At 67.7% G+C, this 47,242-nt stretch carries 38 protein-coding genes (1 of these 38 only partly in view); 24 read left to right on the plus strand and 14 right to left on the minus strand.

Annotated elements, in window-relative coordinates; genetic code table 11:
* On the minus strand, positions 1-195 hold the start of the coding sequence (gene murU / locus ACTFO6_RS15250; RefSeq protein WP_439935296.1) for an N-acetylmuramate alpha-1-phosphate uridylyltransferase MurU. Its footprint begins 492 nt before the window's first position; only the first 195 of its 687 coding nucleotides appear in the window; the start codon lies at positions 193-195; its stop codon lies off the left edge, out of view.
* On the minus strand, positions 192-1,184 hold the full coding sequence (locus ACTFO6_RS15255; RefSeq protein ID WP_439935297.1) for an aminoglycoside phosphotransferase family protein: 993 nt from the start codon (positions 1,182-1,184) through the stop codon (positions 192-194). Before ACTFO6_RS15255 ends, murU begins: the two co-directional genes overlap by 4 nt.
* A gap of 329 nt (positions 1,185-1,513) precedes the next feature.
* On the opposite strand from ACTFO6_RS15255, the gene ACTFO6_RS15260 reads away from it, so the two are divergent.
* The 4 genes from ACTFO6_RS15260 to rsmA are packed head-to-tail and all read left to right on the plus strand — an operon-like array spanning position 1,514 to position 6,751.
* The gene (locus tag ACTFO6_RS15260; protein WP_439935298.1) at positions 1,514-3,580 is read left to right on the plus strand and encodes an LPS-assembly protein LptD; all 2,067 of its coding nucleotides are present in this window, start codon (positions 1,514-1,516) and stop codon (positions 3,578-3,580) included.
* A gap of 38 nt (positions 3,581-3,618) precedes the next feature.
* Positions 3,619-4,920 (plus strand): peptidylprolyl isomerase, encoded by a 1,302-nt coding sequence (locus ACTFO6_RS15265; protein WP_439935299.1) that lies wholly within the window; start codon positions 3,619-3,621, stop codon positions 4,918-4,920.
* 13 nt (positions 4,921-4,933) lie between these two features.
* The gene (pdxA, locus tag ACTFO6_RS15270) at positions 4,934-5,935 is read left to right on the plus strand and encodes a 4-hydroxythreonine-4-phosphate dehydrogenase PdxA (RefSeq protein ID WP_439935334.1); all 1,002 of its coding nucleotides are present in this window, start codon (positions 4,934-4,936) and stop codon (positions 5,933-5,935) included.
* A 15-nt stretch (positions 5,936-5,950) separates the two neighbouring features.
* On the plus strand, positions 5,951-6,751 hold the full coding sequence (rsmA, locus tag ACTFO6_RS15275) for a 16S rRNA (adenine(1518)-N(6)/adenine(1519)-N(6))-dimethyltransferase RsmA (RefSeq protein WP_439935300.1): 801 nt from the start codon (positions 5,951-5,953) through the stop codon (positions 6,749-6,751).
* Between the two features lie 95 nt (positions 6,752-6,846).
* On the opposite strand, the gene ACTFO6_RS15280 is transcribed toward rsmA, so the two are convergent.
* On the minus strand, positions 6,847-7,038 hold the full coding sequence (locus ACTFO6_RS15280; protein ID WP_333841272.1) for a rubredoxin: 192 nt from the start codon (positions 7,036-7,038) through the stop codon (positions 6,847-6,849).
* A gap of 43 nt (positions 7,039-7,081) precedes the next feature.
* Between ACTFO6_RS15280 and thiD the strand changes: the two genes are divergently transcribed.
* The 3 genes from thiD to hemL are packed head-to-tail and all read left to right on the plus strand — an operon-like array spanning position 7,082 to position 9,874.
* Positions 7,082-7,906, plus strand: a complete 825-nt coding sequence (gene thiD, locus ACTFO6_RS15285) for a bifunctional hydroxymethylpyrimidine kinase/phosphomethylpyrimidine kinase (RefSeq protein WP_439935301.1) — start codon at positions 7,082-7,084, stop codon at positions 7,904-7,906.
* Positions 7,890-8,555 (plus strand): thiamine phosphate synthase, encoded by a 666-nt coding sequence (gene thiE / locus ACTFO6_RS15290; protein WP_439935302.1) that lies wholly within the window; start codon positions 7,890-7,892, stop codon positions 8,553-8,555. Before thiD ends, thiE begins: the two co-directional genes overlap by 17 nt.
* Positions 8,552-9,874, plus strand: coding sequence for a glutamate-1-semialdehyde 2,1-aminomutase (gene hemL / locus ACTFO6_RS15295; RefSeq protein ID WP_439935303.1), 1,323 nt, complete (start codon positions 8,552-8,554; stop codon positions 9,872-9,874). Before thiE ends, hemL begins: the two co-directional genes overlap by 4 nt.
* A gap of 52 nt (positions 9,875-9,926) precedes the next feature.
* On the opposite strand, the gene ACTFO6_RS15300 is transcribed toward hemL, so the two are convergent.
* On the minus strand, positions 9,927-10,541 hold the full coding sequence (locus ACTFO6_RS15300) for a c-type cytochrome (RefSeq protein ID WP_439935304.1): 615 nt from the start codon (positions 10,539-10,541) through the stop codon (positions 9,927-9,929).
* A 76-nt stretch (positions 10,542-10,617) separates the two neighbouring features.
* On the opposite strand from ACTFO6_RS15300, the gene yihA reads away from it, so the two are divergent.
* Together yihA and hemB are read left to right on the plus strand one after the other, a co-directional pair.
* Positions 10,618-11,256: a ribosome biogenesis GTP-binding protein YihA/YsxC gene (gene yihA, locus ACTFO6_RS15305; protein ID WP_439935305.1), complete on the plus strand. Its 639-nt coding sequence runs from the start codon at positions 10,618-10,620 to the stop codon at positions 11,254-11,256.
* Between the two features lie 168 nt (positions 11,257-11,424).
* A complete protein-coding gene (gene hemB, locus ACTFO6_RS15310; protein ID WP_439935306.1) occupies positions 11,425-12,435 on the plus strand; it encodes a porphobilinogen synthase in 1,011 nt (336 codons plus the stop codon).
* An 11-nt stretch (positions 12,436-12,446) separates the two neighbouring features.
* Here the strand turns inward: hemB and ACTFO6_RS15315 are convergent, their stop codons facing one another.
* Entirely contained in the window at positions 12,447-13,064 is a 618-nt protein-coding gene (locus ACTFO6_RS15315; protein WP_439935307.1) for a hypothetical protein, read from the minus strand.
* A gap of 25 nt (positions 13,065-13,089) precedes the next feature.
* Positions 13,090-15,414 carry a penicillin-binding protein 1A gene (locus tag ACTFO6_RS15320; protein ID WP_439935308.1) on the minus strand — a complete coding sequence of 775 codons (2,325 nt, stop codon included), beginning with the start codon at positions 15,412-15,414 and terminating at the stop codon, positions 13,090-13,092.
* Between the two features lie 146 nt (positions 15,415-15,560).
* Between ACTFO6_RS15320 and ACTFO6_RS15325 the strand changes: the two genes are divergently transcribed.
* The 15 genes from ACTFO6_RS15325 (at position 15,561) to ACTFO6_RS15395 (ending at position 36,401) form a co-directional block, all read left to right on the plus strand.
* On the plus strand, positions 15,561-16,658 hold the full coding sequence (locus ACTFO6_RS15325; protein ID WP_439935309.1) for a pilus assembly protein PilM: 1,098 nt from the start codon (positions 15,561-15,563) through the stop codon (positions 16,656-16,658).
* The gene (locus ACTFO6_RS15330; protein ID WP_439935310.1) at positions 16,655-17,251 is read left to right on the plus strand and encodes a PilN domain-containing protein; all 597 of its coding nucleotides are present in this window, start codon (positions 16,655-16,657) and stop codon (positions 17,249-17,251) included. Before ACTFO6_RS15325 ends, ACTFO6_RS15330 begins: the two co-directional genes overlap by 4 nt.
* A gap of 5 nt (positions 17,252-17,256) precedes the next feature.
* Positions 17,257-17,886: a type 4a pilus biogenesis protein PilO gene (locus ACTFO6_RS15335; RefSeq protein ID WP_439935311.1), complete on the plus strand. Its 630-nt coding sequence runs from the start codon at positions 17,257-17,259 to the stop codon at positions 17,884-17,886.
* Complete coding sequence (locus ACTFO6_RS15340; RefSeq protein ID WP_439935312.1) at positions 17,883-18,386, plus strand: pilus assembly protein PilP; 504 nt, start codon at positions 17,883-17,885, stop codon at positions 18,384-18,386. The genes ACTFO6_RS15335 and ACTFO6_RS15340 overlap by 4 nt, the downstream gene beginning before the upstream one ends.
* Positions 18,387-18,405: 19 nt before the next feature.
* Complete coding sequence (pilQ, locus tag ACTFO6_RS15345; RefSeq protein WP_439935313.1) at positions 18,406-20,538, plus strand: type IV pilus secretin PilQ; 2,133 nt, start codon at positions 18,406-18,408, stop codon at positions 20,536-20,538.
* 103 nt (positions 20,539-20,641) lie between these two features.
* Positions 20,642-21,205: a shikimate kinase AroK gene (aroK, locus tag ACTFO6_RS15350; RefSeq protein ID WP_439935314.1), complete on the plus strand. Its 564-nt coding sequence runs from the start codon at positions 20,642-20,644 to the stop codon at positions 21,203-21,205.
* Complete coding sequence (gene aroB / locus ACTFO6_RS15355) at positions 21,192-22,280, plus strand: 3-dehydroquinate synthase (RefSeq protein ID WP_439935335.1); 1,089 nt, start codon at positions 21,192-21,194, stop codon at positions 22,278-22,280. Before aroK ends, aroB begins: the two co-directional genes overlap by 14 nt.
* The gene (locus ACTFO6_RS15360) at positions 22,273-23,400 is read left to right on the plus strand and encodes a deoxyguanosinetriphosphate triphosphohydrolase (protein WP_439935315.1); all 1,128 of its coding nucleotides are present in this window, start codon (positions 22,273-22,275) and stop codon (positions 23,398-23,400) included. Before aroB ends, ACTFO6_RS15360 begins: the two co-directional genes overlap by 8 nt.
* A gap of 193 nt (positions 23,401-23,593) precedes the next feature.
* A complete protein-coding gene (locus ACTFO6_RS15365) occupies positions 23,594-28,249 on the plus strand; it encodes a glutamate synthase-related protein (protein ID WP_439935316.1) in 4,656 nt (1,551 codons plus the stop codon).
* Positions 28,250-28,278: 29 nt separating this feature from the next.
* Positions 28,279-29,754: a glutamate synthase subunit beta gene (locus ACTFO6_RS15370; protein WP_439935317.1), complete on the plus strand. Its 1,476-nt coding sequence runs from the start codon at positions 28,279-28,281 to the stop codon at positions 29,752-29,754.
* 11 nt (positions 29,755-29,765) lie between these two features.
* The gene (gene hemE / locus ACTFO6_RS15375) at positions 29,766-30,827 is read left to right on the plus strand and encodes a uroporphyrinogen decarboxylase (protein WP_439935318.1); all 1,062 of its coding nucleotides are present in this window, start codon (positions 29,766-29,768) and stop codon (positions 30,825-30,827) included.
* 279 nt (positions 30,828-31,106) lie between these two features.
* Complete coding sequence (locus ACTFO6_RS15380; RefSeq protein ID WP_439935319.1) at positions 31,107-33,323, plus strand: primosomal protein N'; 2,217 nt, start codon at positions 31,107-31,109, stop codon at positions 33,321-33,323.
* Between the two features lie 73 nt (positions 33,324-33,396).
* Positions 33,397-35,142: an arginine--tRNA ligase gene (gene argS, locus ACTFO6_RS15385; protein ID WP_439935320.1), complete on the plus strand. Its 1,746-nt coding sequence runs from the start codon at positions 33,397-33,399 to the stop codon at positions 35,140-35,142.
* A gap of 7 nt (positions 35,143-35,149) precedes the next feature.
* Complete coding sequence (locus ACTFO6_RS15390) at positions 35,150-35,740, plus strand: SPOR domain-containing protein (RefSeq protein ID WP_439935321.1); 591 nt, start codon at positions 35,150-35,152, stop codon at positions 35,738-35,740.
* Positions 35,741-35,759: 19 nt separating this feature from the next.
* Entirely contained in the window at positions 35,760-36,401 is a 642-nt protein-coding gene (locus ACTFO6_RS15395) for a thiol:disulfide interchange protein DsbA/DsbL (protein ID WP_439935322.1), read from the plus strand.
* Positions 36,402-36,631: 230 nt separating this feature from the next.
* Here ACTFO6_RS15395 and ACTFO6_RS15400 read toward each other — a convergent pair whose 3' ends face one another.
* The 8 genes from ACTFO6_RS15400 to prsK form a co-directional block, all read right to left on the minus strand.
* Entirely contained in the window at positions 36,632-37,261 is a 630-nt protein-coding gene (locus ACTFO6_RS15400; protein WP_439935323.1) for a bactofilin family protein, read from the minus strand.
* A 252-nt stretch (positions 37,262-37,513) separates the two neighbouring features.
* Complete coding sequence (locus tag ACTFO6_RS15405; protein WP_439935324.1) at positions 37,514-38,266, minus strand: PEP-CTERM/exosortase system-associated acyltransferase; 753 nt, start codon at positions 38,264-38,266, stop codon at positions 37,514-37,516.
* Between the two features lie 230 nt (positions 38,267-38,496).
* Complete coding sequence (locus ACTFO6_RS15410) at positions 38,497-39,243, minus strand: S1C family serine protease (protein WP_439935325.1); 747 nt, start codon at positions 39,241-39,243, stop codon at positions 38,497-38,499.
* 154 nt (positions 39,244-39,397) lie between these two features.
* Positions 39,398-40,471 carry an SDR family oxidoreductase gene (locus ACTFO6_RS15415; protein ID WP_439935326.1) on the minus strand — a complete coding sequence of 358 codons (1,074 nt, stop codon included), beginning with the start codon at positions 40,469-40,471 and terminating at the stop codon, positions 39,398-39,400.
* Positions 40,472-40,480: 9 nt separating this feature from the next.
* The gene (locus ACTFO6_RS15420; RefSeq protein WP_439935327.1) at positions 40,481-41,761 is read right to left on the minus strand and encodes a nucleotide sugar dehydrogenase; all 1,281 of its coding nucleotides are present in this window, start codon (positions 41,759-41,761) and stop codon (positions 40,481-40,483) included.
* Between the two features lie 52 nt (positions 41,762-41,813).
* Positions 41,814-44,570, minus strand: coding sequence for an XrtA/PEP-CTERM system TPR-repeat protein PrsT (prsT, locus tag ACTFO6_RS15425; protein WP_439935328.1), 2,757 nt, complete (start codon positions 44,568-44,570; stop codon positions 41,814-41,816).
* A gap of 90 nt (positions 44,571-44,660) precedes the next feature.
* Complete coding sequence (gene prsR, locus ACTFO6_RS15430; protein ID WP_439935329.1) at positions 44,661-46,013, minus strand: PEP-CTERM-box response regulator transcription factor; 1,353 nt, start codon at positions 46,011-46,013, stop codon at positions 44,661-44,663.
* Positions 46,010-47,242, minus strand: a 1,233-nt coding sequence (gene prsK / locus ACTFO6_RS15435; RefSeq protein ID WP_439935330.1) for an XrtA/PEP-CTERM system histidine kinase PrsK, incomplete at its 5' end; no start/stop codon positions are given. The genes prsR and prsK, both read right to left, overlap by 4 nt.

Raw genomic sequence — 47,242 nt, forward strand, 5'->3', positions numbered from 1 at the left:
GCCCAGCCGCTCTTCGATCTGGGCGCCCAGGTGGGCATGGTTCACCACCACGTCCCGCACGCCGCAGGCCGCCAGGCGTGTGAGGTGCCACTCGATGAGGGCCCGGCCGCCCACTTCCAGCAGGGCTTTCGGCAGCCGGTCGGTCAGGGGCCGCATGCGCTCGCCCCGGCCCGCCGCCAGGATCATGGCCTTCAAAAGCTATACCCCACGCTGAGGGCGCGTCCTTCCAGGTCGTCCAGCAGCCGGGCGAGGAGCGCGAGCTCCCGGTAGCGCCGGGCCACCTCCCGGGCGTAGGCCACGAACCGGGGCGTGTCGGCGAGGTAGTGGGGCTTGCCGTCGCGGTAGCAGATGCGGGCGAAAATGCCGAGCACCTTGAGGTGCCGCTGCAGCCCCATCCACTCGAAGCTGCGGTAGAAGGCGGCGAAATCGGGATCGACGGGAAGCCCCTCGGCGCGCGCCTTCTCCCAGTAACGGATGGTCCAGTCGAGCACCCGCTCCTCGGGCCAGCTCACGAAGGCATCGCGGAATAGGGACACCACGTCGTAGGTGAGGGGGCCTTCCACCGCGTCCTGGAAGTCCAGCACGCCCGGGTTGGGATCGCTCACCATGAGGTTGCGGGGCATGTAGTCCCGGTGCACGTAGACCCGCGGTTGCGCCAGCGCGCTCCCGATCAGCAGGCGGAAGATGGCCTCCAGCGCCTCCCGCTGGCGCGGGTTCAAAGCTAGCCCCAAGTGCCGCCCCACGTACCACTCGGGAAAGAGCTCCATCTCCCGCCGGAGCAAGGCCTCGTCGTAGGGGGGCAGCACCCCCGGGCGGCTCGCCCGCTGCCACTTGAGCAGGGCCTCCACCGCGTCCCGGAACAAGGCGTCGGCGTTGTGGTCGTTCAGCACGTCCAGGTAAGTTTGCGTGCCCAGGTCGGCGAGCAGCAGGAAACCCTGGGCGAGGTCCTGGGCGAGGATGGCGGGCGCGTGTACGCCCGCTCGGCGCAGCAGCTCCGCCACGCGAACGAAAGGCCCGCAGGGCTCCTTGTCCGGGGGCGCGTCCATGGCGATCCAGCTCTCCCTGTCCGAGCGGACGCGGAAGTAGCGGCGGAAGCTGGCGTCGCTGGACGCCGGCTCGAGGTGGAGACGGCGTCCGGGCAAGACTTCAGCCAGCCAGGCGTTCAGCCGTTCGAGTCTCTCCATGGCAGGGCGCGCGGGCGATTGCGAATCCGATGGGTTTGTGCGATTTTAGCACCTTGCCTGCCGACAAAATCCCAATAATGCAGATGCTTATGCGGCCGGTGGCGATTGCGGTCGCGTGCCTCTTCGTTCCTACCGCGCATTCCCAACCCATCGGCCTGCCGAAGCTGGCCGTGGACCCGGCCCTCCTCGCGCCCGCCGAAGCTCCGCCGTCGGGCGATCAGTCTCCACCGCCGGCCCCTGCGACACCTCCGCCGCCGGCGCCTTCCCCGCAAGCCGCACCCGCGGCTCCGCCGACCCCTAGCGGCGTCGCGCCCACCGGCGAAAAGCCCGTGGTGGTGGAAGCCGACCGCATCGAAGGCATTGGCCAGCGGGAAGTGCGCGCCGAGGGCAACGCTATCCTGCGACAGGACGACCAGAGCCTTTCCGCCGATCTGATCATCTACCATCCGCCGCGGGAGGACGTGTTCGCCCTCGGCAATGTGGTGGTACAGCGCGGCGGCAACGTGGTGCGGGGCCCCCGCCTGGAGTTCAACCTGGAGTCCCAGACCGGGCAGATGGAAGCGCCCGTCTACCAACTGGAGCTCAACAACGCCCGGGGCGACGCCCAGCTCTTCCTGTTCGAAGGAGAGAACCGCTACCGGGCAAAACGGGCGAGCTACACCACCTGCCCGGTCAACCGGGACGACTGGTACCTGCGGGTGGCGGACCTGGAGATCGACCGCAACGCCAACATCGGCGTCGCGCGCAACGTCTGGCTGGAGTTCCAGAGCGTGCCGATCCTCTACTCACCCTACGTGGACTTTCCCCTGGGCAAGGAGCGCAAGTCCGGTTTTCTCCCGCCGGTCATTGGCACCACCACCCAGGGTGGGGCGGAGGTCACCCTGCCCTACTACTGGAACATCGCGCCGAACCGGGACGCCACCATCGCCCCCCGCGTCATCGCCCGGCGGGGATTGATGCTGGCCAACGAGTTCCGCTACCTGGAGCGCGGCTACCACGGGGAAGCCAAGGTGGACGTCCTGCCCGACGACCAGGTGAGCGGGCGCGACCGCTGGGCGCTGCTGCTGCAGCACGCCCACGCCTTCAGCCCGCAACTGGGGGGCGCCGTCAACTTCCAGCGGGTCTCCGACGACAATTATTTCCGCGACCTGGCCAGCTCCGTGACCCTCACCTCCCAGACCAATCTGCCCCAGGAGGGCATGCTCAGCTACGCCGGCGAGGGATGGACGGCCATCGCCCGGGCGCAGAAGTACCAGACCCTGCAGGACCCCCTGGCGCCCATCACGCCGCCCTACGACCGCCTGCCCCAGCTCGCGGTGCAGGGGCTGAAGCCGGATGTCTTGGGCGCCGACCTGGGCCTCAACGCCGAGGCGGTGCGCTTCGAACATCCGACGCTGGTGACCGGTGGCCGCCTGGTCGCCTATCCCACGCTAAGCTACCCCATGCGCGCCTCCTTCGCCTATCTCGCGCCGAAGGCGGGGCTTCACTACACCCGCTACGACCTGGACCGCTCCGGGCCCGAGGCGAGCCCAAGCCGCAGCGTGCCGATCGGCAGCGTCGACGCCGGCCTTTTCCTGGAGCGACACTTCAGCGCCTTCGGCCAGCGCTTCCTGCAGACCCTGGAACCCCGGCTGTTCTATGTCTACGTGCCCTTCCGCGACCAGGACCGGCTGCCCAACTTCGACTCGGCGGACGCGGATTTCAATTTCGCCCAGATCTTCACCGAGAACCGCTTCACCGGCTCCGACCGGATCGGGGACGCGAACCAGGTCACCGTCGCCCTCACCTCCCGGCTCCTGGAGCCGGACTCGGGCGCGGAGCGGCTGCGCTTTGCCCTGGGCCAGCGCTTCCGTTTCGAGAAGCCCCGGGTGCAGCTCGCGAGCCCCATCAGCCCGAGCAACCGCTCCGATCTGCTGGCGAGCCTCGGCGGCCAGCTGACCCAAAGCTGGCTGTTCGACGCCAGCATGCAGTGGAACCCGAGCGACAACGAAACCGAAAAGCTCAATTTCTACGCCCGCTACCACCCGGCGCCGGGGAAGGTAGCCAACGTGGGTTATCGCTTCACCCGCAACGCCCTGGAGCAGGTGGACGTGTCCGCCCAGTGGCCCCTCGGCAGTCGGTGGCAGGGGGTCATGCGCTATAATTATTCGCTGCGCGAAAGCCGGGTGCTGGACGCCCTGGCCGGACTGGAGTACGACGCGGGCTGCTGGTCCATCCGGTTCGTCGCCCACCGCATCGCAACCGCCGTGGACCAGGCCTCCAACGCGTTCTTCGTCCAGCTCGAATTCACCGGGCTCGGCAAGATCGGCGCGGATCCGCTCCACGTGCTGCGCTCGAGCATTCCCGGATTCACCGAAGTGGACCTGTACCGGGAGCAATCCGCCGGCGAGCGTTAGCGCCCCCTATGGCATCTTTTCGAGGGTTTCGATCGCCTATGGCAATTCCTACCCTGTTCCTTGCACTCGCGGTTTTCACCGCCACCTTCGCCGCTGGCCCACCGGCCTTGGGGGCCGAGCGCATCCAGCTCCTGGACCGCATCGTGGCGGTGGTCAATGAGGAGGTCATCACCCAGGACGAGTTGGACCGGCGCCTGGAACTGGTGAAAAAGCAGCTCGCCCGCCAGGGGACGGCGCTACCGGACTCGGAGGCGCTGCGCCGGCAGATTTTGGAGCGTCTGATCATGGACCGCATCCAGGTGCAGTACGCCCGGCAGACGGGATTGCGCATCGACGACTTCCAGCTCGACCGGGCGATCGCGGCCATCGCGGAGCAGAACCGCATGACCGTCGCCCAGTTCCGCGAGGTGCTCGCCCGGGACGGGGTGGACTACGCCGATTTCCGGGAAGAGATCCGCAAGGAAATGATCCTCGCCCGGTTGCGGGAGCGGGAGATCGACAGCCGGATCGCGGTGAGCGAAGGGGAGATCGACAACTTTCTCGCCACCCAGGCCACCCAGATCACCGGGGGCGAATACGCGGTATCCCACATCCTGGTGCGGGTCCCGGAGCAGGCCACCAGCGGCGAGATCCAGGCCCGGCGCGCCCGGGCGGAAGCGGCCCTGGCGGAGCTCAAGACGGGCAAGCCCTTCGCCCAGGTGGCCGCGGTATATTCCGACGCCCCGGACGCCCTGCAAGGAGGTTACCTGGGCTGGCGCCCCCTGAGCCGGCTGCCGGAGCTATTCGCCGAAGCGGTGGTAAAGCTCAACCCCGGGGAGGTGAGCGACATCCTGCGCAGCCCTAACGGCTTCCACATCCTGCGGCTGGAGGACCGGCGCGGTCCCGGAGCCCCGGCGCAGGTCACCCAGACCCGCGTGCGGCACATCCTGGTGCGCCCAGGGGAAACCTTGTCCGAGGACGAGGCCCGCAATCGCCTCCTGCAGTTGCGAGAGCGAATCGTGAACGGGGCCGACTTCGCCGAGCTGGCGCGCCTGCACTCGGAGGATCCCAGTGCTTCCCAGGGCGGAGACCTGGGCTGGGTGAGCCCCGGCGACACGGTGCCCGCCTTCGAGCGGACGATGGAAAGCTTGCAGCCCGGGGAAGTGAGCGAGCCGGTGAAAACGCCCCTGGGCTGGCATCTGATCCAGGTGCTGGAGCGGCGCACGGGAGACATGACCAAGGAGCGGGAACGGGTCCTCGCCCGCCAGTCCATCAAGGCCCGCAAGGCGGACGAGGCGTACGAGGAATGGCTGCGCCAGTTGCGGGACCAGGCCTACGTGGAGGTCCGGCTCGAGGGTTGAGCGGGTGAACACCGTGCGGCAGGCGTCCCCCCTTGCTTTCACCCCCGGTGAGCCCGCCGGGATCGGTCCCGATCTGGCGGTGCTGCTCGCCCATGAACCGCCGCCGGCACCCCTGGTGGTCATCGCGGACCGGGACTTGCTGGCGGAGCGGTCCCGGGCCCTCGGCCGGCCGATCGAGATCGCGGATTACCCGCCTGTCCCGGGAAGCCCCCTCCTTCCCGGTCGGCTCGCCGTGCTCCACGTCCCTCTCGCCGCCCCCAGCCGGCCGGGCCGGCTGGATCCGGCCAACGGTCCCTATGTCCTCGCCACCCTGGACCGGGCCATCGCCGGCTGCCGCTCGGGGGAATTCGCCGCCCTAGTAACGGGCCCTGTGCACAAGGGCGCAATCAACGAAGCCGGGATCCCCTTCACCGGTCACACCGAGTACCTGGCCCAGGCCACCGGCACCCAGCGAGTGGTCATGATGCTGGTGGGAGCCGGCATGCGGGTGGCCCTAGCGACCACCCACCTGCCCCTGCGGGCGGTGGCGGAGGCCCTCACCCCCCAGCTCCTGGAGGAGACCCTGCGAGTGCTCCACACCGAGCTAGCGGACCGGTTCGGCATCACCGAACCCCGCATCCTGGTGGCCGGACTCAACCCCCACGCGGGGGAGGGCGGGCATCTGGGCCGAGAGGAGTTGGAGGTGATCGTCCCCGTGGTGGAGAGGCTGCGGGCCGAGGGGATGCGGCTCAGCGGACCGCTGCCCGCCGACACCCTGTTCAACCCTCCTGTGCTGGCCCAGGGGGACTGCGTGCTAACCATGTACCACGACCAGGGCCTGCCGGTGCTGAAACACGCTTCCTTCGGTCAGGCCGTCAACGTCACCCTGGGGTTGCCCATCGTGCGCACTTCCGTCGATCATGGCACGGCCCTCGATCGCGCGGGCACGGGCGAGGTGGGCCCAGGCAGCCTGCGGGCCGCCATCGCCTTGGCCTGGCGGCTCGCCGCGCGGGAGAAGGCGGGCCGCCCGTCCTGAGGCCCCGAGGCGCCGGTGCCCGTTCACCGCAAGCGTTTCGGCCAGCATTTCCTGGTCGAGCCCCGGGTAATCCAGCGCATCGTGGACGCCGTGCACCCCCGGCCGGGGGAGCGCCTGGTGGAGATCGGGCCCGGCCGGGGGGCCCTCACCGAGCCGCTCCTGGAGCAGGCGGGCCGCTTGATCGTGGTGGAAATCGACCGGGATCTGGCGGCGGCGCTGCGGGCCCGCTACCCTGAAGGGCGGCTCGCCGTGCACTGCACCGACGCCCTGCGCTTCGACTTCGGCGCCCTGGGCGACGACCTGCGGCTCGTAGGCAACCTTCCCTACAACGTCTCCACGCCCCTTCTGTTTCACCTGGAGCGATTCGCCCGGGAGGTGCGGGACATGCATTTCATGCTGCAGAAAGAGGTGGTGGAGCGCATGGCCGCCGCCCCCGGAACCGCCCAATACGGCCGGCTTTCGGTAACGCTCCAGTACCGCTTCCGCATCGAGCGGCTGTTCGACATCGGGCCCCGGGCCTTCAGGCCCGCTCCCCAGGTGCACTCGGCCTTCGTGAGACTCGTCCCTTATCGGGAACTCCCCCATCCGGCCAGGGTAGAGGGGCTCTTCCGGGAAATAGTGACCGCCGCCTTCAGCCAGCGGCGCAAAATGCTAAGAAACGCCATGGGCGCATACCTGGAGGAAGCCGACTGGGCCGCCCTGGGGCTGGATCCCCGGCGCCGGCCCGAGACTCTGGGCGTGGCCGAGTTCGTCGCCGCCGCCAATCGGGTGGCGGAGCGGCGCGGTCTTGCCCGGGAAGCAGGATCGGCAGGCTAGCCCGGCGGGACAAATCACGCCTGGGGGTTTTAGCCCAATTCGATGCCTTGCCTACCGGCACCTCATGTCAGGGGGGTTTTCGTGAAATGTTCGGGCTAGATCTCCACCATCTCGAAGTCTTCCTTGCGCGCCCCGCACTCGGGACAAGTCCAGTTCATGGGCACGTCTTCCCAGCGGGTGCCGGGGGGAATGCCCTCTTCGGGCAGCCCCAGCGCCTCATCGTAGATGAAGCCGCACACGAGGCACATGTACTTCTTGTAGACGACGGTGGTGGATGTTTCGACCATGGAACGGGGTTTTCAGTAAAATAGCTGAATATTATAAGCCATCATGGCCGAGACCCCTCCTATCGTGCTCGCGTTCGCCGCCTCGGACCCCAGCGGCGGCGCGGGCATCCAAGCCGACATCCTGACCTTGGCCAGCATGGGCTGTCATCCTTTGTCCGTCATCACCGCCATCACGGTGCAGGACACCGCCGGGGTGGAAGGGCTTATGCCCCTGGATCCCGACTGGGTCTCCGACCAGGCGCGGGGCGTCCTCGAGGACATGCCGGTCCACGCCTTCAAGATCGGCCTGCTGGGCAGCGTGGAGATAGCCGCGGCGGTGGCCGAGGTGGTGGCGGACTATCCCGACGTGCCCCTGGTGCTGGACCCAGTCCTCGCCTCCGGACGAGGCGACGAGCTCGCCTCCGAGGAGATGCTCTCTGCCCTCCGCGAACTGCTCATTCCCCAGAGCACCCTGATCACCCCCAACAGCATGGAAGCGCGGCGCCTCGCCGCCGACGAAGCGGACGAGGAAGACGACCCGGATCTGCACCAGTGCGCCCAGCGGCTGCTGGCGTTGGGGTGCGAGTACGTGCTCATCACCGGCACCCACGAAAACACCCCCGAGGTGATCAACACCCTCTACTCCAGCGAAGGGATCGTGCGCTCCGACGCCTGGCCGCGGCTTCCGGGAAGTTTCCACGGCTCGGGGTGCACCCTGGCCTCCGCCATCGCCGCGACCCTGGCTAACGGGCTGGAGCTGCCGGAGGCGGTGCGGGAAGCCCAGGAATACACCTGGCATGCCCTGAAGTCCGGGTTCCGGCCCGGTATGGGGCAGCACCTGCCCGACCGGTTGTTCTGGGCGCGGGAAGGCGATGAAGGGAGCCGTTAACGCCGCGCCCGCCCGGAGCTGCACGCCCATCGCCGGCCTGTACGCCGTCACCCCGGAGTGTGCCGAGACGGGAGTGCTCGAGACGAAGGTGGAGCAGGCCCTGCGGGGGGGAGCGCGGGTGATTCAGTACCGGGCCAAGGGCGCCACCCCGGCCCTTGCCCTGGAGCAGGCCCGGGCCCTAGCCCGCCTGTGCCGCGCCTTCGGGCGCGTTTTCATCGTCAACGACCAGGTAGACCTCGCCCTGGCGGTCGGCGCCGACGGAGTGCACTTGGGGGCCCAGGACGAGGCCGTCGAAGCCGCCCGGCGGCGGCTGCCGCCAGGGATGCTCCTGGGGGTTTCGTGCTACGACCGCCTGGATCGGGCCCGGGAGGCGGTGGCCCAGGGCGCCGACTACGTGGCCTTCGGCGCCGTGTTCCCCTCTCCGGTCAAACCCGAGGCGGTGCGCGCGCCCCTCGCCTTGTTGGGCGAGGCGCGGCGGGCGCTGGACGTCCCGCTGGTGGCCATCGGCGGCATCACGCCGCAAAACGCCTCCGAGGTGATCCGCGCCGGCGCCCACGCCCTGGCCGTCATCAGCGCCCTGTTCGACGCCCCCGACGTGGAGGGCGCGGCGCGGGCGTTCAGCCGCTTGTTCGATCAGCCATCGCCATGACTACAACGCCGCCGCTTGAGCCAGCCTCCGGCCAGCCCTCCCGCAACGAAGCCTTGTTCGAGCGCTCCGCCGCCTACATCCCCGGCGGGGTCAATTCGCCGGTGCGGGCCTTCCGCGCGGTGGGGGGTACGCCCCGCTTCTTCGTCCGCGGCCAGGGCCCGCTCCTGTGGGACGCGGACGGACGGTCCTACATCGACTACGTGGGGTCCTGGGGCCCGGCGATCCTCGGCCACGCCCATCCGGAGGTGGTGGCGGCGGTCAAGGCCCAGGCCGAGCGGGGCCTGGGCTTCGGCGCTCCCACCGAGCTGGAGCTGGAGATGGCGGAGTTGCTCTGCCGGCTCGTGCCGTCGATGGAACAGGTGCGGCTCGTGAGCTCCGGCACCGAGGCCACCATGAGCGCCATCCGACTCGCCCGGGGCTACACGGGGCGCAGCCGCATCGTCAAGTTCGAAGGCTGCTACCACGGCCACGGGGACGCCCTGCTGGTGAAAGCGGGCTCCGGGGCGTTGACCTTCGGCCAGCCCAGCTCGGCCGGGGTGCCGGAGGAAACCGTGGCCCACACCCTGGTGCTCGCCTACAACGATACGGCGGGGCTGGAAGAGGCCTTCGCCCGGCTCGGGCGCGAGATCGCCGCCGTGATCGTGGAGCCCATCGCCGGCAACATGAACCTGGTGTTGCCGCGGCTCAATTTCCTCCAGCGGCTGCGCGCCCTGTGCACCCAGCACGGGGCTCTCCTCATCTTCGATGAGGTGATGACCGGCTTCCGGGTCGGCCTCGGCGGGGCCCAGGGGTTGTTCGGCCTCCAGCCCGACCTCACCACCCTGGGCAAGGTGATCGGGGGAGGCTTGCCCGTGGCCGCCTTCGGTGGGCGCCGGGAGATCATGCAGCATCTCGCGCCCCTGGGGCCCGTGTACCAGGCGGGCACCCTGTCCGGCAACCCGGTAGCGGTGGCGGCGGGGCTCGCCACCCTGAAGCGGGTCCAGGTGGAAGGCTTCTACGAGGGGCTTGCCGCCACCGTCCGGGCCCTCACCGACGGACTCGCGGCGGCGGCCCGCCGCAAGGGGGTTCCTTTCTCGGTCCAGGCGATCGGGGGCATGTTTGGGCTGTACTTCCGCGAGGAGCCGCCCACCACCTACGGGGAAGTGCTGGCCTGCGACCGGGAAGCCTTCAACCGCTTCTTTCACCGCATGCTGGGCGAAGGGGTGTACCTAGCGCCGTCGGCCTTCGAGGCGGGCTTCGTCTCGGCCGCCCACGGGCCGGCCGAGATCGAGCGCACCCTGGAAGCGGCGGAGCGAGCCTTCGACGCCCTGCGGTCTTGACAAGAGGAGAAGGCGGCCCGAGCCGGCCGCCTCCATACCGAAGCGCAGCCTCCTACCGCAGCCCCGCGATGTATTCCGCCACCGCCTGAATCTCCCGGTCCGTCATCCTGGAAGCGATGGCTTGCATCATGCCCTCGGGGTCGTTCGCCCGTTCTCCCGAGCGAAAGGCTTTGAGCTGGGCGGCGGTGTACTCCGCGTACTGTCCTCCGAGGCGCGGGTACTGGGCAGGGATTCCGGCGCCGTTGGGCGCGTGGCAGGCGGCACAGGCCGGGACCGCCTTGGAGGCGATGCCGCCCCGATAGATTTTCTCCCCCTCCCGGGCGAGCGCCTCGTCCTTCGCCTGGGCAGGCCGCAGCTTCTGCTGGGCATAGTAGACGCCCAGGGCTTTCATGTCCTCCGGGGTGAGAGTCGTCACCATGCCCGCCATAATGGCGTTTTGCCGCGCGCCGGACTTGAAGTTGTCAAGCTGCTTGGCGATGTATCGGGCGTGCTGGGCGGCCAGATGGGGATTGGTGGGCGTCGGGCTGTTGCCGTCCGCCCCATGGCAGGCGGCGCAGACCTGGGACGCGATGCTTTGGCCCTGGGCCAGGCTTCCTTCCTGGGCAGAGGCGGTCAGGGCCCAAACCGCTAGCCCAAGCGCCCCGATACCGGCGCGGGTCCGCTTCATCTCGGCTCCTTGTGACTGAAAAATTGCGAAATTCTATACTAGCCCTCTGTTACCATGCCACCCGTACGAGACATCGATGGCCCCTGCAGGGAGTCCCAAGCGCTCCCAGATGAATCCTTTTCACCAGCTTTCCTTCGCCGTCAGCGTCACCCGGCTGGCGGACTCGCCCCCATCAGTGCGAGAGGTGGCCATCGGCGGTCGCTCCAACGCCGGCAAATCCAGCCTGCTGAACGCCCTGGCCCAGCGCAGGCGTCTCGCCTACGTGAGCAAGACGCCGGGCCGTACCCGGGAGATCAACTTCTTCCGCTGCGGTGACGGCCGCTTCATCGTGGACCTGCCCGGCTACGGGTACGCCCGGGTGCCCCTGGCGGTGAGGGAAACCTGGGGGGAGCTGGTGAGCGGATATCTACAGGCCCGGCCCTCCCTGGTGGGGGTGGTGCTGCTCATGGACGTGCGCCACCCCTTGACGCCCCTGGACTGGCAGCTCCTTTTCTTTCTGCAAGAGAGCGGTAAACCGGTGCACGCGGTGCTCACTAAGGCGGACAAACTCTCCCGCCAGCAGGCGCTGCGAACCCTGGCGGCGGTGAGGGAAGCCCTCGACCGGCAGGCGCCCCAGGTAAGCCTGCAGCTCTTTTCTACCGTCACCCGCCAGGGGGCGGACGAGCTTGCCGGGCGGCTCGCCCACTGGCTGGAGATAAAAAATGCCCCCGGCTAAAGGGGAGTAAAACCGGGGGCCACGGCCTTAATAAGGATTAAGGCACCCGCTCAGGGAGGAGAAGCGGGAGACGATGAAAACCATCGTCTGCAAGCTATGATTACCGTCTGGGGCGAAAGTTCCCCCGGCTTCGGCCCGAGGCCCAAGCCGACGACGCGAGGTGAGCTCATGATACCGCTGGGCAGCTACCCCCGGCGCAGGATGCGCCGGCTCCGCCGCGATGAGTTTTCCCGCCGGCTGGTGCGGGAGCATCGCCTGGATCCCGCCGATTTGATCGACCCGGTGTTCGTCCTGGACGGCCCGAGCCGCGAGGAGCAGGTCCCGTCCATGCCGGGGGTACATCGCCTCAGCCTCGACCGGTTGCTTGCCCGGGCTGAAGAGTGCCTGCGGCTGGGGGTGCCCGCCGTGGCCCTGTTCCCGGTGGTGGACCCGGCGCTGAAAAGCGCCGACGCGAGGGAAGCCCTGAACCCGGAAGGGCTGGTGCCCCGGGCGGTCCAGGCCTTGAAGCAGCGCTTTCCCGAACTGGGGGTCATCACCGACGTGGCCCTGGACCCGTACACGAGCCACGGCCAGGACGGCTTGATCGACGCATCGGGCTACGTAGTCAACGACGAGACCGTAGCCGTGCTCGCCCGCCAGGCGACCCTGCACGCCGCCGCCGGCGCCGACGTGGTCGCCCCCTCCGACATGATGGACGGGCGCATCGGGCGCATCCGCGAGGCCCTGGACGGAGCGGGCCACATCCATACCCGCATTCTCGCCTACGCCGCCAAGTACGCTTCCAGCTTCTATGGCCCGTTCCGGGACGCGGTGGGCTCGGCCGCGAGCCTGGGTAAGGGAAATAAATTCACCTACCAGATGGATCCGGCCAATTCGGACGAAGCCCTGTGGGAAGTGGGCCTGGATCTGCAAGAGGGCGCCGACATGGTCATGGTGAAACCGGGGCTGCCTTACCTCGACATCGTGCGCCGGGTAAAGGACGCCTTCCGCTCCCCCACCTTCGTCTACCAGGTAAGCGGGGAGTACGCCATGCTCAAGGCCGCGGCGGCCAACGGCTGGCTCGACGAGCGCTCCTGTGTGCTGGAGTCCTTGCTCGCCATCAAGCGGGCCGGCGCCGACGGGATCTTCACCTATTTCGCCCTGGACGCGGCCCGCTGGCTCAAAGAAGAGGAGCGGTGAAGAGCCGTGGGCTACTCCTCGCCGTCCTCCCGCAGAAGCGTCTCCACGTAAGCCGTCTTGGCCCGGACTGGGACGCCGTCTTCCGCCCCCGGGCGTCCAGCGCTCCAGAGATCCTTGGTGCCGTAGACCGCCACGTTCACCGTCGCCCCCTCGGCCTCGAGGGTGAAGAGGGGCACGCTGCGCCACCCGTCTCCCGTGGCCACCCGCCGCTCCCCCACCCGATAGGGAATGCGCTCCCGCATCAGGAAATACTCCACGTCCTTGACCGAATCGGTGAATAACTGCAGGTTGATGTCGGAATGCTTGCCGGCCACCCCGGTCAACACCGCACCGGTGAGATGGGGATTGAACGCCTCCAGCCGCCGCATCACCGCAAGGGCCACCTGGCGCAACGCCCGCAGCACCGCCCGGTGCTCCTCCGGCTCGTAGAGGGCCCGGAAAGCCCGCAGCGCTTCCTCCACCTCGCTGTTGTTGGGGAGGTTGCGGGTGTCGGCGGCCCCCAGTTGCTCGGCTGCCTTGCGCTTGGCGGTGCCGAAGTCCTGGATGCCGTCCCGGGCCATGAGCCTAGCGGCGAGATGAGCGATGCGCTCCCGCATCAGGTTGCGTCTGGGTCCGGTCGTTCGGCCCATCCTGCCCTCGTCACAAGCCTAGGCGTTAGAACAACTGGTTCCTGATCTCGTCCCCGCCGCGGGCGCCCAGGGCGGGTAGCCACGTGCCCTGGTCAGCTAGGGGGACGTTTTCCCGATAGAAGTATTCCGGGATGCCTTGGCCGGTGCTGTCCAGAAGGCCGGTATCCGGATTCACCCGGGCCACGACTACGCCTTCAGGCATCGGGAAGTCGGCCTCGGGGACCCCCTTGAGTGCCTTGGCCATGTATTCCATCCAGATGGGCAAGGCGGCGTTGGCCCCGGTCTCTCCCTTGCCCAGGGAGCGGGGATTGTCGAACCCGATCCATGCCACCGCCACCAGGGACGGATGGAAGCCGCTGAACCAAGCATCCACGAAATCATTGGTGGTGCCGGTCTTGCCCGCCAGGTCGTTGCGGCCGAGCTTCATGGCCCGGGCGGCGGTGCCGCTGCGCACCACCTCCCGCAGCATGGAGGTCATGATGAAGGCGTTGCGCTCGTCGATCACCCGCTCGGCGCCTTCGCCCACCCGGGCCGGCATAGCTCGGGCGATCACCGTGCCGTTTTCGTCCTCGATGCGCTCGATAAAGTAGGGCACCACCCGATAGCCCCCGTTGGCGAAGACCGCGTAAGCGGTGGCCATCTGGACAGGCGTGGCCGTCCCAGCGCCGAGGGCGAGGGTCAGATAGGGGGGATGGCGCGCCGGATCGAACCCAAACCGGGTCAGGTAATCCTGGGCGTACTTGGGGCCGATCGCCTGGATGATGCGCACCGACACCAGGTTTTTCGACTTGGCCAGCGCGGTGCGCAGGCGCGTGGGGCCTTCGTACTTTTCGTCGTAGTTCTTGGGCTCCCACGGTTCGTCTCCCGTCTGGGCGGCGTCGAAATAGATGGGCGCGTCGTTGATGATGGAGGCCGGGGTGAACCCCTTTTCCAGGGCGGCGGAATAGACGAAGGGCTTGATCCCGGAGCCGGGCTGGCGCCACGCCTGGACCGCGTGGTTGAACTTGCTGCGGCCGAAGTCGAACCCCCCCACCAGCGCCCGGATGGCGCCGTCGGTCGGGTCGATGGCTACCAGGGCCGCTTCGACGGCCGGCAACTGGGCGATCTGCCAGCGCTCGCCGCCATCGCTACGCACCCGCACCAGGGCGCCTCGGCGCAACCGCTGATTCGGCGGCAGTTTGTCGCTCAGGTTACGCTGAGCGAAGCGGATCGCCTCCCCCGCCAGGGTGAGGGTCTTGCCCCCTTTCACGTACACCTTGAGCTTGCCGCCCCCAGCCTCCAGCACCACCGCCGGCAGAAGCTGGCCCACCTCGGGCACCTCTTGCAGAGCGTCTTCCAACACCTCTTCCAGGTTGTCGCCCGCCCGATCCAGATCGATGTAGCCTTCGGGCCCCCGGTAGCCGTGCCGGCGGTCGTACTCCAGCACTCCGTTGCGCAGCGCCTGAAGTGCTGCCTCTTGGTGGGCCTTGAGGAGGGTGGTATAGACGCGGAAGCCCCGCGTATAGGCTTCCTCCCCGTACCGGTCCACCATGAGCTGGCGCGCCATCTCGGCCACGTAATCTCCCGAAAGCTCCCCTTCTCGAGCCTGCCGGCGCGCCACCACGGGTTGCTCCGCCGCCGCCCGGTACTGGGCTTCGGTGATGTGCCCCAGCTCGCGCATGCGGCGCAGGACATAGAGCTGCCGCTGCTTCGCCCGCTCCGGGCTGGCGACCGGGTTGTAGCGGGACGGTGCCTTGGGCAACCCAGCCAGCATGGCCGCCTCGGCCAGGGTCAATTCCTGAATCGACTTGCCGAAATACGTCTGGGCGGCGGAGGCGAACCCGTAGGCCCGCTGGCCTAGATAGATCTGGTTGATGTAGAGCTCCAGGATCTGGTCTTTGCTCAGGCTGTGCTCGATTTTGAACGCGAGCAAAGCCTCGTGGAATTTCCGCGTGAAGGTCTTCTCCTTGCTCAGAAAGAAATTGCGCGCCACTTGCATGGTGATGGTGCTGGCGCCCTGACGGGCGCCGCCGGCGGCGAAGTTGCTGTAAGCGGCCCGCAAGACTCCGAGATAATCTACGCCGCCGTGCTGGTAGAAGCGCTCATCTTCGGCCGCCAGGATGGCTAGCTTCAGGACCTCCGGCACCTCGCGAATGCTCACCACGGCCCGCCTTTCCTCGCCGAATTCCCCGATCAGATGGCCGTCCAGGGTGTAGACCCTCAAGGGGACCTTGGGCCGATAGTCGGTCAGCACCTCCAAGGACGGCAGTTTGGGATAGGTGATGATCGCGGCGAAGGCGATCAAGAGGGCGCCCGCCACCCCCAAGCCAAACAGGGCGACCAGCGCGATGAACCACCAGCGTCGGAACATGATCAGGCGGGACGCTCGAAGACAGGAAAGGCGGGGATTATAGGGCGCACACCACGACGGAAAAAACCCTATAAATTTTGCTTTACATCTTTTGTAGTTGCTGCTAGCCTTTAATGTAGCTTCTGGATAATATGACCTAGCTGCCTATGTTCAAAGGGAATTTCCAGTTCGGCCCCAGCCTCTTCCCGGCTTCCTGGCCCCCCCTGGTCGGCCTCGACGTGAGCAGCTCGGCCGTGAAGATGGTGGAGCTCGCCCCCGCCGGCAAGGACAAGCACCGGGTCGAGCGCTACGTCATCGAGCCCATGCCGAAGGATGCCGTGGCCGAAGGCAATATCGTAAACCTGGAGGCCACGGGGGAGGCCATCAAGCGGGCCTGGAAAAAGCTGGGCACCCGGGTGAAAACCGTCGCCATGGCGGTCCCCGCGTCGGCCGTGATCACCAAGAAGATCGTCGTTCCCGCCGGCCAGCGGGAGGAAGAGCTCGAGGTCATGGTGGAGTCGGAGGCCAATCAATATATCCCCTTTTCCCTGGACGAGGTCAACCTGGACTTCCAGGTGCTGGGGCCGGCCGGCGCCAGCCCCGAGGAGGTCGAGCTCTTGATCGCCGCCTCCCGCAAGGAAAAAGTGGAGGACCGGGTAGCCGCGGCCCAGGCCGCCGGGCTCAAGGCGACGGTCATGGACGTGGAGCCCTACGCCGCCTTGAACGCCCTGGAACGGGTCATGCCCTACCTTCCCGGCGTGGACTACGACCAGACCCTGGCCCTGGTGGACATCGGCGCCCACCACATGAGCCTCAACGTGCTGTGCGCCGGGCAGTCGGTGTACATGCGCGACCAGCCTTTCGGCGGGCATCAGCTCACCGAACAGATCCAAGCCCGCTACGGCCTCTCCCTGGAGGAAGCGGAAGCGGCCAAGCGCAGCGGCGGCCTGCCCGAAAGCTATGAAAGCGAGGTCCTGGCGCCCTTCCGTGACACCCTGGCCCTGGAAGTGGCCCGCGCGCTCCAATTCTTTTTCACCTCGACCCAATACAACGAAGTTCACCACGTGCTGCTGGCCGGGGGATGCGCCGCCATCCCCGGCCTGGACGAGTCGGTGGCGGCCCGCACCCAGGTGGACACCATGATCGCCAATCCGTTCGCCGGCATGGAGCTCGCGAGCCGCATCCGGCCGGTGCAGCTCTCGGCGGACGCCCCGGCCCTCCTGGTGGCGTGCGGGCTGGCCCTTCGGAGGTTCGATCCAGCATGATCCGCATTAACCTGCTTCCCTACCGTGCTGAGCGGCGTCGGGCGCGTAACCGGCAGTTCGGCATCGCGGCGGCCCTGACCGCGGGCCTGGGCGTCGTCGTCTGGTTCGCCGGGCACACGGTGCTCGCCGGCCGGATCGAGCACCAGGAAGCGCGCAACGACTATCTCAAGAAGCAAATCGCCGTCCTGGACAAGCAGATCGCCGAGATCAAGACCTTGAAAACCCAGATCCAGGCCCTGCTCGCCCGCAAGGAGGTGGTGGAAAAGCTCCAATCCAACCGGACCGAGGTGGTCCACCTCCTGGACCAGATGGTGCGGATTGTCCCGGAGGGCGTCTATTTCACCCGGCTCAAGCAGACGGGCAACAACCTGAGCCTCACGGGTTACGCCCAGTCCAGCGCCCGGGTCTCCACCCTCATGCGCAACATCGAGGACTCTCCCTGGCTGGGGGAGCCCCAGCTCGTCGAGATCAAGGCGGAGCAGGTGGGCAAGCTGCGGCTGAACCAGTTCACCCTCAACTTCAAGCTGACGCCGCCCCAGCCCGGGGGCGGTGAGGGCACCGCTCAGGCGGCGGGCGCCCAGGCCAAGGGGTAAGCGCCATGACCCTGGACGACCTGAGACGACTCGATACCCGCAATCCCGGCGGCTGGCCGGCCCCGGTCAAGGCGGGGGTCATGCTTTTCCTGTTGCTCGCCATCGTTTCCGCAGGCTACTTCTACGACTGGAGCAGCCAGTTGGAAACCCTGGAGAGCCGCAAAAAAGAGGAGGAACGGCTCAAGCAAACCTTCCTGGAAAAGAAAAAGGAGGCGGTGAACTTGGACATTTACCGCCAGCAGCTCGCGGAAATCGAGCAGACTTTCGGCGCCATGCTGCGGCAGTTGCCCAACAAAGCGGAAATGGACGCCCTGGTCACCGACATCAACCAGGCAGGGCTGGGCCGGGGGCTGCAGTTCGAGCTGTTCAAACCGGCCCCCCGGGAGACCCTGTATGACTTCTACGCCGAGCTTCCGATCCAGGTGCGCGTCACCGGCAACTACCACGACATGGGGGCGTTCGCCAGCGACGTAGCGCAACTGCCCCGGATCGTCACCCTGGACAGCGTGTCCATCGAGAAGACCAAGGACGGCCTGGTGATGAACGCCGTCGCCAAGACCTACCGCTACCTAGACGAGCAAGAAGTGGCGGCCCAGCGCAAGGCGGCGGCGCCGGCGAAAGGAGGGAAGAAGTGAAGCGCGCGATCCTTCTCCTCGCGCTCGCCCTGGCCGGCTGCTCGGCCGAGGAATTCAGCGATCTCAAGCAATTCGTGGAGCAGTCCGGCCAGGGCCTGCGGGGCAAGGTGCCGCCCCTGCCCAAGGTCAAGTCCTATGAAGCCTTCGCTTACAACGCCTTCGATCTCCCGGACCCGTTCACCCTGCGCGAGATCGACACCCGTGGAAAGCCGGGCCCCGGCGGTCCAGGGCCCGACCTCAACCGGCCTCGGGAACCGCTGGAGGCCTACCCCCTTGAAAACTTGAAAATGGTGGGGACGCTCGAGCGCGGAAAGCGCGTCCACGCCCTCATCAAGACCCCCGATAACAACGTGTTCCGGGTCACCGTCGGCAATTACCTGGGCCAGAACTTCGGCCGTATCACCAGGATCACCGAGGCGGAAGTCACGCTGACGGAACTGGTCCAGGAAGGGGCCGGAGGCTGGACCGAGCGGACCGCGAGCCTGCAACTCGTCGAATAAATCTCAGGGAGCAGTCGCCATGAGCCGTACCCTCCTCAAGGAACCCAAGCGCTTATTCGCCCTGGCATGCCTCGCCGCCGCGATCGCGGCGAGCCTGGTGGCCGGGCGGGTATGGGCCCAATCGAACAGCATCGAAGCGCTCGAGGTCACCCCCGGCGCCGAGGGCAGGCTGGTGGTAAAGATCAAGCTCAAGAACCCCTTGGCGAACCCGCCCGCCGGCTTCGCCGTCCAGAAACCGCCGCGCATCGCCCTGGACTTCCCCGACACGGGGAACGCTCTAGGCCGCACTTTCCAGGTGGGCCAGGGGGACCTGCGCTCGGTCAACATCGTTGAGGCCCCTTCCCGCACGCGGCTGGTCATGAACCTGGAGCGCCCTCTGGGCTACGACACCCGGGTCGAGGGCAGCGAGGTGGTGGTGACCCTGCTCGGCGTGGAGACCGCCGGTAGCGCGGCCGGGCCCACCTTGTCCCGGTTCGCGGAAACGCGGCTCGGCGACGTAAGGCACAGCATCCTGGACGTGGATTTCCGCCGGGGACCGGCGGGGGAAGGACGGGTCGTCGTGGACCTGTCCGACACCACCACCGGCATCGACCTGCGGCGGCAGGGCACCCAGATCATCGTCGACTTCAACAACACCTCTTTGCCCAAGAACCTGCAGCGCCGCCTGGACGTCACCGATTTCGGCACCCCCGTCCAGTTCGTGGAGAGCTTCGCCGTTGGCGGGAACGCCCGTCTGGTGATCGAGCCCAGGGGGCTATGGGAGCAGTCGGCCTACCAGGCGGACCGCAAGTTCATCGTCGAGGTGAAGCCGGTGGCCCAGGACCCGGCCCGGGCGGCGGCCGGTACGCGGCCCCGCTATACCGGGGAGAAGCTTTCCCTCAACTTCCAGAACGTGGAAGTGCGGGCGGTGCTGCAGGTGATTGCCGACTTCACCGGCCTCAACATCGTGGTGAGCGACTCGGTGGCGGGCAACCTGACCCTGCGGCTCAAGGACGTGCCCTGGGACCAGGCCCTGGACATCATTCTCCAGGCCAAGGGGCTGGACAAGCGGCGGGAGGGCAATGTCCTCCTGGTGGCGCCCCGGGACGAGATCGCGGCGCGGGAAAAGCTGCAGCTCGAGGCACAGCAACAGATCGCCGAGCTGGAGCCCACTATCACCGAGAGCTTCCAGCTCAACTACCAGAGAGGAGAGGACGTCAAAAGGATCCTGAGCGATCCGACCCAGAAGATCCTCTCCAAGCGGGGCAGCGCCGTGGTCGACCCGCGCACCAATATCTTGTTCGTCCAGGACACGCCAAGCAGGCTGGACGAGATCCGTGCCCTCATCCGCCAGATCGACGTGCCGGTGCGGCAGGTGATGATTGAAGCACGGATCGTGGAGGCGAACGACGACTTCTCCCGCAACCTGGGCGTGCGGCTGGGCTACCATGATCGTCGATCCAACGGCTTCGGCACGGGTATCGGAAGCTCCCGAGGCCTGATCGGCGCCCGCCTGGAGGATACCACCTTCCACACCGGCCAGATCGGCACCCCGGTACCCACCCTCAGCGATTTCACCAACGTGAACCTGCCCGCCGCGGGCATCGGCGCCTTCAACCCGGGGGCCTTTTCCCTGCTGCTGTTCAACGAGGCGGCCACCAAGTTCCTGAACCTGGAGCTGACCGCGCTAGAGGCTGACAACCGCGGCAAGATCATCTCCAGCCCCCGGGTGATGACCGCCGACCAGATCGAGGCCACCATCGAGCAGGGGACGGAGATTCCGTACCAGCAGGCCACCTCCAGCGGGGCCACCAGCGTGGCGTTCAAGAAGGCCACCCTCTCCCTCAAGGTAAAGCCCCAGATCACCCCGGACGAGAACGTGATCATGACCCTCAACGTGAACAAGGACAGCCCGGGGGTCAACACCACGGCCGGCCCGGCCATCGACACCAAGCAGATCTCCACTCAGGTGCTAGTGGAAAACGGCGGCACGGTGGCGATCGGCGGCATCTTCGAACAGGAAAAACGCAACGACGTGACCAAGGTGCCCCTGCTGGGCGACCTGCCCATGGTGGGCGGGCTCTTCCGCAACACTGCCAGGACGGACAACCGCTCCGAGCTGCTCATCTTCATTACGCCGCGGATCCTGAAAGATTCCCTCACCTTGAGATAAGGAACCTGGACCCCTCCCAAGGCCGGGGATCTCCCGGCCTTTTCTTTTGGACGCCCGGGCCGTCCGCGGTGCCGGCGGCGGCGGTTTTGGATACAATCGAGCGATGCTGCCGAGCCGTAACATCTTCCTGGTCGGCATGATGGGGGCGGGCAAGAGCACCGTGGGGAAGCTCCTGGCCCGGCACCTGGGCAAGACTTTCCTCGACACCGATCACGAGATCCGCCGCCGCACGGGCGTGGAGATTCCGGTCATCTTCGAAATCGAGGGGGAGGAAGGGTTCCGCGCCCGGGAGGCGGCCGTGCTGCGGGAGCTCACGCAGCGGGAAGACGTGGTGCTGGCCACCGGCGGGGGAGCGGTGTTGCGGCCCGAGAACCGGGCGCTTCTCAAGGCGCGGGGCGCGGTGATTTATCTGCGGGGTTCGGTGGAGGAGCTGTGGGCGCGCACGCTTCACGACCGCAACCGGCCCCTGCTGCAGACGGCAGATCCGAAGGCCCGTCTCGACGAGCTACTGCGGGAGCGGGATCCCCTGTACCGGGAGGTCGCCGATCTGGTGGTGGACACCGGCCGAGCCGGCGCCCTGGCCCTGGTACGACGGATCGAAAAGCGGCTGCGGGAGGCCGAGAGGACCCAGGCCAAGGATGCCCTCGAGCTCGATACAGACGCTTGACGTCGCCCTGGGGGATCGCAGCTACCCGATCCACGTGGGGCCGGGGCTGCTCGCCGATCCCCGCTGGTTCGCGTCCCTCGCCCCCGCGAAGCGGGTGGCGGTAGTCACCAACACCACGGTGGGACCCCTGTATCTCCCTCGCCTGCGGCGGACCCTGGAAACATTGAACGTAGCTTGCATCGACATCGCCATCCCCGACGGAGAGGCGTTCAAGACCTGGGAGACCCTGAACCGCATCTTCGACGCTCTGCTGGAGAACCGCTGCGAGCGTTCCACCCCCGTCCTAGCCCTAGGCGGGGGGGTGGTGGGGGACATCGCCGGGTTCGCCGCCGCCACCTATCAGCGGGGCGTACCCTTCTACCAGATCCCCACCACCCTGCTCGCCCAGGTGGACTCGTCCGTGGGCGGCAAGACCGCCATCAACCACCCTCTGGGCAAGAACATGATCGGCGCTTTCTACCAGCCGCGGGCGGTGATCGCCGACACCGACACTCTGGCCACGCTGCCGGAGCGGGAGCTCCGGGCCGGCCTGGCGGAGGTGATCAAGTACGGCCTGATCCGGGACGCCGAGTTCTTCGACTGGCTCGAAACCCGCCTGGAGGGGCTGCTCGCCCGCGATCCCGAGGCGCTCACCTTCGCCATCGTCCGCAGTTGCGCCAACAAGGCCCGGATCGTGGCGGCGGACGAGCGGGAAACCGGGGTGCGGGCGCTGCTCAACCTGGGCCACACCTTCGGACACGCCATCGAGACCGGGCTCGGCTACGGGGAGTGGCTGCACGGAGAAGCGGTGGCCGCCGGCACCGTGCTGGCGGCCGAGGTGTCGGTCCGGCTCGGGCTCCTTCCCCGAGAGCAGAAGGAGCGCCTGGTTGCCCTGTACCGGCGGGCCGGGCTGCCCACCCGGGCGCCGGACCTGGGCGCCGCCCGGTACCTCGCCCTGATGGGCCACGACAAGAAGGTCCAGGAAGGCAGGATCCGCTTCGTGCTCCTCAGGCGCATCGGAGAAGCGTTCGTGAGCGGGTCGGTTACGGAAGCGGTGCTGGAACAGGCCTTCGCGGCCTGCTGCGGCCATGGCTGAGCTAGCCCCCTACGCGGCCCACCCCGAACGCTCCCGAGGCCGCCGGCATCCCGAACCACCCCCCACGGGCCGCAACGAATACCAGCGGGACCGGGACCGCATCGTCCACTCCACCGCGTTCCGCCGGCTCGAGTACAAGACCCAGGTGTTCGTCAACCACGAAGGGGATCTCTTCCGCACCCGGCTCACCCACAGCCTGGAGGTGGCCCAGATCGGCCGCACCATCGCCCGCAACCTGCGCCTGAACGAGGACCTGGTGGAGGCCGTGGCCCTGGCCCACGACCTGGGCCACACCCCCTTCGGGCACGCGGGGCAGGAGGCATTGAACGGGGCCATGAAGGACCACGGCGGCTTCGAGCATAACCTGCAATCCCTGCGGGTGGTGGACCTCTTGGAAGAGCGCTACGCCGAGTTCGACGGCCTGAACCTCACCTTCGAGACCCGGGAGGGGATCCTCAAGCACTGCTCGCCCCAGAACGCCCGGGCACTAGGAGACGTGGGCCAGCGCTTTCTCCAGGGAAAGCGGCCCTCCCTGGAGGCCCAGCTCGCCAACCTGGCCGACGAGATTGCGTACAACAACCACGACGTGGACGACGGCTTACGCTCGGGGCTACTAGAACTCGCGCAGTTGCGGGAGGTGCGCATGTTCGCCGAGCACCTGGACGAGGTTCGGCGCGCCTACCCCGCCCTCGACGGCCGCCGGCTCATCCACGAGACGGTGCGGCGGATGATCAACACCCTGGTCAACGATCTCATCCGCCAGAGCCAGGCCCTCATCGCCGCCCACCGGCCGGCGAGCCTCGATGAGGTGCGGGAATGCCCGCCCTTGATCGCCTTCAGCCCCGAGATCGCCGAGCGGCAGGGGGAGCTCAAACGATTCCTGCGCATCCACCTCTATCAGCACTACCGGGTCGCCCGTATGACCGCCAAGGCCAAGCGCATTCTCCTCGACCTGTTCCAGGCTTTCGTGGACGACCCGCGGCTGCTGCCCCCCCAGTTCCAGGAAAAAGCGAAGAGCCACCTGCACCGGGCGGTGGCCGACTACATCGCCGGCATGACCGACCGCTACGCCATCCGGGAGCACCAGCGCCTTTTCGCCGTGGGGGAGATTTCCTCCTAAAGGCGGCGTTCCTCCGGCCCTGCGGCAAGCGCCAAGGCCTCTCTTGCAGCGCAATATCGGGTTGCTGGTCCTATCGTGCCGGGTTACTATTAGTCACTTGCGCTTAGTTTTCGAGACGCCCCGGCAGCAAGGTTCCAATCATTTGTTTTAAAATAGAAATTTTTGCCGGGAGCTACCGCGACGAGGTATACAAGTGAGCGACCCCCGCCTGCCACCCCCCCAGGGCCTTTATGACCCCGCCCAGGAGCACGACGCCTGCGGCGTGGGCTTCATCGCCCATATCAAGGGTAGAAAGTCCCACACCATCATCGAACAGGGCCTGGAGATCCTCAAAAACCTCACCCACCGGGGTGCGGTCGGGGCCGACCCCAAGGCGGGGGACGGCGCCGGCATCCTGATCCAGATCCCGGACCAGTTCTTCCGGGAAGAAATGGCCAAGCAGGGGGTGCGGCTGCCCCCGCCCGGCCAATACGGGGTCGGCATGGTGTTCCTGCCCCAGGAGCCCGCCTCCCGCCTCGCCTGCGAATACGAGATCGAGCGGGCCATCAAGGACGAGGGTCAGGTCCTGCTCGGCTGGCGCGACGTGCCCCGGGACCCCTCGGTGCTGGGCGAATCGGTGAAAGCCATCGAGCCCGTCATCCGCCAGGTGTTCGTCGGCCGGGGCAAGGGGGTGACCGTCACCGACGCCCTGGAGCGCAAGCTTTACATCATCCGGCGGGTGTCGGGCAACGCCATCCGGGCCCTGAACCTGGCCCACGGCAAGGAGTTCTACGTCCCGTCCCTGTCGGCGCGCACCATCGTCTATAAGGGCATGCTCCTCGCCCGGGACATCGCCAACTACTACCTGGAGCTTAAGGACCCGCGGGTCGCTTCGGCCCTGGCCCTGGTGCACCAGCGCTTCTCCACCAACACCTTCCCGAGCTGGGAACTGGCGCACCCCTTCCGCATGATCGCCCACAACGGGGAGATCAACACCCTGCGCGGCAACGTGAACTGGATCCGTGCTCGCCAGCAGGCCATCAGCTCCCCCATCCTGGGCAAGGATCTGGACAAGGTCTGGCCCCTCATCTACCCGGGCCAGTCCGACTCGGCCTCCTTCGACAATGCCCTGGAGCTGCTGGTGATGGGCGGCTATTCCCTGGCCCACGCCATGATGCTGCTCATCCCCGAGGCGTGGGAAGGCCATACCCTCATGGACCCCGCCCGGCGGGCGTTCTATGAATACCACGCGGCCATGATGGAGCCCTGGGACGGACCGGCAGCGATCGCCTTCACCGACGGGCGCCAAATCGGCGCGACTCTGGACAGGAACGGCCTGCGGCCCGCCCGTTATCTCGTGACCGACGACGATCACGTGGTCATGGCTTCCGAGACCGGCGTGCTGCCGATCCCGGAAGAGCGGATCGTGAAGAAGTGGCGGCTGCAGCCGGGCAAGATGTTCCTGATCGACCTGGAGGCGGGCCGCATCATCGACGACAAGGAGCTGAAGGACGCCCTCGCCGCCGCCCGTCCCTACCGGGAGTGGATCGAGCGCATCCGTATCAAGCTGGACGAACTCCCCGCGCCGGCCGAAAAGCGGGAGCCGGCCCGGGAACCGCTCCTCGACCGCCAGCAGGCCTTCGCCTACACCCAGGAGGACCTCAAGTTCCAGCTCGCCCCCATGGCGGTGAACGGGGAGGAGCCGGTGGGCTCCATGGGCAACGACAGCCCCCTGGCGGTGCTGTCCCTCAAGAACAAGACCCTATACCACTACTTCAAGCAGCTCTTCGCCCAGGTCACCAACCCGGCCATCGACCCCATTCGGGAAGAGCTGGTGATGTCGCTCGTCACCTTCATCGGACCCAAGCCGAACCTGCTGGGCATTGACGAGATGAACCCGCCCCTGCGGTTGGAGGTAAGCCAGCCGGTGCTGGACTTCGACCAGATGGAGACCATCCGGCACATCGAGAAGTACACCGACGGCAAGTTCAAGTCCTTCGAGCTGGACATCACCTATCCGGTGGCCTGGGGCAAGGAAGCCATCGAGGCGCGGCTCGCGAGCCTCGCCGCCATGGCCGAGGACGCGGTGCGCTCGGGCTATACCATCCTTGTCATCTCGGACCGGAAGATGGACCGGGATCACGTGGCGATCCCGGCGTTGTTAGCGCTTTCCGCCATCCACCAGCACCTGGTGGGCAAGGGCTTACGCACCTCCACGGGCCTGGTGGTGGAAACGGGATCGGCGCGGGAGGTGCATCACTTCGCCCTGCTGGGGGGCTACGGCGCCGAAGCCGTCCACCCTTACCTCGCCTTCGAGACCCTGATCGACATGGCTGAAAAGGGCTTGCTGGGCGAGGTGGATGCTAAGAAGGCGTGCAAGAACTTCGTCAAGGCGGTGGGCAAGGGGTTGCGCAAGGTGATGTCCAAGATGGGCATCTCCACCTACATGTCCTACACCGGCGCCCAGATCTTCGAGGCGGTAGGCCTCGCCCGGTCGCTGGTGGACAAGTATTTCACCGGCACCACCTCCACGGTGGAGGGGATCGGCGTGTTCGAAGTGGCGGAGGAAGCGATCCGTACCCACCGGGAAGCCTTCGGCGACGATCCGGTGCTGGCCCACGCCCTAGACGCGGGCGGCGAGTACCACTACCGGGTGCGGGGCGAGGACCACATGTGGACCCCGGACGCCATCGCCAAGCTCCAGCACGCGACCCGTTCCGGCTCCTACCGGACGTACAAGGAATACGCGGACATCATCAACGACCAGTCGAAGCGGTTCATGACCCTGCGGGGGCTGTTCGAATTCCGCTTCGACCAGGCGGCCCCGGTGCCCCTCGAGGAAGTGGAGCCGGCCTCCGAGATCGTCAAGCGCTTCTCCACCGGCGCCATGTCCCTGGGGTCCATCTCCACCGAGGCCCACACCACCCTCGCCATCGCCATGAACCGCATCGGCGGCAAGTCCAATACCGGCGAGGGGGGCGAGGACCGGCGCCGCTACGCGCCGGTCCAGCCGGGGGAAACCCTCATGTCGCGCCTGGGTCGGGACCGGGTAGAGGTGGATCTCCCCCTGCGGGAGGGCGACTCCCTCAAGTCCAAGATCAAGCAGGTGGCCTCGGGGCGGTTCGGCGTGACCGCCGAGTACCTCGCCTCCGCCGAGCAGATCCAGATCAAGATCGCCCAGGGGGCAAAGCCCGGCGAGGGCGGGCAGCTTCCCGGGCGTAAGGTGTCGGAATACATCGCGGAGCTGCGCTATTCCACCCCGGGGGTGGAATTGATCTCCCCGCCGCCCCACCACGACATCTATTCCATCGAGGACCTGGCGCAACTGATCCACGACCTCAAGAACTCGAACCCGGAGGCCGAGATCAGCGTCAAGCTGGTTTCAGAAGTGGGCGTGGGCACCATCGCCGCCGGGGTGGCCAAGGCCAAGGCCGACCACGTCACCATCGCCGGCCACGACGGCGGCACCGGCGCCTCCCCCTGGTCCTCTATCAAGCACGCGGGCACGCCCTGGGAGCTGGGCCTGGCGGAGACCCAGCAGACCCTGGTGCTGAACCGCCTGCGGGGCCGCATCGCCGTCCAAGCTGACGGCCAGATGAAGACCGGGCGCGACGTGGTGATCGGCGCGATCCTCGGCGCGGACGAGTTCGGCTTCGCCACCGCGCCCCTGGTGGTGGAAGGCTGCATCATGATGCGCAAGTGCCACCTGAACACCTGTCCCGTGGGGGTGGCCACCCAGGACCCAGTGCTGCGGCGCAAGTTCGAAGGCAAGCCCGAACACGTGGTGAACTACTTCTTCTTCGTCGCCGAGGAGGTGCGGGAGCTGATGGCCCGACTCGGCGTGCGCAGGTTCAACGACTTGATCGGCCGCACCGATCTGCTCGACATGCGCAAGGGCATCGACCACTGGAAGGCCCGGGGGCTGGACTTCTCCCGCATCTTCTACATGCCGCCGATGCCGCCCGAGGTGGCACGCTACAAGTGCGAGGAGCAGGACCATGGCCTCGAGCGGGCCCTGGATCACCGGCTGATCCAGCTCGCCCAGCCGGCGCTGGAGCGGGGCGAGAAGGTGACCATCGAGATGCCCATCCGCAACATCCACCGGACGGTGGGCACCATGCTCTCCCACGAGGTGGCCAAGCGCTACGGCCACGAGGGGCTGCCGGACGACACCATCCACGTCCGCTTCGCCGGCTCCGCGGGGCAGAGCTTCGGCGCCTTCCTGGCGCGGGGGATCACCCTGGATCTCATCGGCGAGACCAACGACTACTGCGGCAAGGGCCTCTCGGGCGGGCGTATCGCGGTCCAGCCCTCGCCCAAGTTCCGGGGCAATCCCCTGGACAACATCATCACCGGCAATGTGGTGCTCTACGGCGCCATCTGCGGGGAAGCCTATTTTCGCGGGGTGGCGGGCGAGCGCTTCTGCGTGCGCAACTCGGGCGCTTCAGCGGTGGTGGAGGGGGTGGGCGACCACGGCTGCGAGTACATGACGGGCGGCACTGCCGTGGTGCTGGGCATGACCGGGCGCAACTTCGCCGCGGGCATGTCGGGCGGCATCGCCTACGTGCTGGACGAGGACGGCACCTTCGTCCAGCGGTGCAACACGGTCATGGTGACCCTCGAGCCGGTGCTAGCGGAGGCGGAGCAGGAAGCCAAGGTGTCCCGCGACGTCTGGCACCTGGGCCAGTCCGACGAGGCGATCCTCAAGCGCCTGATCGAGAACCACGCCCGCTACACGGGAAGCGCCCAGGCGAAGCGCATTCTCGCCGACTGGAACGCGTTCCGCGCGAGGTTCGTGAAAGTCTTCCCGAACGAGTACCGCCGCGCCCTCGGGGAGCTGGCCGCCAAGGGCAAGCGCCTGGCGGCGTAGAGTTTGTTTTAAGGCCACAGAGGCATAGAGTGGGAAAGATCACCGGATTCATGGAGTACCGGCGCCTCCAGGAGGCTGCCGAGCCGCCCCGGGAGCGGGTGCGCCATTACCGGGAGTTCATCCGCCCCTTGAGCGACGAGGAGGCGGCCATCCAGGGGGCGCGCTGCATGGATTGCGGCATTCCCTTTTGCATGCAGGGCTGTCCGGTCAACAACATCATTCCGGACTGGAACGACCTGGTGTACCGGGGCCGCTGGCGCGAGGCCATCGAGACCCTCCACTCCACCAACAACTTTCCCGAGTTCACGGGACGCGTCTGCCCGGCGCCCTGCGAGGAGGCGTGCACCCTGCGCATCAACGACGATCCGGTGGGCATCAAGTCCATCGAGCACGCCATCGCCGACAAGGCTTGGGAGATGGGCTGGGTCACGCCCCAGCCGCCCAAGCGCAAGACGGGCAAGCGCGTCGCCATCGTCGGCTCGGGGCCGGCGGGGCTCGCCTGCGCCCAGCAGTTGTCCCGGGCGGGACACGACGCGGTGGTGTTCGAGAAGGCCGACCGCATCGGCGGGCTGCTGCGCTACGGCATCCCGGACTTCAAGCTGGAGAAGTGGCTGATCGACCGGCGCCTCGCCCAAATGCAGGCCGAAGGCGTGGAATTCCGTCCCAACCATTACGTCGGCCCGGCAGATGGAGCGGAGAAGGACGGCGCCGTGACCGTCGTGGAGCCCCGGGAGCTGCTGGAAACCTTCGACGCGGTGGTGCTGGCTGGCGGGGCGGAGCAGCCCCGGGACCTGCCCATTCCGGGGCGCGAGCTCGCGGGCATCCATTTCGCGATGGAGTTCCTGCCTCTGCAGAATCGGCGCGTGGCCGGGGACCAGAACGTGCCCGAGCTATGGGCCACCGACAAGCACGTGATCATCATCGGCGGCGGCGATACCGGCTCCGACTGCGTGGGCACGTCAAACCGCCACGGGGCCAAATCCATCACCCAGTTCGAGCTGTTGCCCATGCCCCCGGACGTGGAACGCAACCCGGTGTGGCCCTACTGGCCGGTACGGCTGCGCACCTCCACCTCCCACGAGGAGGGCTGCAAGCGGGAGTGGGCCGTGTCCACCAAGCGCTTCATCGGCGAAAACGGCCGGGTCAAGGCGCTGCAGGCGGTGCGGCTGCAATGGGAGAAAGACCCGGTCACGGGCCAAATGAAGATGGCCGAGATCCCGGGTTCGGAATTCGAGCTACCCGCCGATTTGGTGCTGCTCGCCATGGGCTTCGTCGGCCCGGTGCAGAAAATCCTGGAAGGTTTCGGCGTCGAGCGGGACGCCCGCGGCAACGCCAAGGCGAGCACCGAGGAGCCGGGCGCCTACCGCACCTCTGTGCCCAAGGTCTTCGCCGCCGGCGACATGCGCCGCGGGCAATCCCTCATCGTGTGGGCCATCCGGGAAGGCCGCCAGTGCGCTCGGGCCGTGGACGAGTTTCTGATGGGCCGCTCCGACCTGCCGCGATAACCGCGATAAATTTGCCCAAGCTCAAGAACGACACCCTGCTCAAGGCGCTGCTGCGGGAGCCGACGCCCTACACCCCCATCTGGATCATGCGCCAAGCGGGGCGTTACCTTCCCGAGTACCACCAGACCCGGTTGCGGGCGGGCAGCTTTCTCGAGCTGTGCCGCGATCCCGATCTGGCCACCGAAGTCACCCTGCAGCCTCTGGCGCGCTTTCCCCTGGATGGGGCGATCCTGTTCTCCGACATCCTCACCATCCCCGACGCCATGGGGCTCGGCCTGTACTTTCAGGAAGGGGAGGGGCCTCGCCTTGAGCGACCCCTGCGCAACGAGTGGGAGATCCGGGATCTCACCGTGCCCGATCCCGAGGACCACCTGGGCTACGTGCTCAAGGCCGTGGAGCAGATCCGCAAGGCCCTGGACAACGAGGTGCCCTTGATCGGCTTCTCCGGCAGCCCCTTCACCCTCGCCTGCTACATGGTGGAGGGGGGGGGAAGCCAGGATTTCCTCCACCTCAAGACCCTGCTGTATCGCCGGCCGGATTTGTTGCATCAAATTCTGGCCAAGAATACGGCCGCCGTGAGCGCCTACCTGGAAGCCCAGATCCGCCACGGGGCCCAGGCGGTCATGGTTTTCGATACCTGGGGGGGCCTGCTCTCGCGCGAGGCCTTCCACGAGTTTTCCCTGGCTTACCTGCGCCAGGTCATCGATGCGCTTCCCCGGAAATGGAACGGTCAACGGATACCGAGCATCCTGTTCACCAAGGGGGGCGGCCAGTGGCTCGAGAGCCTGGCGGATACCGGGTGCGACGCCTTGGGCCTGGACTGGACCACAGACATCGGAGAGGCCCGCCGGCGGGTAGGGGAGCGGGTAGCGCTGCAGGGCAACCTGGACCCGGCGGTCCTGTTCGGCGAGCCCGAGACCGTGCGGCGGGAGGCGGAGAAGGTGCTGGCCCGCTACGGCCCCGGACCCGGGCACGTCTTCAACCTGGGACACGGCATCTCGCCCCATACCCCGGTGGAGAACGTGGCCGTGCTGGTGGAAAGCGTCCACGAGCTGAGCCGCCGGTACCATTGAGCCTGGGCCCAAAGGCGTTAGGTTTCACGGCCCCTCAACCCATGTTCCACGGTGAGTCGTTATTCACACGCTCTGCAAGGTACGGTTTTCCGGGCTGGAGGGGACCCACAGGGAATAAGCGGCCCGTCTCGATGGGTTGAATTCCCAAGGGAATCGGACACTCCCCCCTTCGGTCGCGGCGCTTGCGGGTGTCGGCGGAAACCGGCCACCCGGGACCAGCGCCGCTAAAATCCACAAAGTTATCCACAATCCCGTACCCCTCGAGACCCAGACGGCTCCATGACCGAGGCGAGCGAGACCTCCGGCTTGACCATCGCCCGGGTCGCGCTGGACGTGCCCATCGATACCCTGTTCGACTACCGCATCGAGGCCGGACAGCGGGTCGCCCCCGGGGACCGGGTTCGGGTGGCCCTGGGCCGCCGTACCGCGGTGGGAGTGGTCATGGAGACCAGCTCCGAGCCCGCGGTGTCCCGGGAGCGGCTTCGGCCCATCCAGGAGGTGCTGCCCGACGAGGTGCGGCTCGCCTCAGACGTCCTGGCGCTCCTGCGCTTCTGCCAGCGCTACTATCACTATCCCATCGGCCAAGTGGTGGCGACCGCCCTGCCCGCCGCCGCCCGCAGGGCGAAGCCGTTGCGCCTGGAGGATCCACGGCGCTATTTTCCGACCCCGAGGCTCGCGGCCGCCGGAATCGAGGTTCTGCCCCCGCGCCAGGTGCTCGCCCGCCGCCTGGCGCGGCGGCTCCTCGAGTCGGGCGGCCTGGAGGCGGCGGAGGCACGGCGCTTGTCTCCCCGCTGGCGCCCGGCTATGGCCCGCCTGCTGGCCCAGGGCCTCGCGGAGTGCCGGTCCGAACCACGGGAGCCCCGAGAGTCTGGGAACGGCACCTCCCTTCCCCCCCTCACGCCGGAACAGGCGACAGCCGCGGACCGCATCCGGGCCAACCTGGACCGGTACCACACCTGGCTCCTGCATGGGGTCACGGGGAGCGGCAAGACGGAGGTGTACCTGCACCTCATCGCCGAAGTGGTGGCCGGCGGGCGCCAGGCCTTGATGCTGGTGCCCGAGATCAATCTCACTCCGCAACTGGAGGAAAGGGTGCGCTCCGCCCTGCCCGGCGCCCTGGTGGTCACCCTCCACAGCGGCCTGCCGGAAGCGGAGCGCACCCGGCACTGGCTGCTGGCCGCCACGGGCGAGGCCGACATCGTGCTGGGCACGCGGCTCGCGGTGTTCACGCCCCTTCCCCGCCTCGGCTTCCTGGTGGTGGACGAGGAGCACGATCCTTCGTTCAAGCAGCAGGAAGGGCTGCGCTACTCGGCCCGGGACCTGGCGGTCCTGCGCGCCCGCGGCCGCAACGTGCCGGTGGTGCTGGGCTCCGCCACCCCTTCCCTGGAAAGCCACGCCAATGCCCTGGCCGGTCGCTACCGGCGCCTGACCCTCACGCGCCGGGCCCACGCCGAGGCCACGCTGCCCTCCGTGCGCATCGTCGACCTGCGCGGCGCGGCCGGTCCAGGCGAGCTGCTCTCGGCGCCCCTCAGGGAGGCGCTGGGAGAACGCCTGGCCCGGGGCGAGCAGAGCCTGATCTACCTCAACCGCCGAGGGTTCGCTCCGGTGCTCTTCTGCCGTGCCTGCGGCTGGACCTCCCAGTGCCGGCGCTGCGCGGCCAAGCTGGTGTTCCACGCGGCGGACCGGCGTCTGCGCTGCCACCACTGCGGCGCCGAGGCGATGCCCCCGGCGCGCTGCCCAGACTGCGGCAGCGCCGACCTCTTGCCCCTGGGTCACGGAACCCAGCGCCTGGAAGGGGCGCTGCGGAGCGCGTTTCCCGGGATCCGGGTGCTGCGGGTGGACCGGGACTCCACCCGCCGGCGCCAAGCCTGGCCCGCCATGCGGCGCTCCATCCACGAGGGCGCGGTCGACGTGCTGGTGGGTACCCAGATGCTGGCCAAGGGCCACGACTTTTCCCGGCTCACCCTGGTGGGTATCGTGGATCCGGACGCGGCGCTCTACGCGGCGGACTTTCGCGCCTCGGAGCGCCTCTTCGCCCAGCTCATGCAGGTGGCCGGGCGCGCCGGCCGCGCGGACCGGGCGGGGGAAGTGATCCTGCAGACCCGCTTTCCCGACCATCCCCTCTACCGGGCCCTGGCGGCCCACAGCTTTGAAGCCTTCGCCGAAGCCGCCCTGGGAGAGCGCCGGGAAGCCGGCTTCCCGCCCTACGTGCACCAGGCCTTGCTGCGCGCCGCGGGCCACCGCCTGGAGGCCTGCCTCGCTTTCCTCGCTGCCGCCGCCCAGGCCGCCGGGGAAGCCCGAAAGGGCGTGAGCGTTTTCGACCCGGTACCCGCGGCGTTGCCCCGGCGCAAGGGGCTGTTCCAGGCCCAGCTCCTGGTGCAATCGACAAGCCGCGAGGCGCTTCAGCGCTTCCTCGACGGCTGGGTCCCCCGGCTCGAACACCTCGCCGCCCGGCGGGTGCGGTGGTCCCTGGACGTGGATCCCCTCGAGTTCTGAAATGCGCACGCCGCCTTTCGGTTTCGCCCGGCCCCCGCGCCGACTATAATTCCGCCCTTTGATTCCCCCCTCCATGCCCGCCGACACGCCCCTCGAACTTCGCGCCCATCTCGCCGAGCTGCTGCGCCAGGCGATCACCAAGGCCGGACTGAACGCCGGTGACCTCGCTCCGGAACTGCACCGGCCCAGGCACGCCCATCTGGGGGATTACGCCACCAGCCTTGCGCTGCAGCTCGCCAAGCCCCTCGGGCGCAATCCCCGGGAGCTGGCGGCTCGGCTGATCCAGGAGATCCCCCCTTCGTCCTATGTGGAGAGAATCGAGGTGGCGGGCGGCGGCTTCATCAATTTCTTCCTCAAGCTCTCCGCCAAGCAGCGGATCGTCTCCCGGGTGCTGAGTCTCGGCGCCGAGTACGGCCGCAGCCGGCTGGGCGCCGGAACCCGGGTGCAGGTGGAATTCGTCTCCGCCAATCCCACCGGGCCCCTGCACGTGGGCCACGGACGGGGCGCGGCCTACGGGGCGAGCGTCGCCAACCTGTTGCAGGCGGTGGGGTTCGAGGTAAGCCGGGAATACTACGTGAACGACGCGGGCCGGCAGATGGACATCCTGGCCCTGTCCACCTGGCTGCGCTACCTGGAGCTATGCGGCGTGGAGCTGCCGTTCCCGGACAACGCCTACCGAGGCGATTACGTGCGCGCCATGGCGCGGCGGCTCTTCGAGATTCACGGCACCCGATTCGCCGCCGGAGGCGAGGCCCTCTACGAAGGTGCGCCGCCTGCTGGGGACGATCCGGAACAGCGCCTGGACGCCCTCATCGCCAATGCCAAGCGCCTGTTGGGGCCGGATTACGACCGGATCCACGGCTTCGCCCTCGCCGAGCAACTGAACGACATCCGCAACGACCTCCAGGAGTTCGGCGTCGAATACGACTGTTGGTTTTCCGAGCGCTCGCTTCTCGAGTCCGGCGGCCTCGAGCGGGCGTTGAAGCTCCTGGACAGCCGCGGGCTTCTCTACCGCCGGGACGGCGCCTTGTGGTTCCCCGCCACCCGCTTCGGCGACGAAAAAGACCGGGTGGTCCAGCGGGAGAACGGGCAGTACACCTATTTCGCCTCCGACATCGCCTATCATCTCGACAAGTTCGAGCGCGGCTTCCAGCGGGTGATCGACGTCTGGGGCGCCGACCATCACGGCTACGTGCCTCGGGTCAAGGGCGCTCTGCAGGCCCTGGGGCTGGACCCGCACTGGCTCCACATCGCCCTGGTGCAATTCGCTGTGCTCTACCGCGGCGGGCAGAAGGTCTCCATGTCCACCCGCGCCGGGGAGTTCGTCACCCTGCGGGAGTTGCGGCGGGAGGTAGGCAACGACGCGGCCCGCTTCTTCTACGTGCTGCGCAAAAGCGACCAGCACCTGGATTTCGACCTGGATCTCGCCAAGTCGGAAAGCGCGGAAAACCCGGTGTACTACGTGCAGTACGCCCACGCCCGCGTCTCCAGCGTGCTCGCCCAATGGGGCGGAGATCCGGGCGTGCTTCCCGGCGTCGACCCCTCGCCATTGACGCTCCCTCAGGAAGCCGCGCTGCTCGCCCGGCTCATGGACTATCCCGCAGTGGTGGAAAGCGCGGCCGCCGACCTGGCGCCCCACGCGCTCGCCTTCTTTCTCCGGGACCTGGCCGGAGAGTTCCACAGTTATTACAACGCCACGCCCTTCCTCGTGCCGGAAGAGCCGGTGAAGCTCGCCCGGCTCGCTCTGGTCACCGCCGTGCGGCAGGTGATCCGCAACGGCCTCGCCCTCCTGGGCGTGAGCGCACCGGATAAAATGTGAGCGCGCCATGACCCGCGACTACAAACACGTGCGTTCCCGCGGCGCGCGCCGCGGCAGCGGCCTGCTGCTCGGCATCGTCATCGGGCTCGTGCTGGGGCTCGCCGTGGCCCTGGCGGTGGCCTGGTACCTGAGCCGGGGGCCCAGCCCCTACGTCGCCGACACCAAGCCCGAGGAGGCGGCCCCGCCGCCTTCGGCCGTGCGCGGGCTGCCCCAGCAATCCGCGCCGGCCGAAAGCGCTCCCAAGACCGAGGCCAAGCCGCGCTTCGAGTTCTACAAGATCCTGCCGGGCAAGGAGGAGGCGGTGACGCCCCAGGAGCTCCAGCAGCGCTCCGCCGCCCGCCCGGCCAGGGAGGTTTACTATCTCCAGGCCGGCGCCTTCCAGAACGCCCAGGACGCGGACAACCTGAAGGCCAAGCTCGCCCTGACCGGACTGGAGGCGAGCGTCCAGACCGCCGCCCTACCGGATAGGGGGACCTGGCACCGGGTCCGAGTGGGTCCTTACCGCAAGGTGGAGGAGGTCAACCGGGCCCAGGCGATCCTGAAACAACAGGGCATCGAGGCGGTCCTAATCAGGGTCAACGATAGCGCCACCCCGTGAATTCGAGCAAGGAGACAGCATGCGCCTAGCCCACCGGCTCGCCCTCGGCATTTTCGCCGCCTCGATCGCCGCCGCTGCGGCCCGCGCGGAGATCGTCGCCGGCCGCGATTACCTGGTGTTGAATCCGGCCCAACCCACCGCAGCCGAAGGCAAGGTAGAGGTGATCGAGTTCTTCTGGTACGGCTGCCCGCACTGCTACGAGCTGCATCCCTATCTCAAGCAATGGCTCAAGCAGAAACCCCAGGACGTGGAATTCCGCTACGTGCCGGCCGTCGCCCGGGAGAGCTGGGTGCCGGGAGCCAAGCTCTTTTACACGCTGGAGGCCCTGGGCGAGCTGGAGCGGTTGAACGACCGGGTGTACGACGCCATCCACCTGGAGCAGGTGGACCTGAACGACGAGGGGGTGCTGCTGGACTGGATGGCCAAGCAGGGCGTGGACCGGCGGAAGTTCCTCGACACCTACAACTCCTTCGCGGTGCAGGCCAAGGTGGCCAAGGCCCGGCAGATGGCCCGGGATTACCGGCTCCGGGGCGTACCGACCCTGGTGGTGGACGGCAAATACCTCACCTCCGGCACCCAGGCGGGGTCGCTGCAAGGCGCCGTGGCCGTCATGGACCAGTTGGTGAGAAAGGCGCGCGCGGAACGCCCCCGCAGCCGCTGAAGCGGGATTTTCCGGACCAGTGCGGCGCGCATCACCGGCGCTTGAGCGCCGACGAGACCGTCCGGCGTGTCGTGGCGGCGATCGACGCCGGCCTCCGGCTCGCCGCCATTCCCTGGCGGATGGCCGTCTCGGCCTGCATTCCGGCGGCACTGCCGCCGGCGGGGTACGACGTCCTGTGCGTCCGGGCCCCGTGCAAGCCGCGGGGGATCGGGGCAGACAGTGGAGCCCCCTCAGCTCCCCCGCTTGCTGAACGCGGCGATATCCAGCGGCGCAGCGGCGGCAGGGCGGGCCTCGCCTTCCTGGGCGAACGCGGCACCCACAGCCGGTTTCTTTTCCTCGCGGCTTGTCGCGCCCGCAGCCGGCTCGGCCGCCAGCCGTCCCACGTCGCCGCTGAGCTCGCCCCCTTCCTCGACGGACAAGGCGCCATAGCGGATCTTTCCCGAAACCTTGCCGCTCGCATAAATCACCAGTCGCCGGCGGGCGGTGAGTTCTCCTTCGAAGCGCCCGCGAATTTCCGCCACGTCGATCCCCGCGGTGCCGGAAAACACGCCGTCTTCCGCGATCTGGATCACGCGGCTGTTCATGGACGCTTCCACCCGCCCTTCCACCACCAGGGTTTCGCAGTCGGTGATCTCGGCTCCCTTGAGCTTGATATTGGGGCCCACGATCAGGCGGGCGCCGCCTTCGTCCGTTTTGCGCTCGGGCGCCGCGGTGGCGGGCGTCTCATGGGGGGGCGGGCTCGCCTCTCCAGCCCGCTGAGCCGGCGATGAGCCACTATCGTGGTCCGGCCGCAGTTGACCGGAGCCGCGCTCCTGCCCGAACCGGCGATTGCGGGGGAGCATTCCTTCCTTGTTGAACATGGGTCCTCCTCTGATAGGCTAAGACGCAAGGATTGCGCCCAAAAAAAACGCGAATTCCTTCGCAATTCGCGTGCCATTCCCAAAAATGCTTTGAATCCGGGGATCTGCCGTGCAGCCCCCGGAGCGGGCATGTCACCCAGGGACGACGCCTGCCGCCCGGCTGCGACCTCAATCGCCTGTTTTCAAGGCTTTTTGCCCTGTCTCCGATCGCCGACAGGGCCTAGCGCCACGGATGGATGGGAGGAAAAATTTCTACGGATTCGAAGCGAGCCGGCGCTCGAGCTCGCCCAGGATCTCGTCATAGATGGGGCGGGAATAGGCGTTCAATCCCGCGACGATCCCCTCCACGTCCATGACCGAAGGAACCCGGATCCCCCGGTGCTCCACGGGCCCGCCGATCCTCAGCACCTGGACGCCGAGCCGGGAAAAATGATCGGCCAGGCGCGGCTCGCTCAACAGGAACATCTTCTCGATGCCCTTCAGGTGGGCGATCGCCACGACGCCCAAGTAGAGCCCCACCAGGATATAGGGAAAGCGGGGCCGGTCCGCCCCGCCGAAATCCTCGGGGGAGAGGGGCACGGGCTGGAGCGCCTCCCCGCGCCGGCGCCGGTAGGCGGAAGCGACGGCCAGCCTCGAGGCCTCCGCGATTCTGCGCCGATCGAGCCTGGCCGGATCGATCACCGTGCGGTCCAGGGTGGCCGCGCAGGTGCGCTCGAAGGGCAGGGGATAGAGGGCGTCGTCCGGGGGCGTGGTCACCAGCCGGGCGCAGCCAATGAATTCATCCGTGGGCAAGTAGCGCAGGAGCAGATGGGTGGAAAAAGCGTCGTACTCGTCGGACTCTCTGCCGTCGGGGCGGATCGGCTCGAACTTCAGATCCTCGCAATAGACCTGGTGGCGGAGCCGGTAGACCCGGTCCTTGAGCTCGGCGTCCAGGGCTGGAATGAGCTCGAAGCGCTTGCGGAATCCCTCCCGCGTCTCCGTGTACCCGGCGCTAGCCAACCCCATTGCCCTCCTCGGCATCGTCTTCGGTTGAAGCTCCCGCAGCGCCCGGATGGGGTCACGTCCGACCCAGAGCAAGCGATGCGCTAATCCTATTGTAGGAGACTCGGCCCGCGGGTGCCCTTCGACGCCGCCTTGATGGGATGCTGCCGCACCCTTGTCGCCGGCCAAGCGCTTCCGGCCATTCTAGCCGGATATTTTCTTAGGGTGACCGCTCCGGCCGATGGGGGCGGGCATCAGGGTTGCTGGCGGGCCAGCAGCGCCCGCAGGTATTTCACCGGAATGGCATAGGTGACGCCGCTCGGGTTGCTGAGGGCCGCTTCCTTGGTGCCCTTGACGAACACCAGGTTGATGACCCCCACCACTGCCCCGGTGTTGATGTCGTAGAGGGGGCTGCCGCTGTTTCCCGGGTACGCGGTGGCGTCCAACTGGTACACGGGATAGGCGCCTCGGGCGAGCCGCTGCACCACCTTGGGATCGAGCTGCCGGTCATTGGCGCTGGGGATGGCGATGGGGGTGAGGGCCGAAACCATCGCCCGATGGGTGACCGGGATGAGCCCCAGCACCTCTCCCATCGGGAATCCGGTCAGCAGGAAGCCCTCCCCGACCCGGGTTGCGTCGGACTCGCTCAGGCGCAGGGCTGGCAACGCAGCCCCGTCGATCTTCAACAAGGCGAGATCGTGCTCGGCATCGGAGGCGACTTGACGGGCCCGCCGCACCTCGATCCGCCCGTCGGCATGACGCAAAGCGACGACCAGCGTCTCCAGATTCGCCGAGTCCAGCACCAGGGGAATCACGTGGGCGTTGGTCGCGATCAGCGTGCCGTCGCCCACGGCGAAGCCGGTGCCGCGGAAGCCGAAGGCCGGGCTGCGGGTGCGCATGAAGGTGCCCACCGCCACCACCGAAGCGCTCACGGTTTCGATGGTCTTGGGGTTGTCGGCCCGCGCGGCCGGGCCCGCCGGAATCGTCAGCAGGGCGGTCATCAGGCCCGCGAGCCCGGCAAGCCATCGGGCGCGCCGGCTTTCGCCGCCGGGCGTCGTGGATTTCCTTGCGATCCTGATCGTCGTGGGGTTCCTGTCGCATCCGGGGGTCATCTGGGAACCTCCATGAAAAAATCCGGGGCGTGTTCTCGCCCGTTCAGCGCGCCGCCCGGCTCGGCGGCGCCTTGCCCTGGGCTCCCAGGGAACCCAGCCGCTCCAGGTACCAGGGCAACGCCTCCCGCAAGCCCGTCAGTACGGTGTGGGTGGGCTCGTAGCCCAGCAGACCCCGCGCCTGGGCGATATCGGCCAGGGAGTGGCGGATGTCCCCGGGACGAAAATCCCGATACTCGGCCTGCATGGAGGCGATGGCCGGAAAACGCTCCGCCAGCAGGGAGCGCAGGATGGAAAACAGGGCGTTCAAGGAAGTCCGCTTCCCCACGGCTACGTTATACACCCGGTTCAAGGCCTCGGGCTTGCGGGTCGTGGCGGCCAGCAGGTTCGCCTGCACGGCGTTGGCGATGTAGCAGAAATCCCGCGTCGTCTCCCCATCCCCGTAAATGATGACCGGCCGGTGGGCCAGCATCTCGCCGATCCAGCGCGGGATCACGGCGGCGTAGGGACCGTCGGGATCCTGGCGCGCGCCGAAGACGTTAAAGTAGCGCAGTCCCACCGTCTCGATCCCGTAGCAGCGGGAGAACGCTTCGGCGTAGAGTTCGTTGGCGCACTTGCTCGCCGCATACGGGGAAAGGGGACGGCCGATTCGCTCCTCGGATTTGGGCAAGCAGGGATCGTCCCCGTAGACGGAGCTGGAAGAGGCGTAGACGAAGCGGCCGACCTCGGCCTCTTTGGCGGCCAGCAACAGGTTAAAGAACCCGTCCACGTTGGCCTCATGGGTGGACGCGGGATCTTCCACCGAGCGGGGCACCGAGCCCAGGGCCGCCTGGTGCAGGATCACGTCGGTTCCCTGCACTGCGTCCCGGCAGGTGGCCACATCCCGGATGTCGCCCTCGATAAAGCGAAAACGCCTCCAGGCGGCTTCGCCCACCGCCTCCCGTACGTCCTCCAGGTTGGCCCGATGGCCAGTGGCGAAATTGTCCAGTCCGGCGACCTCCTGGCCGCAGCGCAGGAGGAATTCCGTCAGGTGGGAGCCGATGAATCCGGCGCAACCCGTCACCAGCCAGCGCCGGGGTTCCCGGCGCAGACGCTCTTCCATGGACACCCTGTCGGACATGGCCTTTTCTCACAGGCGCCAGAGACGAACGCCACGGGCGCCGAAGGCCGCGGGGTCCACCTGGCCTTTCACGTCCACGAACACGCCGTTGGGCAGGAGCTTGCCCATGTAATCGTCCGCCGAGCGCTCCTTGAACGGGCGATGGGCCACCGCCGCCACGAGGGCGGCGGATCGGGGCAGGGCCTCCCAGGGTTTGAGCTCCACGCCGTATTCCCGCAGGGCGTCCTTCCGGTCCGCCACCGGATCGTGGACGTGCACCGTGACCCCGTAGGACTGGAGTTCCCGCACCACGTCGATCACCCGGGAGTTGCGCAGATCGGGGACGTTTTCCTTGAAGGTGAGGCCGAGGACCGACACGTCGCAGCCCTTCACCGAGAAGCCGCTGCGGATCATGGCCTTGATGGTCTGCTCGGCCACGAACTTGCCCATGCCGTCGTTGATCCGGCGCCCGGCCAGGATGACCTGGGGGTGGTAGCCCAGCATCTCCGCCTTGTAGGTGAGGTAGTAGGGGTCCACCCCGATGCAGTGTCCGCCTACCAGGCCGGGGCGAAAGGGCAAGAAATTCCACTTGGTGCCCGCCGCCTCCAGCACCTCCAGCGTATCGATACCGATGCGGTTGAAGATGATGGCCAGCTCGTTCATAAGGGCGATGTTCAAGTCCCGCTGGGTGTTTTCGATCACCTTGGCCGCCTCGGCCACCTTGATGCTGCTCACCCGGTGCACGCCCGCGGTCACTACGCTGCCGTAAATTCGCGCCACCCGCTCCAGGGTCTCCGACGTGTCCCCCGCCACCACCTTGACGATGCGGGTCAGGGTGTGCTCCTTGTCCCCCGGGTTGATGCGCTCTGGGGAGTAGCCGACGAAGAAATCCCGTTTCCAGCGCAGCCCAGAGGCCTGTTCCAGCCTGGGGATGCACACCTCTTCCGTGGCGCCCGGGTAGACGGTGGATTCGTACACCACGGTGGCGCCCCGCTTCAGGTTGCGGCCGACGGTCTCGCTGGCGGAGACGAGGGGTCCGAAGTCCGGCTGGTGGGCCTCGTTGACCGGCGTTGGAACGGCGACGATCACGAAATCCGCGGCCTTCAAGGCCGAGGGATCCGTGGTGCAAGTGAGGCCGTCGGCGGCCTTCAAGTCTTCGGCGCTCACCTCCCCCGTGGGATCGATCCCGCGGCAGTAGGCGTCGACCTTTTCCTGGGACAGATCGAAGCCGATGGTCCGGTACTTCTTGCCGAACTCGACGGCCAGCGGCAGGCCTACGTAGCCCAAGCCCACGACGGCGATGGTATCCATGGCGATGCTTTCTTCTCCGGAATGGTTAAATCCTCCCGCGCAGGCGCGCGGTTCAGAGCGTCTTCAGCAATTCCGCCGCCTCCTTCCCGAAGGCAGAGGCGGCATCGTTCTTGGCGATCGTCTCCAGCTCCTTGCGCGCCTCCTCCTTCCTTCCGGCCTTGAGGAGGGCCTTGGCGTAATGCAGCCGGATCTCCGCGTAATCCGGGTCCAGGTCCACGGCCCGCGCCAGGAGCTGCACGCCCCGCTCCACCTGCCCTTTGTCCGCCAGGATCCAGCCCAGGGTGTCCAGCACCGCGGGACTGGTGGGCGCCAGCGCGTAGGCGCGCTCGGCGTATTCGAGCGCCTTGGCGTCGTTGACCTTCCACGCGGCGTAGGCCAGGTTATTGAGGACCACGGGATTGTTCGGCTGTTTTTCCAGGATTGCCTGATAGCGCCGTACCGCTTCTCGATACGCGCCACTTTTGAGATCCGCTTCCGCCAGATAAGTGGGCACGATCAGGTCTTCGGGATGATCCCGGAGCCACTGAGCCGTCACGGCATTCGCCTCGCTTTCCCGCTTCGCCCGCGCAAGGACGCTGTGCAAGCGCGCGATCAGGTACGGGGTTGGAGCCTGGCGCAGCCCTTTGCGGTAGGCTTCCTCGGCCGCCTTCAGGTTGCCCTGGAACAGGAACACGTCCCCTTCCATGAGATAGCCGATCGCCTCGGCGGGGCGCGCCTTCTGCATGGCCCGGGCCTCGTTCACCCCGTCCTGGAAGCGCCCCTGGCGCACGTAGTAGGCGATGATCTCCCGCTGGGCGGCGGTGAAACCGGGATCCAGCTCGAGGGCCTTGCGCAATGCCCGCAGCATGCCGGCCTCGTCCCCTGCGGCGCGGTGAGCCGCCGCCAGCCGCAGCTGCACGCTGGCCGACTGGGGCCGCATCTGGGCGAGCCGGCTGAAGGTGCTCAAGGCCTGCTGCACGTCCCCCGCGGCGAGCTGGGCCGCGCCCAGGGCCTGCACGATGCGGGCGTCGTTGGAAAAGGCCGCCTGAGCGTCCTGGGCGGCCACCAGGGCCGCCTTGGGCTGGTTGGCGCGCAGCAAGAAATCGATCAGGGCGAGCCGAGGGGGCACGGAAGCGGGGTTGGCGCTCACCGCTTTTTTCAGCGTCCGCTCCACCTCTGCGTCGGCGGCTCCGGTGGCGCGCAGGATCGCCGCCAGCCCGAGGAGCGCCCTTTCGTTGTTGGGTTCCTTGGCTAGCACCGTCTGGTAGCGCCCCCGGGCCGCTTCCGCCTTGCCTTCCCGCAGGTCCAGCATGGCCAGGTTGCGCACGGCGGGCAGAAAGGCCGGACTGAGCTGCAGGGCGCGCTCGAAGCTCTTGCGGGCGCTGGCCAGATCTCCCTTGGCGAGATAGACCGCCCCTTTGGTGTTGTGGCTGATCGGATGGTCGGGCTGTTTTCGCTCCAGGGCGTCGGCCGCGGCAAGGGCCTGATCGAGCTGGTTGCGCGCCACGTGGATCATCACCAGCCCCAGGTCTGCCCGGTAGCCCGCAGCGTCCATGGCCGCCGCCGCCTGTAGCTCCTGCAGCGCTTCGTCGGTCTCGCCGGCGCGCAGGTGCAAGGCCCCGAGGCGCGTGCGCAGCGCCGGGTTGTCCTTGTCCAGGGCGGCCGCCTTCTCGTAGTATTCGGCGGCCTTGGCCAGCTCGCCCTGGGCCAGATGGACTTCTCCCGCCAGCGCCAGGACCCGCGCGTTCGAGGGTTGCTGGGCGAGCAGGGGCTGCAGCAGCTCCTGGGCCTGATCGGCCTCCCCGGTGGCCAGATAGACCGCCGCCAGAAGCTGCCTCGCCCCGGCGTGCTGCGGCGCCTGGTTCAGGGCCTGGCGCAGATGTTGTTCGGCCTGGGCGTAGGCCCTCAGCCGGTACTCCAAGGCGCCCGCCAGGATCCGCGCCGGCACGTGGTCGGGAGCGGCCTTGAGCACGTTCAGGGCGAGATCCCGGGCCCCGGCCAGGTCGCCCTGCTCCGCGGTGATGAGCGCCTTATAGTAAAGGGTGCTAGGATGCTTGGGCCCGATCTTCTCGAGCTCCCCCGCCTGCTCCGCGGCCCGCTTCAGCTCCCCGCGCCGGAGCAACAGCTCGACCAGGGCGGCGCGAATGGGCACGTTGCGGGGCTCGGCGGCAAGAGCCTTTTGGTACGCCTGCACCCCCGCCTCCAGGTCCCCCTGGCCCGCGGCGAGCGCCCCTTTGAGCCCCAGGGCTTCCACATGGGTGGATTCCCGGGCAAGGACCTCCTCCACGAGCTTGGTGGCCTGGGCCAGGTCCCGTTCGAGCACCGCCACCCGGGCCGCCCCCAGCTTCGCTTCGGCCAGGTCCGGCCGCAGGGAAAGGGCGGCCAGGAAAGAGTCCTTGGCCTCCTTGGGACGCCCGCTCATGAGCTGGGCTTGTCCCACCACGGTCCTCAGCAGGGCGTTCGCTTGCGGATCCGCGAGGGTCAGGCCCGAGAGCTGCTCGAGGGCCTTGCCGGCCTTCCCCTGGGCGAGCAAGGCGCGCCCGAGGACGGGATAGACCGCCTCCGGCGCATAGCCCAGGTCGAGGGCCTTGCGCAACTCGATCTCGGCAGCGGCGGCATCGCCGCTCCTGAGCAGGGCAGTCCCCAGGAGGTAGCGGGCCTCCCCGTGGTTCGGCGCCTGCTGCAGAGCATTCTTGAGCTGGATGATGGCGGCCGCGGTGTCCTGCTGCGCCAGATAGGAACGCGCCGATTCGATCAGCTTCTCGGGCGGATCGCCGTTGCAACCCGCAGACAGCAAGACGCAAAGGGTCAGCGCGGCGAAGCGCCCCATTTTAGGGAACCTTCGAATCAGAGGTTCCCTGGCTCCCGTTCGCTGGTTCATGGTTCCGTTCCGAAAAAAAAGTTGAGCACGCTAACACCCCTACCTGAGGCCGAAGCGGTGCATGAGGTCGTACAGGGTCGGGCGGCTCACGCCCAGGAGCTGGGCCGCCTTGCTCAAGTTGCCGTTGACGCGCCCCAGCACCCGGACCACCGCGTCCCGCTCGGCCCGCTCCCGCACCTGTCGCAGGTTGAACATGTCCTCGCTTTCCTCCGCGCGAGCGAGCCCGAAGTCCGCCGCCCGCAGGGCGGACGCGTCGGCCATGATCACTGCCCGCTTGACGCAATTCTCCAACTCCCGAACGTTGCCCGGCCAGGAATAGGCCTCGATGGCGTCGATCGCTTCGGGCAAGATGGTGAGGCCGCCGCGCCGCAATTCCTCGGCGAACTTGCGCACGAACGCATGGGCCAGCAGGCTCGCGTCGCCCTTGCGGCTGCGCAGGGGCGGCACTTCCACGACGATTTCCGCCAGGCGGAAATAGAGGTCCTCCCGGAACTCGCCCCGGGCGATCAAGGCCTTCAGGTCCTGGTGGGTCGCGCAGACGATGCGCACGTCCACCGGGATCTCCTCCCGGCCGCCGATGCGCTCGATCACCCGCTCCTGCAGGAAACGCAGCAGCTTCGCCTGGAGCGCCTGGGGAAGGTCGCCGATCTCGTCGAGGAACAGGGTGCCCTTATGGGCCGTCTCGATCTTGCCGATGTTCTGGCGGGTCGCTCCCGTGAAGGCGCCTTTTTCATAGCCGAAAAGCTCGCTCTCAAGGAGGGTTTCGGGAATCGCCGCGCAATTGATCGCCACGAAGCGCTGGCCGCGGCGGGAGGAGAGGTCGTGCAACCCCCGCGCCAAAAGCTCCTTCCCGGTGCCGGATTCACCCTGGATCAGCACCGTGGCGGAGGTCGCCGCCACTTTTTCAATGGTGCGGCAGATCCTCTGCATCTCGGGGTCCCGGGTCAGAATCCCCGACAGGGGTCCCGCCGCCTCCCGCTCCTGAAGCCGGCGGTTTTCCTCCTGCAGCTCGTACAACCGGAACGCCCGCTCGATGGTGAGCCCCAGGATCTCGGGCTCGAAAGGCTTGGCATAGAAGTCGTAGGCCCCCAAGGCGATGCACTTCAAGGCGTTGGCCCGGTCGTGCTGCCCGGTGAGCACGATCACCTTGGTGTCCGGGGCGACGGAAAGGATCTCCCCCAGAAGCTTCAGCCCTTCGGATACGTCGTCCGGCGCGGGCGGCAGGCCCAGGTCCATCACCGCGACCGCCGGCTCGTGGCGGCGAAGCTGGCCGATGGCGCTGTCCCGGTCGCCCGCCAGCACGACTTCGTACTGGTCGAACGCCCAGCGCATCTGCTTGGCGAGGGCCGGATCGTCCTCCACGATGAGCAAAGGTCTGCGCTTCTCGCTCATGCGACTTCCCGTTTTTCTCCCTCGAGCGGTCGCCGCTCCGGCCGGGGCAACAGCATACGGATGCGCGTCCCCTCCCCCGGGCGGCTGTCCACCAGGAGCTTGCCGCCCAGCTCGGCCACGTACTGGGCGCTCTCGTACGCCCCGATGCCAGTGCCGGCGGGCTTGGTGGTGCGGAACGGCTTGAACAGCTCGTCCCGTACGAATTCCGGCGTCATGCCCTTGCCGTTGTCCGCCACGTCCACCACCGCGTGGGCACCGTCGAAATAGGCCTTGAGCTCCACCCGTCCGGTTTCATCCGTCGCCTCCAGCGCGTTTTGCACCAGGTGCCCGATCACCCGCTCCAGCCGCTCGGCATGCCCCACCGCCTGCACGCCGCGCTGGGCCTCCCAGGCGATGCGCCGCCCCTGGGCGGATTTCGCTTGCGCCACCCGCTCAACCAGCGCCGCCAGGTCTACCGTCCGGGGATGGTCCAGGGGCTGGGTGCCGGCCCGGAGCTGGAATAGCAGGCTGTTCATCCGCTCCACCACGTTGCGGATGGTGGCCAGCATGTCCTGCTGGAATTCGGGATTTCCCTGGTGTCGTTCCGCATTCTTGAGCATTAGCGAAAGCTGTGCCACCAAATTTTTCAGGTCGTGCACCACGAAGGCGGACATGCGGTTGAAGGCCTCGAACTTGCGCGATTCCAGCAACGCCTCCGTGGCGCGGGCGTGGCCGATGAAGCCGGCCACCTGCCGGGCCGCCGTTTTGAGCAGGTCCCGCACCTCCCAATTGATCTCCACCTTAACCCGCGCGGTGGCGAGGATCACGAAGCCGAGCAGCCGCTCCAGGTGCGACAGGGGGACGATGAGCCAGGCGTTGGGCAAGCGCGCGAGCCATTCGGGAAGCCGCAGGTCAGGGTAGCGTTCCGGGTTGGCCCGAAACTCGTCCAGATCCACCACCCAGCCGGTTTTCTCGAGGAAGCTGGGGAGTGCTCCCTCGGCTGGCTCCGCGTCGTTCACCTCCCGCATGTTCCAGCGGCCGGCCTGGACGTACCGACCCCGGTGGTCCTCAAGCCAGATCGCGCCGGCCGGGCTTTCCACCAGATCGGCGAGGGCCACCACGCAGCGCTCGTGCATGTTGGACCCCTCCCCGGCCCCCGAAAGGAGCCGGGTGATTTTCAACCATTCCTGGCGGTAATCGTAGCGGTAGGAAAAGAAGTGCTTGTTGATGAAAACCCGGACCTGGGAGCG

The sequence above is a fragment of the Pelomicrobium sp. G1 genome (assembly GCF_051905455.1).
Taxonomy (GTDB): Bacteria; Pseudomonadota; Gammaproteobacteria; order Burkholderiales; family UBA6910; genus Pelomicrobium.

What these genes read in the sequence shown, in the direction of transcription:
- prsR (WP_439935329.1), bottom strand. Translation starts at nt 46,013, where the DNA reads ATGAGCGAGAAGCGCAGACCTTTGCTCATCGTGGAGGACGATCCGGCC.
- ACTFO6_RS15380 (WP_439935319.1), top strand. Translation starts at nt 31,107, where the DNA reads ATGACCGAGGCGAGCGAGACCTCCGGCTTGACCATCGCCCGGGTCGCG.
- ACTFO6_RS15390 (WP_439935321.1), top strand. Translation starts at nt 35,150, where the DNA reads ATGACCCGCGACTACAAACACGTGCGTTCCCGCGGCGCGCGCCGCGGC.
- ACTFO6_RS15255 (WP_439935297.1), bottom strand. Translation starts at nt 1,184, where the DNA reads ATGGAGAGACTCGAACGGCTGAACGCCTGGCTGGCTGAAGTCTTGCCC.
- ACTFO6_RS15400 (WP_439935323.1), bottom strand. Translation starts at nt 37,261, where the DNA reads ATGTTCAACAAGGAAGGAATGCTCCCCCGCAATCGCCGGTTCGGGCAG.
- hemB (WP_439935306.1), top strand. Translation starts at nt 11,425, where the DNA reads ATGATACCGCTGGGCAGCTACCCCCGGCGCAGGATGCGCCGGCTCCGC.
- ACTFO6_RS15405 (WP_439935324.1), bottom strand. Translation starts at nt 38,266, where the DNA reads ATGGGGTTGGCTAGCGCCGGGTACACGGAGACGCGGGAGGGATTCCGC.
- ACTFO6_RS15415 (WP_439935326.1), bottom strand. Translation starts at nt 40,471, where the DNA reads ATGTCCGACAGGGTGTCCATGGAAGAGCGTCTGCGCCGGGAACCCCGG.
- hemL (WP_439935303.1), top strand. Translation starts at nt 8,552, where the DNA reads ATGACTACAACGCCGCCGCTTGAGCCAGCCTCCGGCCAGCCCTCCCGC.
- ACTFO6_RS15325 (WP_439935309.1), top strand. Translation starts at nt 15,561, where the DNA reads ATGTTCAAAGGGAATTTCCAGTTCGGCCCCAGCCTCTTCCCGGCTTCC.
- ACTFO6_RS15410 (WP_439935325.1), bottom strand. Translation starts at nt 39,243, where the DNA reads ATGACCGCCCTGCTGACGATTCCGGCGGGCCCGGCCGCGCGGGCCGAC.
- yihA (WP_439935305.1), top strand. Translation starts at nt 10,618, where the DNA reads ATGGCCCCTGCAGGGAGTCCCAAGCGCTCCCAGATGAATCCTTTTCAC.
- aroK (WP_439935314.1), top strand. Translation starts at nt 20,642, where the DNA reads ATGCTGCCGAGCCGTAACATCTTCCTGGTCGGCATGATGGGGGCGGGC.
- ACTFO6_RS15360 (WP_439935315.1), top strand. Translation starts at nt 22,273, where the DNA reads ATGGCTGAGCTAGCCCCCTACGCGGCCCACCCCGAACGCTCCCGAGGC.
- argS (WP_439935320.1), top strand. Translation starts at nt 33,397, where the DNA reads ATGCCCGCCGACACGCCCCTCGAACTTCGCGCCCATCTCGCCGAGCTG.
- ACTFO6_RS15420 (WP_439935327.1), bottom strand. Translation starts at nt 41,761, where the DNA reads ATGGATACCATCGCCGTCGTGGGCTTGGGCTACGTAGGCCTGCCGCTG.
- ACTFO6_RS15300 (WP_439935304.1), bottom strand. Translation starts at nt 10,541, where the DNA reads ATGAAGCGGACCCGCGCCGGTATCGGGGCGCTTGGGCTAGCGGTTTGG.
- ACTFO6_RS15330 (WP_439935310.1), top strand. Translation starts at nt 16,655, where the DNA reads ATGATCCGCATTAACCTGCTTCCCTACCGTGCTGAGCGGCGTCGGGCG.
- ACTFO6_RS15265 (WP_439935299.1), top strand. Translation starts at nt 3,619, where the DNA reads ATGGCAATTCCTACCCTGTTCCTTGCACTCGCGGTTTTCACCGCCACC.
- pilQ (WP_439935313.1), top strand. Translation starts at nt 18,406, where the DNA reads ATGAGCCGTACCCTCCTCAAGGAACCCAAGCGCTTATTCGCCCTGGCA.
- prsT (WP_439935328.1), bottom strand. Translation starts at nt 44,570, where the DNA reads ATGGGGCGCTTCGCCGCGCTGACCCTTTGCGTCTTGCTGTCTGCGGGT.
- ACTFO6_RS15315 (WP_439935307.1), bottom strand. Translation starts at nt 13,064, where the DNA reads ATGGGCCGAACGACCGGACCCAGACGCAACCTGATGCGGGAGCGCATC.
- ACTFO6_RS15280 (WP_333841272.1), bottom strand. Translation starts at nt 7,038, where the DNA reads ATGGTCGAAACATCCACCACCGTCGTCTACAAGAAGTACATGTGCCTC.
- ACTFO6_RS15395 (WP_439935322.1), top strand. Translation starts at nt 35,760, where the DNA reads ATGCGCCTAGCCCACCGGCTCGCCCTCGGCATTTTCGCCGCCTCGATC.
- thiE (WP_439935302.1), top strand. Translation starts at nt 7,890, where the DNA reads ATGAAGGGAGCCGTTAACGCCGCGCCCGCCCGGAGCTGCACGCCCATC.
- ACTFO6_RS15320 (WP_439935308.1), bottom strand. Translation starts at nt 15,414, where the DNA reads ATGTTCCGACGCTGGTGGTTCATCGCGCTGGTCGCCCTGTTTGGCTTG.
- ACTFO6_RS15335 (WP_439935311.1), top strand. Translation starts at nt 17,257, where the DNA reads ATGACCCTGGACGACCTGAGACGACTCGATACCCGCAATCCCGGCGGC.
- thiD (WP_439935301.1), top strand. Translation starts at nt 7,082, where the DNA reads ATGGCCGAGACCCCTCCTATCGTGCTCGCGTTCGCCGCCTCGGACCCC.